Source organism: Limnohabitans sp. MMS-10A-192 (assembly GCF_003063335.1).
Classification (GTDB): Bacteria; Pseudomonadota; Gammaproteobacteria; order Burkholderiales; family Burkholderiaceae_C; genus Limnohabitans_A.
Genome location: NZ_NERX01000006.1, coordinates 167603 through 223951, shown reverse-complemented (window position 1 = coordinate 223951; position 56349 = coordinate 167603). Strand labels below are relative to the sequence as shown.

General features: G+C 62.0%; 54 protein-coding genes (2 of these 54 only partly in view). 34 read left to right on the top strand and 20 right to left on the bottom strand.

All coding sequences use genetic code 11. The features are described from left to right. The 6 genes from tal to B9Z43_RS13615 form a co-directional block, all read left to right on the top strand. A protein-coding gene (gene tal, locus B9Z43_RS13640) for a transaldolase (protein ID WP_108326487.1) crosses the window boundary here: on the top strand, window positions 1-291 show its 3' end. 657 nt of this gene lie to the left of the window's left edge; the window shows 291 of its 948 coding nt (coding positions 658-948); its start codon lies beyond the left edge, outside the window; it ends in the stop codon at window positions 289-291. A 1-nt stretch (window position 292) separates the two neighbouring features. Then, complete coding sequence (gene pgi / locus B9Z43_RS13635) at window positions 293-1828, top strand: glucose-6-phosphate isomerase (RefSeq protein WP_108326486.1); 1536 nt, start codon at window positions 293-295, stop codon at window positions 1826-1828. A 71-nt stretch (window positions 1829-1899) separates the two neighbouring features. Then, entirely contained in the window at window positions 1900-3213 is a 1314-nt protein-coding gene (locus B9Z43_RS13630; RefSeq protein ID WP_108326485.1) for an acetylornithine deacetylase/succinyl-diaminopimelate desuccinylase family protein, read from the top strand. Window positions 3214-3490: 277 nt separating this feature from the next. Beyond that, a complete protein-coding gene (locus tag B9Z43_RS13625) occupies window positions 3491-4444 on the top strand; it encodes a M23 family metallopeptidase (protein ID WP_158270122.1) in 954 nt (317 codons plus the stop codon). 31 nt (window positions 4445-4475) lie between these two features. Next, a complete protein-coding gene (locus B9Z43_RS13620) occupies window positions 4476-4925 on the top strand; it encodes a polymer-forming cytoskeletal protein (RefSeq protein ID WP_108326483.1) in 450 nt (149 codons plus the stop codon). 79 nt (window positions 4926-5004) lie between these two features. Further along, a complete protein-coding gene (locus B9Z43_RS13615; RefSeq protein ID WP_108326482.1) occupies window positions 5005-5784 on the top strand; it encodes a type III pantothenate kinase in 780 nt (259 codons plus the stop codon). A gap of 10 nt (window positions 5785-5794) precedes the next feature. Here B9Z43_RS13615 and B9Z43_RS13610 read toward each other — a convergent pair whose 3' ends face one another. Further along, window positions 5795-6460, bottom strand: a complete 666-nt coding sequence (locus tag B9Z43_RS13610; protein ID WP_108326481.1) for a TetR/AcrR family transcriptional regulator — start codon at window positions 6458-6460, stop codon at window positions 5795-5797. 19 nt (window positions 6461-6479) lie between these two features. Further along, complete coding sequence (locus B9Z43_RS13605) at window positions 6480-6995, bottom strand: phasin family protein (protein WP_108326480.1); 516 nt, start codon at window positions 6993-6995, stop codon at window positions 6480-6482. A gap of 145 nt (window positions 6996-7140) precedes the next feature. On the opposite strand from B9Z43_RS13605, the gene rfbD reads away from it, so the two are divergent. From rfbD to B9Z43_RS13560, 9 genes are all read left to right on the top strand, one after another. Next, entirely contained in the window at window positions 7141-8037 is an 897-nt protein-coding gene (gene rfbD / locus B9Z43_RS13600; RefSeq protein WP_108326479.1) for a dTDP-4-dehydrorhamnose reductase, read from the top strand. Between the two features lie 71 nt (window positions 8038-8108). Continuing rightward, entirely contained in the window at window positions 8109-9008 is a 900-nt protein-coding gene (gene argB, locus B9Z43_RS13595) for an acetylglutamate kinase (RefSeq protein ID WP_108326478.1), read from the top strand. A 37-nt stretch (window positions 9009-9045) separates the two neighbouring features. Next, window positions 9046-9666, top strand: a complete 621-nt coding sequence (slmA, locus tag B9Z43_RS13590; protein WP_108326477.1) for a nucleoid occlusion factor SlmA — start codon at window positions 9046-9048, stop codon at window positions 9664-9666. 172 nt (window positions 9667-9838) lie between these two features. Then, entirely contained in the window at window positions 9839-11413 is a 1575-nt protein-coding gene (locus B9Z43_RS13585) for an ABC transporter substrate-binding protein (protein ID WP_108326476.1), read from the top strand. 35 nt (window positions 11414-11448) lie between these two features. Then, window positions 11449-12402: an ABC transporter permease gene (locus tag B9Z43_RS13580; RefSeq protein ID WP_108326475.1), complete on the top strand. Its 954-nt coding sequence runs from the start codon at window positions 11449-11451 to the stop codon at window positions 12400-12402. Further along, window positions 12402-13283: an ABC transporter permease gene (locus tag B9Z43_RS13575; protein WP_108326474.1), complete on the top strand. Its 882-nt coding sequence runs from the start codon at window positions 12402-12404 to the stop codon at window positions 13281-13283. Before B9Z43_RS13580 ends, B9Z43_RS13575 begins: the two co-directional genes overlap by 1 nt. After that, window positions 13280-14887 (top strand): ABC transporter ATP-binding protein, encoded by a 1608-nt coding sequence (locus B9Z43_RS13570; protein WP_108326473.1) that lies wholly within the window; start codon window positions 13280-13282, stop codon window positions 14885-14887. Before B9Z43_RS13575 ends, B9Z43_RS13570 begins: the two co-directional genes overlap by 4 nt. A 16-nt stretch (window positions 14888-14903) precedes the next feature. Continuing rightward, window positions 14904-16403 carry a M81 family metallopeptidase gene (locus B9Z43_RS13565; RefSeq protein WP_108326472.1) on the top strand — a complete coding sequence of 500 codons (1500 nt, stop codon included), beginning with the start codon at window positions 14904-14906 and terminating at the stop codon, window positions 16401-16403. 64 nt (window positions 16404-16467) lie between these two features. Then, window positions 16468-17883 carry an amidase gene (locus B9Z43_RS13560; RefSeq protein ID WP_108326508.1) on the top strand — a complete coding sequence of 472 codons (1416 nt, stop codon included), beginning with the start codon at window positions 16468-16470 and terminating at the stop codon, window positions 17881-17883. Between the two features lie 18 nt (window positions 17884-17901). On the opposite strand, the gene manD is transcribed toward B9Z43_RS13560, so the two are convergent. The 8 genes from manD to B9Z43_RS13520 form a co-directional block, all read right to left on the bottom strand. Next, entirely contained in the window at window positions 17902-19122 is a 1221-nt protein-coding gene (gene manD / locus B9Z43_RS13555; RefSeq protein WP_108326471.1) for a D-mannonate dehydratase ManD, read from the bottom strand. Between the two features lie 3 nt (window positions 19123-19125). Then, window positions 19126-20529, bottom strand: a complete 1404-nt coding sequence (locus B9Z43_RS13550) for a mannitol dehydrogenase family protein (protein ID WP_108326470.1) — start codon at window positions 20527-20529, stop codon at window positions 19126-19128. 227 nt (window positions 20530-20756) lie between these two features. Continuing rightward, complete coding sequence (locus B9Z43_RS13545) at window positions 20757-21818, bottom strand: malate/lactate/ureidoglycolate dehydrogenase (protein WP_108326469.1); 1062 nt, start codon at window positions 21816-21818, stop codon at window positions 20757-20759. Between the two features lie 254 nt (window positions 21819-22072). Further along, window positions 22073-23599 carry a UxaA family hydrolase gene (locus B9Z43_RS13540; RefSeq protein ID WP_108326468.1) on the bottom strand — a complete coding sequence of 509 codons (1527 nt, stop codon included), beginning with the start codon at window positions 23597-23599 and terminating at the stop codon, window positions 22073-22075. Window positions 23600-23608: 9 nt separating this feature from the next. Further along, on the bottom strand, window positions 23609-25003 hold the full coding sequence (locus tag B9Z43_RS13535) for a TRAP transporter large permease (protein ID WP_108326467.1): 1395 nt from the start codon (window positions 25001-25003) through the stop codon (window positions 23609-23611). 21 nt (window positions 25004-25024) lie between these two features. Continuing rightward, a complete protein-coding gene (locus B9Z43_RS13530; RefSeq protein ID WP_108326466.1) occupies window positions 25025-25600 on the bottom strand; it encodes a TRAP transporter small permease in 576 nt (191 codons plus the stop codon). 69 nt (window positions 25601-25669) lie between these two features. Further along, window positions 25670-26659, bottom strand: coding sequence for a sialic acid TRAP transporter substrate-binding protein SiaP (locus B9Z43_RS13525; protein ID WP_108326465.1), 990 nt, complete (start codon window positions 26657-26659; stop codon window positions 25670-25672). A gap of 55 nt (window positions 26660-26714) precedes the next feature. Beyond that, window positions 26715-27437 (bottom strand): FadR/GntR family transcriptional regulator, encoded by a 723-nt coding sequence (locus tag B9Z43_RS13520; protein WP_108326464.1) that lies wholly within the window; start codon window positions 27435-27437, stop codon window positions 26715-26717. Between the two features lie 204 nt (window positions 27438-27641). Between B9Z43_RS13520 and B9Z43_RS13515 the strand changes: the two genes are divergently transcribed. From B9Z43_RS13515 to B9Z43_RS13475, 9 genes are all read left to right on the top strand, one after another. Next, the gene (locus tag B9Z43_RS13515; protein WP_108326463.1) at window positions 27642-28757 is read left to right on the top strand and encodes a mandelate racemase/muconate lactonizing enzyme family protein; all 1116 of its coding nucleotides are present in this window, start codon (window positions 27642-27644) and stop codon (window positions 28755-28757) included. Continuing rightward, window positions 28754-29503, top strand: coding sequence for an SDR family oxidoreductase (locus tag B9Z43_RS13510; RefSeq protein ID WP_108326462.1), 750 nt, complete (start codon window positions 28754-28756; stop codon window positions 29501-29503). Before B9Z43_RS13515 ends, B9Z43_RS13510 begins: the two co-directional genes overlap by 4 nt. A gap of 19 nt (window positions 29504-29522) precedes the next feature. Continuing rightward, window positions 29523-30281, top strand: a complete 759-nt coding sequence (locus B9Z43_RS13505) for an SDR family NAD(P)-dependent oxidoreductase (protein WP_108326461.1) — start codon at window positions 29523-29525, stop codon at window positions 30279-30281. 26 nt (window positions 30282-30307) lie between these two features. Beyond that, the gene (locus B9Z43_RS13500) at window positions 30308-31171 is read left to right on the top strand and encodes a fumarylacetoacetate hydrolase family protein (RefSeq protein ID WP_108326460.1); all 864 of its coding nucleotides are present in this window, start codon (window positions 30308-30310) and stop codon (window positions 31169-31171) included. Window positions 31172-31383: 212 nt separating this feature from the next. Beyond that, window positions 31384-32094, top strand: coding sequence for a TetR/AcrR family transcriptional regulator (locus B9Z43_RS13495; RefSeq protein ID WP_108326459.1), 711 nt, complete (start codon window positions 31384-31386; stop codon window positions 32092-32094). A 25-nt stretch (window positions 32095-32119) separates the two neighbouring features. Next, window positions 32120-33931, top strand: a complete 1812-nt coding sequence (locus B9Z43_RS13490; protein WP_108326458.1) for an acyl-CoA dehydrogenase C-terminal domain-containing protein — start codon at window positions 32120-32122, stop codon at window positions 33929-33931. A gap of 23 nt (window positions 33932-33954) precedes the next feature. Beyond that, complete coding sequence (locus B9Z43_RS13485; protein WP_108326457.1) at window positions 33955-34395, top strand: DUF2147 domain-containing protein; 441 nt, start codon at window positions 33955-33957, stop codon at window positions 34393-34395. Between the two features lie 64 nt (window positions 34396-34459). Beyond that, window positions 34460-35224, top strand: coding sequence for an enoyl-CoA hydratase (locus B9Z43_RS13480; protein WP_108326456.1), 765 nt, complete (start codon window positions 34460-34462; stop codon window positions 35222-35224). A gap of 94 nt (window positions 35225-35318) precedes the next feature. Further along, complete coding sequence (locus B9Z43_RS13475) at window positions 35319-35801, top strand: thioesterase family protein (RefSeq protein ID WP_108326455.1); 483 nt, start codon at window positions 35319-35321, stop codon at window positions 35799-35801. A 4-nt stretch (window positions 35802-35805) separates the two neighbouring features. Here B9Z43_RS13475 and B9Z43_RS13470 read toward each other — a convergent pair whose 3' ends face one another. Then, the gene (locus B9Z43_RS13470) at window positions 35806-36216 is read right to left on the bottom strand and encodes an acyl-CoA thioesterase (RefSeq protein WP_108326454.1); all 411 of its coding nucleotides are present in this window, start codon (window positions 36214-36216) and stop codon (window positions 35806-35808) included. A 41-nt stretch (window positions 36217-36257) separates the two neighbouring features. On the opposite strand from B9Z43_RS13470, the gene B9Z43_RS13465 reads away from it, so the two are divergent. From B9Z43_RS13465 to B9Z43_RS13415, 10 genes are all read left to right on the top strand, one after another. After that, the gene (locus B9Z43_RS13465; protein WP_108326453.1) at window positions 36258-38060 is read left to right on the top strand and encodes an ABC transporter ATP-binding protein/permease; all 1803 of its coding nucleotides are present in this window, start codon (window positions 36258-36260) and stop codon (window positions 38058-38060) included. A gap of 27 nt (window positions 38061-38087) precedes the next feature. Then, window positions 38088-39029: a LysR family transcriptional regulator gene (locus B9Z43_RS13460; RefSeq protein ID WP_108326452.1), complete on the top strand. Its 942-nt coding sequence runs from the start codon at window positions 38088-38090 to the stop codon at window positions 39027-39029. 174 nt (window positions 39030-39203) lie between these two features. Continuing rightward, the gene (locus B9Z43_RS13455; RefSeq protein ID WP_108326507.1) at window positions 39204-40094 is read left to right on the top strand and encodes an amino acid ABC transporter substrate-binding protein; all 891 of its coding nucleotides are present in this window, start codon (window positions 39204-39206) and stop codon (window positions 40092-40094) included. Between the two features lie 91 nt (window positions 40095-40185). Beyond that, the gene (locus B9Z43_RS13450; RefSeq protein ID WP_108326451.1) at window positions 40186-40905 is read left to right on the top strand and encodes an amino acid ABC transporter permease; all 720 of its coding nucleotides are present in this window, start codon (window positions 40186-40188) and stop codon (window positions 40903-40905) included. A 1-nt stretch (window position 40906) separates the two neighbouring features. After that, window positions 40907-41575: an amino acid ABC transporter permease gene (locus B9Z43_RS13445; RefSeq protein ID WP_108326450.1), complete on the top strand. Its 669-nt coding sequence runs from the start codon at window positions 40907-40909 to the stop codon at window positions 41573-41575. Window positions 41576-41602: 27 nt separating this feature from the next. Then, on the top strand, window positions 41603-42340 hold the full coding sequence (locus tag B9Z43_RS13440; RefSeq protein WP_108326449.1) for an amino acid ABC transporter ATP-binding protein: 738 nt from the start codon (window positions 41603-41605) through the stop codon (window positions 42338-42340). Window positions 42341-42696: 356 nt separating this feature from the next. Next, window positions 42697-43734 (top strand): dihydroorotase, encoded by a 1038-nt coding sequence (gene pyrC, locus B9Z43_RS13430; RefSeq protein ID WP_108326447.1) that lies wholly within the window; start codon window positions 42697-42699, stop codon window positions 43732-43734. 47 nt (window positions 43735-43781) lie between these two features. Then, entirely contained in the window at window positions 43782-44558 is a 777-nt protein-coding gene (locus B9Z43_RS13425) for a DUF3025 domain-containing protein (protein WP_199222316.1), read from the top strand. A 67-nt stretch (window positions 44559-44625) separates the two neighbouring features. Beyond that, entirely contained in the window at window positions 44626-45501 is an 876-nt protein-coding gene (htpX, locus tag B9Z43_RS13420) for a protease HtpX (protein WP_108326446.1), read from the top strand. Between the two features lie 286 nt (window positions 45502-45787). Then, window positions 45788-46738: a DMT family transporter gene (locus B9Z43_RS13415; protein WP_108326445.1), complete on the top strand. Its 951-nt coding sequence runs from the start codon at window positions 45788-45790 to the stop codon at window positions 46736-46738. A 4-nt stretch (window positions 46739-46742) separates the two neighbouring features. Here the strand turns inward: B9Z43_RS13415 and B9Z43_RS13410 are convergent, their stop codons facing one another. The 9 genes in view from B9Z43_RS13410 to gspK are tightly spaced (at most 24 nt apart) and all read right to left on the bottom strand, a layout consistent with a single transcriptional unit that may run on beyond the window. Beyond that, the gene (locus tag B9Z43_RS13410; RefSeq protein ID WP_108326444.1) at window positions 46743-47639 is read right to left on the bottom strand and encodes a 5'-nucleotidase; all 897 of its coding nucleotides are present in this window, start codon (window positions 47637-47639) and stop codon (window positions 46743-46745) included. 16 nt (window positions 47640-47655) lie between these two features. After that, window positions 47656-48894, bottom strand: coding sequence for a type II secretion system inner membrane protein GspF (gene gspF, locus B9Z43_RS13405; protein ID WP_108326443.1), 1239 nt, complete (start codon window positions 48892-48894; stop codon window positions 47656-47658). 6 nt (window positions 48895-48900) lie between these two features. Continuing rightward, the gene (locus B9Z43_RS13400; protein ID WP_108326442.1) at window positions 48901-49737 is read right to left on the bottom strand and encodes a MipA/OmpV family protein; all 837 of its coding nucleotides are present in this window, start codon (window positions 49735-49737) and stop codon (window positions 48901-48903) included. A gap of 24 nt (window positions 49738-49761) precedes the next feature. Then, on the bottom strand, window positions 49762-51174 hold the full coding sequence (gspE, locus tag B9Z43_RS13395) for a type II secretion system ATPase GspE (protein WP_108326441.1): 1413 nt from the start codon (window positions 51172-51174) through the stop codon (window positions 49762-49764). Window positions 51175-51177: 3 nt separating this feature from the next. Then, entirely contained in the window at window positions 51178-53280 is a 2103-nt protein-coding gene (gene gspD / locus B9Z43_RS13390; protein WP_108326440.1) for a type II secretion system secretin GspD, read from the bottom strand. A 4-nt stretch (window positions 53281-53284) separates the two neighbouring features. Continuing rightward, window positions 53285-54094, bottom strand: coding sequence for a type II secretion system protein N (gspN, locus tag B9Z43_RS13385; RefSeq protein WP_108326439.1), 810 nt, complete (start codon window positions 54092-54094; stop codon window positions 53285-53287). 10 nt (window positions 54095-54104) lie between these two features. Beyond that, complete coding sequence (gene gspM, locus B9Z43_RS13380) at window positions 54105-54611, bottom strand: type II secretion system protein GspM (protein WP_108326438.1); 507 nt, start codon at window positions 54609-54611, stop codon at window positions 54105-54107. Next, a complete protein-coding gene (gspL, locus tag B9Z43_RS13375; protein ID WP_108326437.1) occupies window positions 54608-55840 on the bottom strand; it encodes a type II secretion system protein GspL in 1233 nt (410 codons plus the stop codon). The genes gspM and gspL overlap by 4 nt, the downstream gene beginning before the upstream one ends. Window positions 55841-55847: 7 nt before the next feature. Then, on the bottom strand, window positions 55848-56349 hold the 3' portion of the coding sequence (gspK, locus tag B9Z43_RS13370; protein ID WP_108326436.1) for a type II secretion system minor pseudopilin GspK. It continues 464 nt past the right edge of the window; only the last 502 of its 966 coding nucleotides appear in the window; the start codon falls outside the window, past its right edge — the gene reads right to left on this strand; the stop codon is at window positions 55848-55850.

Here is a 56349-nt window from a genome sequence, read left to right as displayed (position 1 = left end):
ATGGGGGCGTCGTTCCGCAACATCGGTCAGATCACGGCGCTGGCTGGGTGCGATTTGTTGACCATCAGCCCTGAGTTGCTGGCGCAGTTGGCCGCGACCGAGGCCCCCTTGAGTTTGGCGTTGGATGCTGCTGCCGCTCAGGCGATGGATTTGCCAGAGGTCGCCTATGACGAAGCGTCGTTCCGTTTGGCGCTCAACGAAGACGCCATGGCCACGGAGAAGCTGGCCGAAGGCATTCGCGCGTTCTGCGCCGATGCCGTGAAACTTGAAGACCTGATGAAGAAGGCCTGAGATGCGTTGTGACAAGACTGCTGCCTGGAGCCAACTGCAGCAACATGCCGAGAGTTTTGCCGGATTTGATTTGCGCACGGCTTTTGCAGGCGATGCCACACGTGCGGCCCGTCTGAGCCAGTCCGCGCCGCATGTGTTTGCCGACTTGTCCAAGAACCACACCGACGCGGCCACCGAAGCCTTGCTGATGGAACTGGCCCGTCAAACAGGTTTGGCTGCGCACCGCGATGCGATGTTCCGTGGCGAGGCGATCAACCACACCGAAGACCGTGCCGTGATGCATTGGTTGCTGCGCCAGCCTGAAGGCTCCTTGACGGGCGATCTGGCGCAGCCACTGGCGTTGGTGCACGGCACGCTTGAGCCCATGCTGGCGTATGCCGAGCAGGTGCGGGCCGATGCGCAGATCACCGATATTGTGAACATTGGCATTGGCGGCTCGGACTTGGGCCCGCAGATGGCGGTGCTGGCGCTGCAAGACTTTGTGTTGTCGGGTAAGCGTTTTCACTTTGTGTCTAACGTCGATGGCCATGAATTGGCGGCTGTGCTCAAAGGCCTCAAGGCTGAGAGCACGCTGTTCCTGATCGCGTCCAAAACCTTCACCACCATCGAGACCATGACCAATGCGCGTTCGGCGCTGGGCTGGTTCCAGGCGCAAGGTGGCAGCGATGTGGCGCGGCACTTTGCAGCGCTCACCACCAACGTGGCCGCCGCAGCCGAGTTCGGCATCCGCACCACCTTCGGGTTTTGGGACTGGGTAGGTGGCCGGTATTCGATGTGGTCGGCCATTGGCTTGCCGGTGGCGATCGCCATTGGGGCGCAAGGCTTCAAAGACCTGCTGGCCGGTGCGCATGCGATGGATCAGCATTTCCAAACCGCGCCGCTGGAAGAAAACTTGCCTGTGCGCTTGGGATTGCTGGACGTTTGGTACCGCAACTTTTTGAACTACACCAGCCGCTCGATTGCGCCGTACCACAGCGCTTTGCGCCGGGTGCCGGCCTACCTGCAGCAGTTGGAGATGGAGAGCAATGGCAAGCGGGTGGACCGCAATGGCCAGGCTTTGTCTTACGGCACATCACCCGTGCTGTGGGGAGAGCCGGGCACCAACGGGCAACATGCTTATTTTCAGATGCTGCACCAGGGCACCGACATCGTGCCACTGGAGTTCATCGCGGTCAAAAAGCCCACACACAGCCTGAAAGACCACCACGAGCTGCTGCTGGCCAATGTGATCGCACAAGCTCAGGCGCTCATGCAAGGCAAGTCGGACGCAGGCGGGCACAAGCATTTCACCGGAAACCGGCCCAGCACCTTCTTGTTACTCGATGAACTCACGCCCACCAGCCTGGGGGCTTTGATCGCGCTGCAAGAACACCGCGTGTTTGTGAGCGGCTCGGTCTGGGGCATCAACAGCTTTGACCAGTGGGGCGTGGAGCTGGGCAAAGTGTTGGCCAAAGACATCCACGCACGCATCGTGTCAGGGGATGCATCGGGGCTGGACGCGTCGACCGCCGCCTTGTTGCAACGCGTGCGCAGCTGAAGGCGAGAGCGCTAAAGCCGCTGTGCTTTAAGTGATACCGAATGCTCAGGGGCCAGCGATAAACTGGCCCCATGACGCCTTCCATAGACCGCCTGCTGCAAAGCATTGATGCCAAGCGCGACGAGGTCGTTGCGCTCACGCAAGACCTGGTCCGCATCCCCACCATCAACCCGCCGGGCGATGCTTACGAAGCCTGCGCGCACCTGATTGGCGAGCGCCTGGCGCGCAAGGGTTTTGCGGTGGAATACGTGCGGGCCATCGGCGCACCCGGCGACAGCGACAGCCACCCGCGCACCAATGTGGTGGCGCGTTGGCAAGCGCCCCAGCCGGGTGAATGCGTGCATTTCAACAGCCACATCGACGTGGTCGAAGCCGGGCCCGGTTGGACCTATGAGCCCTTTGGCGGGCAAGTGGCCAATGGGCGCGTGTATGGCCGGGGCACTTGTGACATGAAGGGCGGCCTGGCCTCGAGCATCATCGCCTGCGAAGCCTTGATCGAGTCGGGCTTGCCCGTGTCTGGGGCGCTGGAGATCAGCGGCACGGTGGACGAAGAGTCGGGCGGTTTTGCCGGCGTGGGCTATTTGGCCGAGCGGGGCTACTTCAGCAAGCCACGTGTGCACCATGTGATCATCCCCGAGCCCTTGGGGGTGGACCGCATTTGCCTGGGGCACCGCGGCGTGTGGTGGGGCGAGGTGGAGACGCGTGGGCGCATCGCGCACGGCTCCATGCCCTTTTTGGGCGACAGCGCCATCAACCACATGAGCGCTTTCATCCATTTGCTCGAAACGCAATTGCAACCGCGCCTGCAGGGGCGCCACACGGCCGAGCCGGTGGAGCCACCGGGTGCACGCGTGAGCACGCTCAACATCAACAGCATCCACGGTGGCCAAGTGGAGCAGCGCTACAGCCTGGACGAGCGGGGCTGGCCGACAGGCGATTTGCCAGCGCCCGTGGTGGCGCACCTGTGCAAGGCGGTGCTGGACCGGCGTTTCATCGCCGAAGAAAACCTGGAGGCCGTCAAGCAAGAGATCGTGGACATGCTCGAAGAGCTCAAGCGCACACGCCCGGGCTTTGACTACGGCATCCGCGAGATCATGAGTTTTGTGCCGACCGCCACCCCCAAGGATGCGCCGGTGGTGGATGCCACCGCACGCGCCATTGCCCGGGTGCTGGGCCGTGAGCCCAGTTACATCGCCAGCCCGGGCACTTATGACCAAAAGCACATCGTGCGCAGCGGCAAGCTGCGTGACTGCATCGCCTATGGCCCCGGCATTCTGGATCTGGCGCACCAGCCCGACGAATATGTGGGCATCCAGGAACTGGTCGATTCGGCCAAGATCATGGCCTTGGCGGCGCTGCAATTGACGGGCCGGGGCACGCCTTAAGCGCCTGCTTGGGCGGGACACTGCAGCATCTGCGTGATGCACTGTTGCATCAGTTGTAACCGCAGGTTTGCTTTGAGAGACGATGTGGCATTAAATCCATTTTTATCAAAAAATAACACATAAATCTGTTTTTTGTGTTTATTTGCGTCCTTTAAAACTAATTCATTCCCGTAGAATACGCCGCTTACCGCCAAACTCAGACGCCGCGACGGGCCTGCTTGGTGTGTATTGAATGGCCAAGTTGGGGGCCTCCAAAAGAACAACCCCGGGAGTGTTTATGCAATTGATTTGGGTATCCGGGCCCACAGCCCGGGTGGTGGCGGTGTCCATCACAGCGCGCAAGGTCTTGGTTTCTGTGCTCGGCGTGGCCTTGGCTTTGTTGGTGCTCGGTTCCTTGTTTCAATTCATTGGCCTTCGTGTGGCTGTTGAATACGCTCCCTCGCTGGCCCAAAGCATGGGTGGGGTCACCAGCCAGGCCGAACAACTCAAGATCGAGGCGGAGTACCGCACCAAGCTCGAAGGGCTGCATGGCCAACTGACATCGGTCACCGATCGGTTACGCGACATTGAGGAACAGAAAAACAATTTCCTGAGTCGACTGGGCATTGAAAGTTTGATCTCCAGTGGTTCGCGTCGCAAGGCCGATACGGCAGGCGGGCGTGGCGGCCCTTTGAAAGCCCTGCCTTTTTGGCAGAACCGGGCAACGGATCTGAACAGCGAGCTGGAGATGACCGCTCAACAAATTCAGGACTTGGAGAAAACGCTGATCCAAAAACAAGACCAGTGGAAACGCGATCTGGCGAAGCTGACGCAATTGCCCACGGCCTTGCCTTTGACGCAGGAGTTTTCCATCACCAGTGGTTTTGGTGTGCGCGCCGACCCGATGAACCACCAGACCAGCATGCATGAAGGCATCGACTTTGTGGCGCCTGTGGGTACACCGATTCGTGCAACGGCGGATGGCCAGGTTTTGCGTTCAGGTCGTGCAGGCGCTTATGGCGAGATGATCGAAATTGAGCATGCCGATGGCTTTGTGTCCCGCTACGCCCATTTGAGCCGCCGCCATGTCAATGAAGGCGACAAAGTGGCGCACGGTCAACTGATTGGGCTGCTGGGCAACACGGGCCGCTCGACCGGCCCCCATTTGCACTATGAAGTGACTTATCAAGGGCGGGCCATGCACCCGGCCAAAGCTTTTGCGGCTTGGGCGCGTCAACGCCTGCAGCCTTGATGGAAGTTTGAATATTCAGAGGAGACCCACCATGTTCAGCATCAAGAAAAACAGCAACACCCCTTTGGTCAAGAGCCAAGAACGCTTTGATACCCTGATCGGTCGTCAGACTGAAATCCAGGGTACGTTACGTGTTGTGCAAAGTGTGCGCATCGATGGCAAGGTCATCGGCAACATCGAGGCCTCCAAAGAAAACGCCATCACGGTGGTGATCGGTCTGGAGGGCGAAGTTCAAGGTGATGTGATCGCCAGCCGAGTGATTGTGGCGGGCAAGGTGGCAGGCAACATCGATGCGCATGAGCGTGTGGAATTGATGGCCAGTGCCTTGGTGCAAGGCGATGTGAAATACGGCTCCATTGCTGTTGAGCACGGTGCCCGTTTGATGGGTCTATTGCTGCAGGTGGATGCTTCGAAGCCGCAGGTGCGCCAGGACCAAGCCCAAACTGCGATCACCAAAGCCAAGGCCACCGGCAAGTCCTGATCAGAAGCGCGTGGCTGGGGAGTTTGCAGTTTCCAGCAGTGAGCCATGAATAAACCGTGAAATTCATTATCATCACGGCATGACATTCTTAGCCATCGATGTGGGCAATACCCGTTTGAAATGGGCGTTGTACGACCGTCCGCACCCCCAAGCCCAATTGATGGCGCATGGTGCGGAGTTTCTGGAAAACATCGACCGCTTGTCGGATGGCCCTTGGGCCGATTTGCCGGTACCCGGGCGCATGCTGGGCTGTGTGGTGGCGGGTGACGCCATCAAGCGCCGCGTGCAGGAGCAAATGGAGTTGTGGGACTTCACCCCGCAGTGGGTCGTGCCCAGCCTCTCTGAGGCTGGCGTGACCAATGGCTACGACCATCCTTCGCGTTTGGGCTCGGACCGGTGGGTGGCCATGATCGGTGCCCGTCAGCGCATGCTGGCGCAAGGCCCGGCCAGGCCTTTGGTGGTGGTGATGGTCGGCACCGCAGTGACCGTTGAGGCCATCGATGCGGATGGGCGGTTCCTGGGCGGCTTGATCTTGCCGGGCCACGGCATCATGCTGCGCGCCCTGGAGTCCGGCACCGCCGGGCTGCATGTGCCCACCGGCGAGGTGCGGCCCTTTCCGACCAACACCAGCGATGCGCTGACCAGCGGCGGCACTTACGCGATTGCCGGCGCTTGCGAGCGCATGGTGCAGCACCTGCGCGAGCACACGGGACAAGAGCCCATGTGCGTGATGACCGGCGGCGCGGGCTGGAAGATGGCGCCCAGCATGTCGCTGCAGTTCGAGTTGGTGGACAACCTGATTTTTGATGGCCTGCTGGCCATGGCCGATCAGCGTTTCAACAAGGTCGACAAGCGCTGAGCAGACGTTTTCAGGGCGCGTTGTCGCTGTAGGCCGCGGTCAACGACTGCAGGTGCGCTTGCAGTTGTGGGCTGGCCATGTAGGGCGTCAGCAAGGCCAGCACGTGTTTGGCGCCTCGGCTCAAGGCCAGACTGGCACTGGCGGGCTCCAGCGCCTGGCGCGGGTTGCGCACGTATTCGTAGCTGAGCCAGTAGGTGGCCATCACCGACATGCTGGCCGAGAGCGTCTCGACGCTGTCGGGGTCGATGCGCATCAAGCCCGCAGCGGCCAACGATTCGAGCAATTGCCTGAATGCCTGTGTCTTGCGCTCAAGCACGGCATGGAAATGGGTTTCCAGATGGCGATTGCCCGACAAAAGGTTGTTCAGGTCGCGGTACAGGAAACGGTGGTTCCAGACCTGTTCAAACAGCGAATGCAAAAAGAACCAGGCATCTTCCACATCGTGCACATCGGCAGCCGCATCGAGCAGGCCCAGCATGGCGGCTTCGTAGCCGTCAAACAGGTGGTTGACCAGCGCGTCCTTGGAGGGGAAGTGGTAGTACAGATTGCCCGGACTGATGTTCAGCTCTGCCGAGATCAGCGTGGTCGAGACGTTGGGCTCACCAAATCGGTTGAACAGCTCCAGCGTGACCTCTGCGATGCGCTGGGCGGTGCGGCGTGGGGCTTTCTTGGCCATGCGGGTCGGCAGCGAAGGCTCAGGCTTTGCGCGGTGTGCGGCTGGCCTTGGGTTTGGCGACCGATTTGGCCGGGGCTTTTGCCGGTGCTTTCACAGCGGCTTTGCTGGCGGGCTTGACGGGTTTGACCGCAGCGGGCGATGCGCTGGCTTTGGCCAATTGGGCTTCCAGCTGGGCCACGCGTTCGGTCAAGGCTTGCAGGTCGTACAGCGTGGGCATGCCCAGGCGCTGCAGGGCTTTGGCCACACGGTCTTCAAACAGGTGTTCCAGGCGGTCCACGCGCACCGTGGCTTGTTGGCCAAAGTCGCTGGCCAGGTGGCTCAGGCGTTCGGTGGCGTCGTGCAGGCGCTGCTGGGCTTCGGCCTGGCTTTTGCGCTGAAAGGCCAGGCCGTCGTTGACCAGGGCCTCTATGGCTTTGCTGCCTTGCTCTTGCGCTTTGGCCATGGCACCCAGACCGGCCAGCCAGATTTGGTGGGTGGGGGCGGGGGCTGCAGTGTTGTCTGCTGCGGACTTGTCAGAGGCGGTAGATTTGGCCATGCGATAACTCCTGATGGAGTCCAGACTTTAACCTGAGCCGCCGCGCATTGCTTCTAAAATCTGCGCATCGGCTGCCCTGCGTGGCCACTTCACGGCACCGAGCCCCAGCGACAAGTCCGGGGCGCATTTCCTGGTTCAGGCTTTCATGAAAATTCTTCTTCTCGGCAAAAACGGCCAGGTCGGCTGGGAGCTGCAACGCAGCCTGGCCCCCTTGGGTGAACTGATCGCGCTGGACCGTCACAGCACCCCACTGTGCGGCGACTTGTCCAAGCCAGAAGCCTTGGCGCAAACCGTGCGCGATGTGCGCCCCGATGTGATCGTCAATGCCGCAGCCCACACCGCGGTGGACAAGGCCGAGTCCGAGCCCGATGTGGCCCGCACCTTGAACGCCGACGCGCCCGCAGCCTTGGCCCAGGCGGCGGCAGAAGTGGGGGCTTGGCTGGTGCATTACTCGACCGACTATGTGTTCAATGGTGAAGGCCAGACGCCTTGGCAAGAAAGCGATGCCACCGGCCCTTTGGGCGTGTACGGGCAGACCAAGCTCGAGGGCGAGCAAGCCATTGCGGCCAGTGGCTGCAAGCATTTGATTTTCCGCACCAGCTGGGTTTATGCCGCATGCGGCGGCAACTTTGCCCGCACCATGCTGCGCTTGGCACAAGAGCGTGAGCGCCTCACGGTGATCGACGACCAGCGCGGCGCCCCCACGGGTGCAGACCTGATCGCCGATGTGTCGGCGCATGCCATCCGTCAGGCCTTGGGCACGCAAGACGCCAGTCTGTCGGGCCTCTACCATCTGGTGGCCGCAGGCGAGACCAGCTGGCATGGCTATGCCGTGCATGCGATTGAGCGGGCGCGGCAGCTCAAGCCCGACGCCGCCTGGAAGGTGACCGAGATCGCGCCGGTGCCGACCTCGGCTTTCCCGACGCCGGCGCGCCGCCCTTTGAACTCGCGTTTGAACACGCAGCGTTTGCAGCAGGCCTTTGGCTTGACCTTGCCCGCCTGGCAGCAAGGCGTGGACCGTCTGCTGGCCGAGATGCTGTGAGCGCTGAAAACCGCCCATCGCTTGCGGCACAATCCTTTCACCTTTCGATGTACTTTGATACCTGACGCCACATGACCGACACCACTGCAGCGCCTTCTGTTTCCCCACGCGACCAAGCCCAGATCCTGGCGCAGGCCATGCCCTACATCCGCAAGTTCCACGGCAAGACGCTGGTCATCAAATACGGCGGCAACGCCATGACCGACCCGGCCCTGCAGCAAGCCTTTGCCGAAGACGTGGTGCTGCTCAAGCTGGTGGGCATGAACCCGGTGGTGGTGCACGGCGGCGGCCCGCAAATTGAAAACGCCCTGAGCCGTCTGGGCAAAAAAGGTGAGTTCATTCAGGGCATGCGCGTGACCGACGCCGAAACCATGGAGGTGGTCGAGTGGGTGCTGGGCGGCGAAGTGCAGCAAGACATCGTGGGCATGATCAACCGCGCAGGAGGCAAGGCCGTGGGCCTGACGGGCCGCGACGGCGCCATGATCCGTGCCAAGAAATTGCGTTTGATCGATGCACAAGACCCCGGCAAAGAGCTGGACGTCGGCCAAGTGGGCGACATCGTCAGCATCGACCCGTCCATCTTGAAGGCGCTGCAGGACGATGCTTTCATCCCGGTGGTGAGCCCCATCGGCTTTGGCGAGAACAACGAGAGCTACAACATCAACGCCGATGTGGTGGCCGCCAAGCTGGCCACGGTGCTGCAAGCCGAAAAGTTGCTGATGCTCACCAACATCCGTGGTGTGCTCGACAAAGAGGGCAACTTGCTCACCGAGCTGACACCCCACCGCATCGACGAGCTGTGCGCCGATGGCACCATCAGCGGCGGCATGATCCCCAAGATTGCCGGTGCATTGGATGCCGCCAAGAGCGGCGTGAACGCGGTTCACATCATTGACGGCCGCGTGCCCCACGCCATGCTGCTGGAAGTGTTGTCCGAGCAGGCCTTCGGCACCATGATCAAAAGCCGCTGAAAACGGGTTGACGACAAGAACAAATCGAAGGGGAGACATGTCCGAGCACGAAGACAACAACACCGAGGCGACCGAAGATGCGGCGCCCACACGCAAGCGCCCGCGTCCAGGTGAGCGACGTTTGCAGATACTGCAAACCCTGGCGGCCATGCTGGAGGCCCCCGGTGCCGAACGCGTGACCACCGCCGGGTTGGCGGCCAAGATCGGTGTGAGCGAAGCGGCTTTGTACCGCCACTTTGCGAGCAAGGCCCAGATGTTCGAAGCGCTGATCGACTTTGTGGACCAGTCGGTGATCGGTCTGATCCGGCAGGTCACGGACCGCGAGCCTGTGGGGCCCAACCAGGCCGCCCGCATCGTGGCTTTGCTCTTGCAGTTTGCCGAGAAGAACCCGGGCATGTGCCGCGTCATGACCGGTGACGCGCTGGTGCTGGAGCACGAGCGCTTGCAAGAGCGCATCAACCTGCTGTTTGACAAGATCGAATCGCAACTGCGCCAGTCGCTCAAGGGCTTGGCGTCCGACACGCCAACGGCTGACGCTCAGATCGCGGCGTCGGTGCTGGTGGCCTTCATGCAAGGGCGCTTGCAGCGCTTTGCCCGTTCGGGTTTCAAGCGGCTGCCGTCAGAGCATTTGCAAGCGGCGTTGGCTCGGATGCTGTAACTGGCCGCAGGCGGTACCCGCCCCAGTGCCGTCGTGACACTGGACCGGTGGTTTTCCTGCCGGGAAAAGTCCATCTGAGGACTTGGGTATTCTCCTGATAAGCAAGCATCCTGTTTCGCTTTATAGTGTTCAAGACCCTTATGCAATGTCCTTGTCTTGACTGGAGTATCCGATGAAGCGTCGTTCCCTTTTTGCTGTGGCCACATTGGCCGCTGCGCTGTTGACCCCCTTTGTTGCGCAAGCCCAGGGCAAGACCCTGCGCGTGGTGCCGCACGCCAACGTGACGATCCTGGACCCGATCTGGTCCACGGCGTTTGTCACGCGCAACCACGGCTACATGATTTACGACACCCTGTTCGGCACCGACCTGGCTGGCAAAGCCAAGCCCCAGATGGTGGACAAGTGGAACGTGAGTAAAGACAACTTGACCTGGACCTTCACGTTGCGCGACGGCCTGGAGTTCCACGACGGCAAAGCTGTGACCAGCGAAGACGTGGTGGCCTCCATCAAGCGCTGGTCCAGCCGCGACAGCTTTGGTGGCGTGCTGGCCAAGAGCGTGGACAGCTACGCCACGCCTGACGCCAAGACCTTTGTGATCAAGCTCAACAAGCCTTTTGGCGTGATGCTCGAAGCGCTGGGCAAGCCTTCTTCCAACGTGCTGTTCATCATGCCGGCGCGCATTGCCGCCACGCCCGGCAGCGAGCAGATCAAAGAGCACATTGGCTCAGGCCCCTACAAGTTTATGCCCGGCGAATACAAGCCTGGTGAGCGCCTGGTCTATGTGAAGAACGACAAATACAAGCCGCGTTCAGAAGCCCCTGACGGCACCACCGGCGGCAAGCAGGTGAACTTGGACCGCGTGGAGTGGGTCATCATCCGTGACCCGCAAACCCAGTTCAATGCGCTGGTGGCCGGTGAAGTCGACATCGTCGAGCAACCCACCTTCGAGCAATACGCTTCGCTCAAGGCCCAAAAAGACATCCAGCTGGTGGACGCCCAGCCTGCAGGCCTGCAGTTCATCCTGCGCTTCAACCACCTGCATGCGCCGTTCAACAACGTGAAGATCCGCCAGGCCGCCATGGTGGCACTGGGCCAAGAGGCACACCTCAAAACGCAGGTCGGTGCACCCGGCATGTACACCTTCTGCAAGAGCATGTACCCCTGCGGCACGCCCTTGGCCAGTGACAAGACCGGCATCTACACCGGCATGGCCGACCCCAAGAAAGCCGCTGAAATGCTCAAGGAAGCCGGCTACGACGGCACCCCTGTGGTGCTGATGCGCCCCACCGATCTGGCCGCGATCGCCAAACTGCCCTTGGTGGCCAAGCAGCAATTGGAAGCTGCGGGCTTCAAGGTGGACATGCAGCAAATGGACTGGGCCACCCTGGTGGCACGCCGCGCCAAGAAAGACGCACCGGCACAGGGCGGCTGGAACGCCTTCATGACCGCCTGGACAGCGGGCGACATCTTGAACCCCCTGACCATGGCCATGATGAATGCCGCGGGTGACAAAGGCTGGTTCGGCTGGCAAGACGACAAACAGATCGAAGAGCTGAAGGTCAAGTTTGCCCAGTCCACCACCGATGCGCAGAAAAAGCAGATCGCCGAGCAGATCCAGCTGCGCGCCATGGAGACCGCCACCCACGTGCCACTGGGCCAGTACTTCAACCCCGCAGCGCTGCGCAAAAACATCTCGGGCCTGGTGCCCGGCGGTGCGCAGGTGTACTGGAACATCAAGAAGAACTGACCGCTTTTGTGACCCCCCACAACAGCTGAAGTTCTATGCTGAGATTCCTGCTGCAGCGCCTGCTGGCGCTGATCCCCGTGCTGTTCACGGTGGCGATCATCGTGTTCCTGATCCTTCGGCTCACGCCGGGGGACCCGGCCGCCGTGATCGCGGGCAACAACGCCACCAACGAAGACATTGACCGCATCCGCGAGCAGCTGGGCCTGACCAAGCCCCTGCTCACGCAGTTCATGATCTGGCTGGGTGGGGTGCTGCAGGGCGATTTGGGTTATTCCTTTTACCTGGGAAAGCCCGTCACCGAGCTGATCGCCCAACGCATTGAGCCCACCTTGTCTCTGGCCGCTGGCACCATGGTGCTGGCCGTGCTGGTGGCGGTGCCGCTGGGCACCTTGGCCGCTTGGCGCATGGGCGGCTGGCTGGACCGCTTGCTGTCGGGCTTTGCGGTGGCCGGGTTCTCGGTGCCGGTGTTTGTGATCGGCTATGTGCTGATCTACATTTTTTCGATCCAACTGCAATGGTTGCCTGTGCAGGGTTACCGCCGCTTGTTCGGTGAGTTCTCACAAGGGGTGGGGGCCTGGGCTTACCAGCTGGTATTGCCCTGGTTGTCGTTGGCCACCATCTATGTGGCGCTCATCGCCCGGGTCACGCGCGCCAGCGTGTCCGAGGCCCTGACCGAAGACTACATCCGCACCGCCCGCGCCAAAGGCGTGACCGAGCAGGTGGTGCTGCTGCGCCACGCGCTGGCCAATGCGGCGGTGCCCATCGTCACCGTGATCGGCATTGGCATTGCTTTGCTCATTGGCGGCGTGGTGGTGACAGAGACGGTCTACGCCATCCCCGGCCTGGGTTCGCTCACGGTGGATGCGGTGCTCAACCGCGACTTTCCGGTTATCCAGGGCGTGGTGCTGTTTTTCAGCGTGCTGTACGTGGTGATCAATTTGTTGGTGGACTTGAGCTACCTCTGGCTCGACCCCCGGATCCGTTACTGATGAACACCATCTTTCGAAAACTTCTGGCGCACACCACCGTCCGTTTGGGCCTCGGTGTGCTGGGCCTGCTGATCCTGATCGCTTTGACGGCCCCTTGGCTGGGCACCGTGGACCCGGCGGCCATGGACTCGGCCAACATCAACACCGCCGCCGGTGTGGTCGGGCAGTTCGGTTTGCTGGACGGCACCAGCGTGGCCCACACCTTCTGGATGGGCTCAGACAACTTTGGCCGCGACATCTACAGCCGTGTGCTTTACGGCACCCGCGTGTCTTTGCTGGTGGGCTTGTTCACCGCCGTGGTGGCTTTGCTGGTAGGCGGCACTTTGGGCATGCTGGCCGGTTACTTCCGTGCGCTCGACATGGTGCTGATGCGCTTCATGGATGGCCTCATGGCCATCCCTGCGATCTTGCTGGCCATCGCGCTGGTGGCGGCCTTGGGGGCGCAGTTGTGGACGGTGGTGGTGGCGATCGCCATTCCAGAAATCCCGCGGGTCACGCGCCTGGTGCGCTCCTTGGTGCTGACTTTGCGCGAAGAGCCTTTTGTGGAAGCGGCCAAGGCCCTGGCCACGCCCACGCCGGTCATCTTGTTGCGCCACATCCTGCCCAACGCGATGGCCCCGCTGATCGTGCAAGGCACCTTCATCGCGGCCAGTGCGGTGCTGACCGAAGCCATCCTGAGCTTCCTCGGCCTGGGCCTGCCCGCCGACATCCCGACCTGGGGCAACATCATGGCCGAGGGCCGGGTGCAGTTCACCCAGTACCCGGGCAATGTGCTGTTCCCGGCGCTGTTCCTTGTGCCCACGGTGCTGGCCATCAACCTGCTGGGGGATGGCCTGCGCGATGTGCTGGACCCCAAATTCGCGAAGCGGAGCGGCACATGACGCAGGCTGTGTTGTCTATTCGTGGCCTGTCGGTCGCCTTGCCCACGGGCGGTGACCGAGCACACGCCATCACCGAGGTCTCGCTCGACATCCTGCCGGGCCAGACGCTGTGCGTGGTGGGCGAGTCCGGCTCGGGCAAATCCGTCATGGCCACCACCGTGATGGGCCTGCTGCCCAAAGAGCTTCGGTCTGTGGCAGGCGAGGTGTTGCTTCAGGGCGAGTCCTTGCTCAATGCTTCGACGCTGCGCCTGCGCCAGTTGCGCGGCAAGGCCATGGGCATGGTGTTTCAGGAGCCCATGACGGCCCTGAACCCGGTCATGACTTGCGGTGACCAGGTCGACGAGTTGCTGTCCACCCACACCGACTGGCCTGCCGAGCAGCGGCGTGCCGAAATCTTGCGGGTGTTCGAGCGCGTCAAACTGCCCGACCCGGCGCGCATGTTGCGCAGCTACCCGCACCAACTCAGTGGCGGTCAGCGTCAGCGCATCGTGATCGCGATGGCGGTGATCTTAAAGCCCGCATTGCTGATTTGTGACGAGCCGACCACCGCGCTCGACGTCACCACCCAAAAAGAAATTTTGCGATTGATCGCCGACCTGCAGCGCGAGCAGGGCAGTGCGGTGCTCTTCATCACCCACGACATGGGCGTGGTGGCCGAGATCGCTGACCAGGTGCTGGTCATGAACCAGGGCCAGGCGGTCGAGAGCGGCGACTGCGCGCAAGTGCTGCGCCGCCCCCGCGCCGAGTACACGCGCCAGCTGCTGGCCGCCGTGCCCGGCATGACGCCGCCACCTTCCAAACCCGAGCCCCAGGGGCCTGCTCTGCTGTCGGGCCAAGGTGTGGGCAAGACCTACATCAGCCACGACTGGCTGGGCCGCAGCCGACCCACCGCCGCCCTCATGGACGCGGCTGTGGCCGTGCGTGCTGGCGAGACGGTGGGCATCGTGGGCGAGTCGGGTTCGGGCAAGTCAACTTTTGCACGCTGCTTGATTCGATTGATCGACCCGACCGAAGGCCGGATTTTGTGGGACGCCGATGACGTGGCCCGCATGCCCGAGCGTCAGTTGCGCCCGCTGCGTCACCGTGTGCAGGTGGTGTTTCAAGACCCCAACCGTTCGCTGAACCCGCGCCGCACCGTGGGCCAGTCCATGGTCGAAGGCGCGATGAACTTTGGCCAGACCCGCGAACAAGCCGAAGCCTTGGCGGTGGAGCTGATGGCGCAGGTGCGCTTGCCGGTAGAGGCTTTGAAGCGCTACCCCAGCCAATTCAGCGGCGGCCAACGCCAACGCCTGGCCATTGCCCGTGCCTTGGCTTGCCGCCCCCAGGTGCTGGTGGCCGACGAGGCGGTGAGCGCGCTCGATGTGAGCGTGCAGGCACAAATCCTCAACCTCCTGCGCGAGGCGCAGTCTCGCTTGGGGCTGGGCCTGCTGTTCATCACGCACGACCTGCGCGTGGCCGCGCAGCTGTGCGACCGCGTGATCGTGATGCACCAAGGGCGCATCGTGGAGCAAGGCCGTACGAGCGACCTGTACGCGAACCCGCAGCAGGACTACACACGACGGCTGTTTGACGCTGCACCGGCCGCATTGCCACCCCTGGACTGAACACAAGAGACGCTGCATGACCCGCATCCTGATCGCTGGCTACCAGCACGAAACCAACACCTTTGCGCCCAGCCTGGCCGATTGGGCCGCCTTCAACACGGGCGAGAACTTTCCGGCCTTTGTGCGCGGGCAGGCCATGCAGGCTCAGCTCACGGGCATCAACATCCCGGTGGGCGGCTTCATCGACGCGGCCAAGCGCGAAGGCTGGCAGCTCGTGCCCTCGGCTTGGGCCGGGGCGACGCCTTCTTCGTATGTGACCCGCGACGCTTTTGAGCGCATCAGCGCCGCCATCCTCGAGGATGTGCGCGCAGCGATGGTGCAAGGGCTCGATGGGGTGTACCTCGACCTGCACGGCGCGGCCGTGGCCGAGCAGGCCGACGACAGCGAAGGCGAGCTGATCGCCCGCATCCGCGCAGTGGTCGGCCCGCATCTGCCCATCGTGGCGAGCTTGGACCTGCACGCCAACGTGACCGAGCGCATGCTGCGCTTGGCCGATGGCCTGGTGTCTTACCGCACTTATCCGCACATCGACATGGCCGACACCGGCGAGCGCGCTGCCGTGCTCATGCGCGAACACCTGCGTGCGGGCACCAAGCGACCGGTGCAGGCCAAGCGCTTGCCCTTTTTGATTCCGCTCAACGCGCAAAGCACCTGGATGCAACCGGCCCAGGGGCTCTACGAAACCCTGGCCAGCATCGAAGCCGAGACGGGCTGCATGCTGAGTTTTTGCATGGGTTTTCCGGCCTCGGACTTTGCCGAGTGCGGCCCTGTGGTGTGGGGCCATGGTGGCTCGGTGGAGTCTGCCGTGCAGCGCTTGTACGAGCGGGTGAGCGAGCCCGGCCAATGGCGCCCCGATGTGCTGCCCGCCCGCGAAGCGGTGGCCCAGGCCCTGTCGGTGGCCGAATCGGCCAGCGCCCCGGTGGTGGTGGCCGACACACAAGACAACCCCGGCGCAGGCGGTGACAGCAACACCACGGGCATGCTGCATGCGCTCTTGCAGCAAGGCGCTGGCAAGCGCTGGCCTGGTCAGGTGGCTTTGGGTTTGCTCTATGACCCGGCGGTGGCCCGCAAGGCCCACGAAGTGGGTGTGGGCGCCAGCCTCGATGTGGCCCTGGGCAAAGCTGTGCCCACGTTCACCGGGCAAGACAGCGACCCGCCCGTGCAAGGCCGCTTTGTGGTGCGTGCGCTGGGCGCAGACGATTGCGAACTCAAAGGCCCGATGATGACGGGCGTGAAGGTCCGCATTGGCCCTTGCGCTTGCCTTGAAATCGATGGCGTGCTGGTGGCGGTGGCCAGCGGCAAGATGCAGATGCTCGACCGCGAACTGTTCCGCGCCGTGGGCATCCAGCCCGAGCAGATGAAGCTGCTGGTGGTCAAAAGCTCCAACCATTTTCGCGCTGACTTCACACCCACTGCCAGCCGCGTGTTGGTGGCCAAGGCCGCTGGCCCCATGGCCGCCGACCCGGGGGACTTGCCCTGGAAAAAACTCAGCCCCCAAACCCGCACAAGACCTTGACACTTGTCCGTGACGCTCGGCCTTGACGGGCCTGGCGTGACCTCAACACCCCTTGGAGACCCGCATGAGCACCACCGACCTGACCCAATGCACCGCGCACGAACTTGTTCAGCTGTACCGCACCGGGCAGGCCAGCCCGGTGGAGGCCACGCAGGCGGTGCTCTCGCGCATCGATCGCATCAACCCCAAGATCAACGCGTTTTGCCTGGTGGATGCCAAAAGCGCCCTGGCCAGTGCCCGCGCCAGCGAGGCCCGCTGGCAAGCGCACCGCAGCACCGGTGCCCCCGTGGGGGAGCTCGATGGCGTGCCCACCAGCATCAAAGACCTGATCCTCACACAAGGCTGGCCCACCTTGCGCGGCAGCCGTACCGTTGACCCCCAGCAACCCTGGGATGTGGACGCCCCCGCCACAGCACGCCTGCGCGAAGCGGGTGCGGTGCTGCTGGGCAAAACCACCACGCCGGAGTTTGGTTGCAAGGGCGAAACCAATTCACCCGCCACCGGCATCACCCGCAACCCCTGGAATCTGAACCACACGCCCGGTGGTTCGTCGGGCGGCGCTGCAGCTGCTGTGGCCGCAGGTTTGGGGCCGCTGGCCGTGGGCACAGACGGTGCAGGCAGCGTGCGCATCCCGGCCGCGTTTTGCGGCAACGTGGGCCTCAAACCCAGCTTTGGCCGTGTGCCCGCTTACCCCTTGTCGCCGTTCGGCTCGGTGGCGCACCTGGGCCCGCACACCCTGAGCGTGCGCGATGCGGCGATGATGATGAATGTGCTCAAAAAGCCCGATGCCCGCGACTGGACATCTTTGCCGCCCGAGGCGAGCGACTACACCGTGGGCCTGGAAGACGGCATCCGGGGCCTGCGCATCGCGTATTCGCCCACGTTGGGTTATGCCCACAACGTCCACCCCGACATCGCGGCGGCGGTCGATCAGGCTGTGCAAAAACTCAAGGACCTGGGCGCCCATGTGGAGCAGGTGGACCCCGGTTTTGACGATCCGCTCGACATCACCACCGGCCTGTGGTTCCTTGGCGCTCACACCGTCTGGTCTGGCCTCAGCGCTGAGCAGCAGGCGGTGGCCGATCCTGACTTTCGGGCTGAAGCGCAATTGGGTGCGCAGCTCAGCGCACAGCAGATTCAGCAGCTCCACCAGCGCCGTGGCGTGCTGGGCTCGCACATGCGCCAGTTCATGCAGCGCTACGACCTCTTGGTCACGCCTTCGGTGTCGATTCCGGCTTTTGAGGCGCGGCCTGCAGGCACGGTGACGATGGACCCGGTCAGCATGCTGGGCTGGACCCCGTTCAGCTACCCCTTCAACCTGACGCAGCAGCCAGCCATCACCGTGCCCTGTGGTTTGACGAAGGCGGGCTTGCCCATGGGCCTGCAGATCGTGGGCCCGATGTTTGGCGATGCCTTGGTGCTGCGTGCAGCGCGGGCCTACGAGTCGGTGCAGCCGGTGGCGCGCCCCAGCATGGGCTGAGCCTGTCGCTGAGGGCTGTCACCAGTTCCACAGCGTCCCATCGTGCTGCAGCCGGTTCACCGGCAAATAAGCCCGCTGGTACGGGTACTTGGCGGCCAGCTTTTCGTCGATGTCCACCCCGTGGCCAGGTGATTCTCCGCAGTACATCATGCCGCGCTCAAAGCGGTAGTCGTGCGGGAAAACCGAGAGCATTTCTTCGCTGTGGGGCATGAACTCTTGCACACCAAAGTTGGGCACCCAGGTGTCAAAGTGCAGGGCCGCGCCCATGCACACGGGCGACAGGTCGGTCGCGCCGTGGCAGCCGGTGCGGACTTGGTACAGGCTGGCCAAGTCGGCGATTCGGCGCAGGTGGGTGATGCCGCCCGCGTGGACCACGGTGGTGCGGATGTAGTCGATCAGCTGTTTTTCGATCAGCGTCTTGCAGTCCCAGATGCTGTTGAAAATTTCACCCACCGCAATTGGCGTGGTGGTGTGGTGGCGTATCCACTGGAAGGCGTCCTGGTTTTCGGCCGGGGTCGGGTCTTCCATCCAGAACATGCGCACCGGCTCCAGCGCTTTGCCCAGTTCCCCTGCCTCGATGGGCGTTAGGCGGTGGTGCACGTCGTGCAGCAAATGGACGTCGGGGCCCACGGCTTCGCGCACGGCTTCAAACAGGCCGGGGGTGTGGCGCAAATACTTTTCGGTGCTCCAGTCGTGTTCGCTGGGCAAGTTGCCGTCGGCGGGCTCGTACATGCGGCTGGCACCATGGTGGCCACTCACGCCATAGACCTTGTTCAAGCCCGGCACGCCGCTTTGGGCGCGGATGGCCAGGTAGCCTTCTTCCTTGTGGCGCAAAACTTCGTCCACGGTTTCTGCCGTGTCGCGGCCGTTGGCGTGGCCGTAGACCATCACCCCGGTGCGGCTGCGCCCGCCCAGCAGTTGGTACAGCGGCATGTTCGCCATCTTGGCCTTGATGTCCCACAGCGCGGTGTCCACGGCTGCAATGGCGCTCATGGTCACCGGGCCACGCCGCCAGTACGCGCCTTTGTAGAGGTATTGCCAGATGTCTTCGATCTGCTGCGGGTCGCGCCCCATCAGGCATGGCAGAACATGGTCTTCGAGGTAGCTGACCACGGCCAGTTCGCGGCCGTTGAGCGTGGCGTCGCCCACGCCGTACACGCCCTGGTCGGTCTCGATTTTTAGGGTGACGAAGTTGCGGCCGGGGCTGCAGACGATGACGCGGGCGGCGGTGATTTTCATGGCTCAGACTTCCTGCTCAAGCAGTTGCTGGATGGCTGCATCCACACCGTGCTGCATGACTTGTTGGTGCCAGTGTGTGACGCGGGCGGTCCATGCGGCGTGGCCTGGCAAGTTGTTGCCCCACAGGTCTTCGCGGGCCAGCAGGGCGCGCACGCAGGCCTCGGGTTCGGTGCGTTGTGCAGCGCCAATGGCCATGAGGCTTTCAGCTTGCGGGTCGTTCAGGGCGTAGGCCTGGCCTTGCTCGTCCACGCTGAGCGTGTAGCGCAAGAAGACGGCTGCGGCCAGTGCGTGGTGTTCAAACGAAGCGCCTTGGGCCATTTGCCCCAGCACAGACGGAGGCCAACGCTGCGGAATTTTTTGTGAGCTGTCGGTGGCGATCTGGTGCACGCTGTGCTTGAGGTAAGGGTTGCCAAAGCGGGCGATCAGCGCGTCGCGGTACTCGGCCCAGTCGCTGCGAGAGAGGTGTGGCGAGACTTCTCGGCTCATCAGACGGTGCACAAAACTGCGGATGTGCGGCACACCGATGCAGCTGGCAATAAACGGCCTGCCGGTCACCGCGCCCATGAGCGCCATGGCCGAATGGCTGCCGTTGAGCATGCGCAGTTTGGCTTCTTCGTAGCTGTGCACATCACCCGTCACGCGCACTCCCGCGCTTTGCAGCAGGGCCGCGTCGGCCGGGTCGGCCAAGCGGTCTTCGATCACCCATTCCCAAAAGCCTTCGGTGCTCAGTGCGCATTGATCTTGAACGCCCAATGCCTCGTGTGCGGCGGCCATCACCTCGGGCGTGGCCGCAGGCACGATGCGGTCGACCATGCTGCACGGGAAGGCACAGTGCGCGTCCAGCCAGCGCAGCACGTCGGCGTCTTGTGCAGTAGCCGCTGCTTTCACCATGGCCTGCAGCTTGTGCCCGTTGCCTTGAAGGTTGTCGCACGAGGCGATGGTGATGCCGGGCAAGCCTGCTTGCTGGCGCATGCGCAAGCCGTCCAGCAGCAGTTGGGCGAGGGTGGGTGTGTAACCTTTTTCTGTGACGGTGAGCGTGACCCAGCGCGTGCTGGGCGCGGCGATGGCCTGCACCACCGCATCGCGTTCGGTCGCGGCAACATTCATGCGCCACAGCGCCCCGGGCACTTGCCATTGCACGCCTTGCCCGTCGGCCACGCGCACGGCATACAGGCCGTCTTGTGCGCGCAGCTGGTTCACCAGATCGGGCCGTGTCATGCCCACGCCGTGGATGCCCCAGCGCATGTCGCCACTGGCCAGCAGCTGGTCAAACACCATGGCCTGGTGGGCACGGTGAAAGGCACCCAGCCCCAAGTGCACCACGCCGGGGGCGTGGGCCGTGCGCTCATACGTGGGGGTGTGGATGGCAACGGGGAGCGCTGGCAGTGTGGCGGTAGAGAGGTTCATGGTGCAGGCCGGTGTGCTGGGTGGACTGAGGTCGGGGCTGTTGACAGAAGGTTGTCGTCACGGTGAATTTTTGTCATACCGGACTTGATCCGGTATCCATGGTCGTTGGAGGCATGGACCCCGGATCAAGTCCGGGGTGACAGAGATCAACCAATTCCGGGGTGACAGGGTCCCATCTATGTCATGGGTGACAGGTTTCCATCAATGTCAGGGGTGACGGGGGTCAATCAAGTCCGGGGAGATTGCTGCAATTTTTTCTCAGACGCCTCAATCTCTGCCCAGGTCGCGTCGTCGATCCAGATGCCGTTTTGCTCGCGGTCGGCGCGTGCCGTGCGTTCGGGCTCGCCCGCCAGCTTGACGCCATCGCTTCCGGGTGCATCGGGGCTTTGGCGCAGCCAGTCGGCAAAAGCCAGGGCTTCTTGCTCGAACGAGGCTTGCGTGCCCAGGCGCACCGGGTCGATCAGCATCGTCAGCATGCCGTTCAGCACAGCGCGTTGCTGGTCGGCTTCGCGGTGCCAAGTGCCGCTGCCAGTCAGCGCGCCACCCAGCAGTTCACAGGCCATGGCCATGCCAAAGCCCTTGTGGTCGCCAAAGGTCATGAGTGCGCCAAACAAACCATTGGACTGGGGCACCACCACCACGCCAGGGTCGGTGGTGGGGTGGCCGTGTTCATCGATCAAATAGCCGGGCGGCACTTGTTCGCCCTTGTTGTGGGCCACGCGCATCTTGCCTTGCGCCACTCGGCTGGTGGCAAAGTCGAGCACAAAGGGGGCGCGGCTGCCCATGGGCACGCCGATGCAGCAGGGGTTGGTGCCAAAACGGCCGTCGCCGCCACCAAAGGGGGCGACCACGGGGCGCGAGAGCACGTTGACAAAATGCACCGACACCAGGCCTTGCGCCACCGCCATCTCGGCAAAGTGGCCAATGCGGCCCAGGTGGTGTGAGCGGCTCAGGGCCACGGTGCACACACCGTGTTGCTTGGCGCGCTCAATGCCCATCTGCATGGCTTGCACGCCGGTGATCTGGCCGTAGCCGCGCTGGCCGTCCAGGTTCAGCAGCGGTCCGGTATCGAGCAGCACCTTCACGCCCGTGTTGGGACTCAGGCCGCCTTCGAGCACCGCGTCCACATAGCGCGGCACCATGCCCACGCCGTGCGAGTCATGCCCGCTCAGGTTGGCCATGACCAGGTTGTCGGCCACTTGCGCAGCTTCGGCCGGGGTGCTGCCCGCTTGTTCGATGATGCGGGCGACTTTGGTGCGCAGATCAGCAGCTTGAATGCATTGGCTCATGATGATCCTTATCGGTCGTTGGGTTTTTCTTGTCACCCCGGGGTTGAGCCTGGGGCTAGTCAGTTGTCACCCCCGGCTTGACCCGGGGTCCATCTTGGGTTTTTTTGGGGGGCGGTCGGTCAACATGGATCCCGGATCAAGTCCGGGATGACACATTGGAATCCGGGATGACAAATTGCAATCTGGGACGACAAATTGGAATCCGGGATGACAAATGGATGGTTGGGATGACAAGGGGAGGGCCCACATCCCATTCACATCACCGCGCCAACTTGCCACGGCACAAACTCGTTTTGGCCGTAACCGTGGCGCTCGCTCTTGGTGGGCTCTCCGGATGCTGCAGCCAAGATCATCTCGAAGATGCGCTGGCCCATCTCGGCGATGCTGACGCCGCCGTCCACGATCTCGCCGCAGTTGAGGTCCATGTCCTCTTCCTGCTTTTTCCAGAGCGCCGTGTTGGTCGAGAACTTGAGGCTGGGCGAAGGGGCGCAGCCATAGGCGCTGCCGCGCCCGGTGGTGAAGCAAATCAGGTTGGCACCGCCCGCGACCTGGCCCGTGGCGCTGACCGGGTCGTAGCCGGGCGTGTCCATGTAGACAAAGCCTTTGGCGGTGACCGGCTCGGCGTATTCGTACACCGCTTGCAGGTTGCTGGTGCCGCCCTTGGCCACTGCACCCAGTGACTTTTCGAGGATGGTGGTCAGGCCTCCGGCCTTGTTGCCGGGCGAGGGGTTGTTGTTCATCTCGCCGCCGTTGATGGCGGTGTAGTTCTCCCACCATCGGATGCGCTCGATCAGCTTGTGCGCCACTTCGGGCTTGACGGCGCGGCGTGTGAGCAAATGCTCGGCGCCATAAATTTCGGGGGTTTCGCTCAGGATGGCGGTGCCGCCGTGCTGCACCAGCAGGTCCACCGCCGCGCCCAGCGCCGGGTTGGCGCTGATGCCCGAATAACCGTCAGACCCGCCGCACTGCAAGCCCACCGTGATGTGCTCGGCACTGCATGGCTCGCGGGTGATGGCGTTGGCGCGTGGCAGCATTTCTTCGATCAAGGCAATGCCTTTTTCCACCGTGAGGCGCGTGCCGCCCGTGTCCTGGATGTTGAAGACCTTGAGCGTGTCGCCCTCGCGCAAGCTGCTGTGCGCCAGCCAGGTGTTGAGCTGGTTGGCTTCGCAACCCAGACCCACCACCACCACGCCCCAGAAGTTGGCGTGGGTGGCGTAACCGGCCAGCGTGCGCTCCAGCAGCTGGATGCCCAAGCCTTCGGTGTCCATGCCGCAGCCGGTGCCGTGTGTCAGTGCCACCACGCCGTCCACGTTCGGAAAGTTGGCCAGCGCTGCGGGGTTGTTGCGCTTGGAGAAGTGGTCGGCAATCGCGCGTGCCGCAGTGGCCGAACAGTTGACGCTGGAGAGCACGCCGATGTAATTGCGGGTGGCCACGCGGCCGTCGCTGCGCTTGTAGCCCATGAAGGTCGCTTGTTGGCGCACCGGCTCGGCTTTGACGTCTTGCCCGATGGCGTAGTCGCGCTCAAAGTTGCCTTTTTCAGCGCCCATGTTCAGGTTGTGCGTGTGCACATGTTCGCCGGGGGCAATGGCTTGTGAAGCGAAGCCAATGATCTGGTTGTAGCGGCGTACCGGTTCACCGGCCGTGATGGCGCGGGTGGCGATTTTGTGGCCGGGCGGAATCAGGCCGCGCACGGGCACGCCGTCCACGGCGGTGCCGCTCATGAGTTGGGCGCGGGCGATGACCACGTCATCGGCGGGGTGCAGGCGAATGAAAGCACTCATGACAAGACCTCAATAAAACTGCTTGGGCAACCACAGCACCAGGCTGGGCACATAGGTGATGACGATCAGGCTGCCCATCAGCGGGAACAGCCAAGGCAAGATGGCCATGGTGGTCCGCTCGACGCTGAGCTTGGCCACGCGGGCCAGCACGAACAGCACCATGCCCATGGGCGGGTGCAGCAGGCCGATCATCAGGTTCAGCACCATGACCAAACCGAAGTGCACCAGGTCGATGCCCAGCTGTTGGCAAATCGGCACCAGAATCGGCACGAGGATGGTGATGGCGGCAGTCGGCTCCAGGAAGCAGCCCACAAACAGCATCAGCGCATTGGCCAGCAGCAAGAAGACCCAAGGTTCTTGCGTGAAGCCCAAGACCCAGCTGGAGATGGCGGTGGTCACGCCTGTGGCAGTGAGCATCCAGCCAAAAATACTGGCTGCGGCCACGATGAACAGCACGGTGGCGGTGGTCTCTACGGTGTCCAGGCAGATCTTCACGAACATCTTGAAGTTGAGCGTGCGGTACCAAAAAAAGCCCAAGGCAATCGCCCAGACGCAAGCCGCAATCGCGCCTTCGGTGGGGGTGAACACGCCGGTGGTCATGCCGCCAATCAGGATGACCGGGGTCATGATGGGCAAGACGGCTTGAAAGTTGAAGAACTTGTCGGCAGCGAACAAAACGATCAAGGCCACAAACACCGTGATCTGAGGCGGCGTGCCCATGGCGGTCACCAACCACCAAATGGACAAGGGCCAGCCCACCACCACAGCGGTTTCGGCCAGGGCCTTGATGACTTTGGGCCACTCGAATTTGACGTCGGCACCCCAGCCGTTTTTGTGGGCAAAAAAGGCCACGGTGAGCATCATCAACAGCGCCATCAACACGCCCGGCAAGATGCCTGCCAAGAACAAGGCCCCGACCGAGACGTTGGCCATCATGCCGTAGATCACAAAGGGCAAGCTCGGCGGAATGATGGGCCCCAGCGTGGCCGATGCGGCCGTGACGCCCACCGCAAACTCGGTGCTGTAACCATGGTCTTTCATGGCCTTGATCTCGATGGTGCCCAGGCCCGCAGCGTCGGCAATGGCCGTGCCGCTCATGCCCGCAAATACCACCGAGCCCACCACGTTGACGTGACCTAAGCCGCCCTTGAGCCAGCCCACCAAGGCCAGCGCATAGTTGTAGATGCGGTTGGTGATGCCCGCGTTGTTCATCAGGTTACCGGCCAGAATGAAGAAGGGCACGGCCAGCAGTGGAAAGCTGTCGATGCCCGAGACCATGCGGTGGATGACCACAAAGGGCGGCGAGCTTTCGACAAAAAACAGATACAGCAAGGATGCACCCGCCATGGCAATGGCCACCGGGATGCCGCCGCTCATGAGGATGAGAAAAAGGATCTTCAGCATGGAGAACTTTCTAAGGGCGTTTCAGCGGTCGGACATTTCGGATTCGGGGCGTTGCAGCACGGTGTAGCCGCGTTGCCAATGCACTTTGGCCACCCACATGGCGCGCAGGCACATGGCGGCAAAACCGGCCATCACCACGCCATAGATCAAGTTCATGGGCAAATCGATGATGGTCATCTTGTAGCTGCCCAGTTTTTCCATCATCTGGCCTGTCAGCACGGTGGCGGCGCCAAAGAAGGCAATGCGCATCACATCCACCACGGTGCCCATGGCGCGTGACATCCAGTCCGGCATGAAGCGGTAAAAGAAATCCACCTGAATGTGGTTGTTCTTGGCCACCCCAATCGTGGCCCCGGTGAACACCGTGGCGATCAATAAATAGCGTGCGATTTCTTCGGTCCACGACGCCGAGTTGTTCATCACATAGCGTGTGAAGAATTGGTAAAACACCGTCAGGCCCAAAGCCCAGAAGAAAGCCAGTGCCACCCAGGCTTCGATGGGGGTGCCTGACAAATCCACTTCGTCATCGGTGGCATGAAACTGGCCATCGTCCCCCATGACTTTGGGCAGGGCGTCGAGGTCGGGGAGGTTGCTCATGGGAAATCCTTGAATTCGGGAAATGCCGCAGGTCGGGCGGTGTCGGCCCGACCTGCGCAGCCTGATGGCTTATTTGGCGGCTTGGATTTTGTCGAAGTCAGACTGTGTGAAGCCCATGGAGGTCAGGGGCTTGTTTTTCAGGACGGCGTCCTGGAAAGACTTGCGGTCCACCTGCACGATCTGCAGGCCCTTTTTCTTGAACTCGTCGACCAACTCGGCCTCACGTGCCTTGATCTTGCCGGTGGCGCGCACAGCGGCTTCTTGCGTCACGTCGGTGAACATTTTCTTTTCGGCGTCGCTGAGCTTGTTCCACAGGTGCGGTGCAATTTGTGTGGTCAAACCGTCCACGATGTGGCCCGTCATCATGATGGCCTTTTGCACTTCAAAGAACTTCTTGGCTTCGATGGTGGTCAAGGGGTTTTCTTGCGCCTCGACGGTGCCGTTTTGCAAGGCCAAATACACCTCGGCAAAAGCAATCGGGGTGGGGTTGGCGCCGCAAGCTTCAGGCGTGGCGCGGTAGGCCGGCACATCGGGCACGCGGATCTTGATGCCTTTCATGCCCGCGCAGTTGGTGAAGGCTTTTTGGGCTGTGGTGTGGCGTGCACCGTAGTAGGTGTAGGCCGTGACCTGGATGCCGGTTTTGCTTCGGAATTCGTTGACCATTTCCTGGAACACGGGGCTCTTGGAATAAGCGATCAGGTGGTCGCCATCGCGGAAGATGAAGGGGTAGTAGGCAATGCCAAAGCGCGGGTAGGTGCGGGCCGCAAAAGAGGGGCCGCTGATGATCATGTCCACCGTGCCCAGGGTCAGGCCTTGGTTGATGTCGGTTTCTTTGCCCAGTGTGGAGGCGGGGAAGACCTGGATGTCGAACTTGCCGTTGCTGCGCTTTTTGATTTCTTCGGCGGCCCAGACCGATTCGGTGTGGTACGGCTCGGAGGTTTCGTAAACGTGGGCCCACTTGATTTTTTGCTGGGCCATGGCGCTGGTGCTGAGCAGCAGCGTGCCCACGGCCATGGCACCGACGGCGGCCAGGGTTTTCAATGCGAATCGTTTGCTCATCTTTGTCTCCTCTTTGGGGTTTGAAATTTGCTGACGCGGGAACAGAAAAACCACCCTAACGGGCGGGTGCGCGGCGCCAGCTCGCGCTGTATCTTTTGTGGGCTTGTTTCAGGTGCTTTTGCATGGCCTTGCGAGCTGCCGAGGCGTCGTGCGCTTCAATGGCGTGCAGCACGGCCTGGTGTTCGGCGATGGCGGCTTGCCAGGACTCGGGGTGTTCAAAGTAATCGCCCAGCCGCTCGAACAAAGGGCCATTGCGGGCGAGCCAAAAGCGTTGCACGGTGTCCAACAAAACGCTGTTGCCACAGGCCTTGGCGATGGCTTCGTGAAAGGCCTCATCGCCCCAGCGGGGCACTTCGTCTTGTGCGGCTTCGAGCGCCATTTTTTGCAGAGCTGCGCGGATGGCTTGCAAGTCTTTTTTCTGGGCGTTGTTGGCGGCCAGCGCGGCCACCTCGGACTCCACGAGGATGCGGGCGCTCATCACTTCGAGAGGACCCCATTGGGTCGGTGTGTCTGTTGCTCGGCTGCTGACGGAGCGCTTGGGGCGTGTGGTGCTTTGCACGTAAATGCCCGAACCGGTGCGCACTTCGATCATGCCTTCGACTTCGAGCGCGATCAGCGCTTCGCGCACCGAGGGGCGGCTCACGCCCAGTTGCGCGGCCAGGTCGCGCTCGGCCGGCAAACGAGAACCCACCGCGAATTCGCCTGAGGCCATCAGTTGCCGAAGTTGCTCGGCAATCTGGCGGTAAAGGCGCTGGGGTTCAAGGCTTGGGGCGGTCATGCGAGGGATCAGGGATAACGTGAATTGGAGAATTGGTCAGACCAGTTGCACAATCATCACATGTTCAGATTTGACCGGTCAAGCCATTTCGAATCCGCACAAACCCGCATGGATGTGTGGGCTGCGGCAGACCTTGCGCATGCGGCAAATCGTTCGCTTGTGTTTTGGTTGGCCCCTTGTCTTGTTCTTTGAGCCGAGTTGCGCATGCCCCCAGTCACCATTGACCGCGTGAGCCTTCGGCAAGTCAATTTGCCGCCCAAGGTTTTGCGCACCGACGCCATCCAGTCCTTTGTGACGCAAGAAACGATTTTGCTCACGCTGCACTGCAGCGACGGCATTGACGCCACGGGCTACGCCTACACGATTGGCACGGGCGGCTCATCGGTCATTGCTTTGCTCAAGGACCACTTGGCGCCGCGCCTCATTGGGCGTGATCCGGTCATGGTTGAGGCAATCTGGAAAGACTTGTTTTTTCACACCCACGCCACCGCTGTGGGGGCCATGACCAGCTTGGCACTCGCCTGTGTGGACACGGCCTTGTGGGACTGGCGTGCGCAAAGCCAGGGCCTGCCGCTGTGGCGCTTGCTGGGCGGGGCGCAAGCGCGCGTGCCGCTCTACACCACCGAAGGCGGTTGGTTGCACCTGTCGCCGCAGGCGCTGGTGGACCAAACGCTGGAGGCGCAAGCCCAAGGCTTCAAGGGCGCCAAGATCAAAATCGGCCGCCCGCATGTGAGCGAAGACGTGGCGCGCCTCTCTGCCGTGCGCGATGCGGTGGGACCAGGCTTTGAGCTGATGACCGACGCCAACCAAGGCTTCAACCGCGCAGAAGTCGTGCGCCGTGCGCGTGCTTTTGATGGGCTGGGTCTGGCCTGGATCGAAGAGCCCCTGCCCGCCGAAGACGTGTCGGGCCACCGCCAGTTGCGCGAGCACACCACCATCCCCGTGGCGGTGGGCGAATCGATGTACCACCCGATGCAGTTCCGCGAATATTTGGAGCAGGGCGCGTGCTCGATCGTGCAGCCCGACGTGGCACGCATCGGCGGCATCACGCCTTGGATCAAAACCGCGCACTTGGCCGAAACTTTTGACGTGGCGGTGTGCCCGCACTTTTTGATGGAGTTGCATGTGAGCCTGTGTGCGGCCGTGCCCAACGCCACTTGGGTGGAATACATCCCGCAGCTTGACGACATCACCACCTCGCGCATGCAGGTGCAGGACGGTTATGCCTTGCCACCCGAAACGCCTGGCTTGGGCATTGCCTGGGACTGGGCGGCCATTCAACAACGACAAACGACCCACATGGAGATCCAAGCATCATGAGACTCAAAGGAAAAATCGCGCTGGTGACTGCTGCCGGTCAAGGCATTGGCCAGGCTGCTGCGCTGGCCATGGCCGCTGAAGGTGCGACCGTGTACGCCACGGATGTGAATGCCGAATTGCTCAAGTCGTATGAGGGTGTGGCCAACGTGCACACCGCCGTGCTGAATGTGCTCGACAAATCGGCCATTGCCGCGCAGGTGGCCAGCCTCACGCGCATCGACATCATCTTCAATTGCGCGGGCTTTGTGCACAACGGCAACATTGAATTGGCCACCGACGACGATTGGGAATTTGCCTTCAACCTGAACGTACGTTCGCAGTTCTGGATGATCCAGGCGGCCATTCCCAAAATGGTCGCGCAGTTTGAAAAAGACGGTCACGGCGGCAGCATCATCAACATGGCCAGCGTGTGCTCCAGCGTCAAGGGCCTACCCAACCGTTTCATTTACGGCACCAGCAAGGCGGCGGTGATTGGCCTGACCAAAAGCGTGGCCGCCGACTATGTGCGCCAGGGCATCCGTTGCAACTGCATCTGCCCCGGCACGGTGGACACGCCTTCGCTGCAAGACCGCATCAACAGCTACGCCGACCCGGTGCAGGCGCGCAAGGACTTCATCAACCGCCAGCCCATGGGGCGGCTGGCGCAGGCGGCAGAGATTGCGCCCATCGTGACCTTTCTCGCATCCGACGAATCCATTTTCGCCACGGGCAATGCCTACATGGTCGACGGTGGCATGACCATTTGATCTCCTCAGAAAGACACACATGAACTTGCTTGACATGAAAGGCCGCCACGCGGTCATCACCGGTGCTGCCACCGGCTTGGGATTTGCCATTGCGCAGCGCATGCTGGCTTCGGGTGCACGGGTGACGATCTGGGACCGCGATGTGGCAGGCATGGCGGCCGCTGCAGAGCAGCTGCGCAAGGGCCAGCTGGGTGCCGTGGTCAACACGGTGCAGGTTGATGTGGCCGACCACGCCTCGGTGGTGAATGCCACGGCGCAAACGGTGGCGCTGGCCGGTGTGGATGTGCTGGTCAACAGCGCCGGCATCACTGGCCCCAACGTCAAGGTGTGGGATTACCCTCTGGACGCCTGGAAGCAGGTGTTCGATGTGAACGTGCATGGCTTGTTCCACTGCTGCCGCGAACTGAGCGCCCACATGAAGGCGCGCAACTACGGTCGCATCGTCAACATCGCCTCGGTGGCAGGCAAGGACGGCAACCCCAATGCCAGCGCTTACAGCGCGAGCAAGGCGGCGGTGATTGGCCTGACCAAATCGCTGGGCAAAGAGCTGGCCGACACCGGTGTGCGTGTGAACTGTGTCACCCCTGCGGCTGTGAAGACGGCGATCTTTGATCAAATGACGCCCGAGCACATCCAGTTCATGCTCTCTAAAATCCCGATGGCCCGCTTTGGCGAGCCCGAAGAAGTCGCCGCCATGGTGACTTGGTTGAGCACCGAAGAATGTTCCTTCTCCACCGGCGCGGTCTTTGACCTGTCCGGTGGCCGTTCCACGTATTGATTCTGTTCCAGCATTGAAAGGTATTTATGAAACTCGTTCGTTATGGCCAACCCGGCAAAGAAAAACCCGGCCTGATCGACGCCGACGGCCGTTTGCGCGACCTGAGCAGCGTGGTCAAAGACATCACGCCTGAGTTGCTGAACGACAAGGCCTTGGCCAAACTGGCCAAGGTCAAGACCGACAAGCTGCCTTTGGTGCGTGGCAAAAAGCGTTTTGGCACGCCCATCTCATCGACCAGCAAGTTCATCGCCATCGGCCTGAACTACGCCGACCACGCGGCCGAATCGGGCATGCCGATTCCCAAAGAGCCCATCGTGTTCACCAAGGCGATCTCCTGCATTCAAGGCGCAGACGACGACGTGATGCTGCCCAAGGGCTCCAAAAAGTCTGACTGGGAAGTCGAGCTGGGCATCGTGATCGGCACCCGTGCCCGTTACGTGACCCAAAAAGAAGCCCTCAACCATGTGGCCGGTTACTGCGTGGTCAACGACGTGAGCGAGCGCGAATACCAGCTGGAGTTGGGCGGCAGCTGGGACAAGGGCAAGGGTTGCGACACCTTCGGCCCCGTGGGTCCTTGGTTGGTCACACGCGACGAAGTGCCCAACCCACAAGCCCTGGGCATGTGGCTGGACGTGAACGGCGTGCGCTACCAGACTGGCAACACCAAGACCATGATCTTTGGCGTGGCCAAGTTGGTCAGCTATGTGAGCCAGTTCATGACCCTGGAGCCCGGCGACATCATCACCACCGGCACCCCTCCGGGCGTGGGCATGGGCGTCAAGGTGGACGGCAAGCCCGCACCGGTGTATCTCAAGCGCGGCGATGTGATGCGTTTGGGCATTGAAGGCCTGGGTGAGCAAACCCAGAAAGTGGTCGCGTTCAAGGCCTGAGTTTGCTCGGCATGGGCTGAGCGACACCGATGGACCCCGGGTCTTCACCCGGGGTGACCCACAAGTGCTGTCATCCCGGACTTGCTCCGGGAGCCGCTTTCCCTCGTGAGCGCCAGTGACGGCCCTCCCGATTTACCCTGAACGCTTCAGGGCTTCCCGGATTTGCATTGGTTTTGGTGCAAAATAGAACGACCGTTCTATTTTCATCCGCCATGACCGATCGCAAACCTCCTTCCAAAGTTCAACGCCTGCCGGTGCCTGAAACCGGTCGCCGTGTCTTGATCAAGGGCCAGCAAACCAAGGCCGTGATCATCGATGCCGCTTTGGGGCTGGCTTCGCAAATTGGCCTCGAAGGCCTGTCGATCGGCGCGCTGGCCGAAGTCACGGGCATGAGCAAGTCGGGCGTGTTTGCCCACTTTGGCTCCCGCGAAGAACTGCAAATTTCCGTCATCCGCGAATACCACGACCGCTTTGAAGCCGAAGTGTTTTATGCGGCCATGCAAAAGCCTCGGGGTGTGCCGCGTCTGCAGGCCATGTTTGACAACTGGATGGTGCAGACCTCGGCCGAGATCGATTCGGGCTGCATCTACATCAGCGGTGCGGTGGAGTTTGACGACCGCACGGGGCCTGTGCGCGATGCGCTGGCCTCGTCGGTGGCCACCTGGCAAACCGCCTTGCGCCGCGCTGTGGAGCTGGCGCAGGCCGAAGGCCAGCTCAGCCGCCAGGCCGATGCCCACCAGATCGCTTTCGAGATCCATGGCCTGATTCTGGCGCTGCATTACGAAGCCCGTTTTTTGCGCAACCCGGCCGCCACCGGGCGTGCACGCCAGGGCTTTTCGCACATCCTCTCTCGCTACGCCGTGGCCCCCGATACGTCCGTACCGCCTGCGGCCAAGGCGCGCCGCAAAACCCGCGCCGATTGATTTTCAATTTCTCCAGGAGTCTCACATGCCCGTTTACAACCCGCCCCTTCGTGACATGCAATTCGTCTTGCATGAATTGTTCAACGTCAGTGCCGAGCTCAAGGCCTTGCCCAAGCACGCCGAGACCGACGCCGACACCATCAATGCGGTGCTCGAAGAAGGTGGCAAGTTCGCGGCCGAGGTGGTCTTTCCCCTCAACATTTCTGGCGACACCCAAGGCTGCACGCTCAACCGCGACACGCACGAGGTCAAGGCGCCCGATGGTTTCAAAGCCGCTTACGCGCAGTACGTGGCCGGTGGCTGGCCCTCGCTCAGCTGCGACCCTCAGTTCGGTGGTCAGGGCTTGCCCTTTGTGGTCAACCAGTGTTTTTACGAAATGCTCAACTCGGCCAACCAAGCTTGGACCATGTACCCCGGCTTGTCGCACGGCGCTTACGAAGCCCTGCACGCGCACGGCACGCCTGAGCAAAAAGCCTTGTTCCTGCCCAAGCTGACCAGCGGCGAGTGGACCGGCACCATGTGCTTGACCGAGCCACATTGCGGCACCGATCTGGGCCTCCTGCGCACCAAGGCCGAGCCACAGGCCGATGGTACTTACCGCATCACCGGTCAAAAGATTTTCATCAGCGCGGGCGAACACGACCTGGCCGCCAACATCGTGCACTTGGTGCTGGCCCGCTTGCCCGACGCGCCGCCCGGCAGCAAAGGCATCAGCCTGTTCCTGGTGCCCAAGTTCAAAGTGGCGGCGGACGGCAGCGTGGGTGAGCGCAACGGCATTTACTGCGGCGGTCTGGAGCACAAGATGGGCATCCACGGCAATGCCACCTGCCAGATGGTGCTCGACGAGGCGGTGGGCACCATGGTGGGCCAGCCCAACAAAGGCTTGGCCGCGATGTTTGTGATGATGAACGCCGCTCGCTTGGGTGTCGGCAACCAGTCGCTGGGCCTGACCGAGGTGGCTTACCAAAACGCGCTGGCCTATGCCAAAGACCGCGTGCAGATGCGCTCGCTCACCGGTGTGAAGGCGCCTGGCAAACCCGCCGATCCGATCATCGTGCACCCCGATGTGCGCCGCATGCTGATGACGGCCAAGGCCTATGCCGAGGGCGGTCGTGCCTTGGCTTGCTACTGCGCCTTGCTGCTCGACAAAGAACTCAACCACCCCGACGAAGCCGTGCGGGCCGAGGCCGCTGAAGTCGTGGCTCTGCTCACGCCCATCGTTAAGGCCTTCACCACCGACAACGCCTGGCAAGCCACCACCGAATGCCAGCAGGTGTTTGGCGGTCACGGCTACATCAAGGAGTGGGGCATGGAGCAGTTCGTGCGCGATGCCCGCATCAACATGATCTACGAAGGCACCAACACCATCCAGTCGCTCGACCTGCTGGGCCGCAAGGTGCTGGGCAACCAGGGTGCATCGCTCAAAAAGTTTGGCAAGTTGGTCGAGCAACTGGTCAAAGCCGAAATGGCCAACGAAGCCATGGGCGAGTTCATCCGACCGCTGGCCGACCTGGGCCAAAAGCTCACCCAACTCACCGGCGAGGTGGGCATGAAGGCCATGAGCAATGCCGACGAAGTGGGCGCTGCTGCGGTGGACTACCTGCGCGTGGTGGGGCATTTGGTGATGGGGTACTTCTGGGCCCGCTCGGCGCAGATTGCCCTCCAAAAACTGGCCGAGGCCGAAGAAGAGGCGCAGCGCCCCGATCCCTTCTACCAGGCCAAGCTGCAGACGGCGCGTTTTTACTTCACCCGTTTGATGCCTGAAACCTCCAGCCTGATGCGCCGCATCCGTGCGGGCAGCGAGGTGCTGATGGACACCGACGCCGCTCTGGCATGATCCGCTCAACAAGGAACACTGTCATGAAAAACACCCTCCGCACGGCCACGATGCTCGTCACCAGCTTGCTGGCACTGGCTGCCCAAGCCAGCAGCCCTGTGGGCCGTTGGCACACCATCGACGACAAAACCGGTGAGACCAAAAGCGTGGTCACCATCGAAGATGCGGGCGGTGTGCTGCGCGGCAAGGTCAGCCAGATTTTGCGCAAGGGGGCCGACCCCGCCGCCAAATGCGACAAATGCGCCGATGACCGCAAAGACCAAACCATCCTGGGCATGGAAATCATCCGGGGCGTGAAGAAGTCTTCAGGCAACGACTACTGGGAAGGTGGCGAGATCCTCGACCCGGAAGAGGGCAAGCTGTACCGCGTGCGACTGACGCCGGTCGAGGGCGGCGCGAAACTGCAAGTGCGCGGTTTCCTCGGCCCCTTCTGGCGCAACCAGTTGTGGGTCAAGGCGCCCTGATCCTGTTTCCCTTCACATCCGCCGCCCATTGGGGCGGCCTTTTCATTTTTGAGACGAGGCCACCATGTCTGACATCCTGACCCACATCGACGCAGGGGTGATGACCATCACCTTCAACCGTCTGGACAAAAAGAACTCCATCACCTCCACCATGTATGCGGCCATGGCCGATGCCGTGGCGCAAGCGGCTGCCGATGCGTCGGTGCGCGTGGTGCTGTTTCAGGGCCATGAAAGCATCTTCAGTGCGGGCAACGACATTGGCGACTTTCTGAACCAGCCGCCCTCTACCCATGAGTCGCCGGTGTTCCGCTTCCTGCGCGGCATCGCCACCTTTGAAAAACCTTTGCTGGCTGCAGTCGCCGGCCCTGCGGTGGGCATCGGCACCACCATGCTCTTCCATTGCGACTTGGTCTACGCCGGTGACAACGCCGCGTTTTCCATGCCTTTTGTGAACTTGGGTCTGTGCCCCGAAGCGGCATCGAGCGTGCTGGCGCCGCGCATGTTCGGTTACCACCGCGCCGCCGAAGCGCTGCTGATGGGCGAGCCCTTTTTTGCCGAAGCAGCGCAAGAAGTCGGCTTGGTCAACCGCGTGGTGCCGCCCACCGAGGTCAATGGCTATGCCCAGGCCCAAGCCCGCAAACTGGCGGGCAAGCCTTTGTCGTCGCTGATCGAGACCAAGCGCCTGATGAAGGGTGGCTACCAGCAGGAAGTTTTGGCCAAGATGGACGAAGAGGGCCAAAGCTTTGGCCGCATGCTGCGCGAACCCGCTGCGCGCGAGGCTTTTGGCGCTTTCATGGAAAAGCGCAAGCCGGATTTTTCCAAGCTGTGATGCCTGTTCATCGCTGAGCGAGTGTCCGACCTGAAGGCGCATACCTGCAAATGCCCAGCGTCGGCACTTGGCCGCCTGTCGATAAAATCACCCGATGTCCAACCGTACCCCCACTCCCGTCGTCCTTGAGCCTGAATACATCGAAGGCTTTCGCCAGATCTACGAAGAAAAAATCGTCTTCAACAAGACCCTGGGTCTGAAACTGGTGACGGTCACGCCCGACGCGGTGGAGGCCCGCATCGACATGCGGCCCGAGCTGGTGGGGCACTATGCCTACAACCGCATCCATGGCGGCGTGATCAGCGCGGTGCTGGACGCCATCGGCAGTGCGGCGGTGATGGCGGCACTGGCGGCCAAGCACATGGACGAGACGCCCGCCAAGCGCCTGGAACGCTTTGCCAAGCTGGGCACCATCGATTTGCGTGTGGACTATTTGCGCCCGGGCATTGGCGAGTACTTCACCGTGCATGCCAACGCGCTGCGTGTGGGCTCGCGTGTGGGTTCTTCGCGCATGGAGTTTCGCGGCCCGGATGGCACCTTGATGTCCACCGGCGCGGCGGCTTACATCGTCTCTTGAGCGTTCATTCCGATGGCACAGGGCAGGGCTTGCCCTGGCTGTCGATGGCCACATAGGTCAGTCGCGCTTCGGTCACTTTGATGTACTGACCTTGCAGCGCAAAGCGCTCCGCAAACACTTCCACCTGCACGGTGACCGAGGTGCGGCCCACCTTCACGATGCGGGCAAAGAACGACAGGATGTCGCCCACTTTGACCGCTTGCTTGAAGATGAACTCGTTGACCGCCACGGTGGCGATGCGGCCCCTGACGCGCCGAGCGGGCAAGACGGCACCGGCCAAGTCCACCTGGGCCATGACCCAGCCCCCGAAGATGTCGCCACTGGCGTTGCAGTCGGCCGGCATGGGGATGACTTTGAGCACCAGCTCCTGGTCTGTGGGTAAAGCGACGGTTTGGGGGCGGGGGGCTTCAGACATGGGCACAATCGAATGGTTGCAGATTCACTGGATTGTCCTTTATGCGCCACCACGGCGAAACCACCCCTTCGGCGCCAGCCGCCTCGCGTTCGGGCGATTGGCAAACCTTGTCCCGCTTGTTGCCTTATTTGTGGCAATACAAATGGCGTGTCCTCGTCGCATTGGCTTTGATGGTCGGCGCCAAGTTGGCCAACGTCAGCGTGCCCTTGCTGCTCAAGGAGCTGATCGATGCGATGAGCCTCAAGCCTGGCAATCCGACCGTTGTGCTGTTGGTGCCCGCCAGCTTGCTGCTGGGATATGGCGCTTTGCGCCTCATGACCTCGGCCTTCACCGAGTTGCGCGAGCTGGTGTTTGCCAAAGCCACGCAGGGCGCGGCCCGCAGCATTGCGCTGCAAACCTTTGAGCACCTGCACGCTTTGAGCTTGCGCTTTCACCTGGCCCGTCAAACCGGTGGCATGACGCGCGACATCGAGCGCGGCGTGCGCGGCATCGAGTCGCTGATTTCCTATTCGCTGTACAGCATCGTTCCCACCTTGATCGAGGTGACCCTGGTCTTGAGCATTTTGGCCGTGAAGTTCGATGTCTGGTTTGCCTGGATCACGGTGGCGGCTTTGGGCCTGTACATCTTTTTCACGGTGCGCATCACCGAATGGCGCACCCAGTTCCGCAAACAGGCCAACGAGTTCGATTCGGCCGCCCACACCAAGGCGGTGGATTCTTTGCTCAATTACGAGACGGTGAAGTATTTCGGCAACGAAGCGTTTGAAGCCAAGCGCTACGACGAAAGCCTGGAGCGCCTGCGCCGCTCGCGCTTGAAGGCTCAGACCTCGCTGAGCCTGCTCAACACCGGGCAGCAACTGATCATCGCCACCGCTTTGGTGGCCATGCTCTGGCGTGCCACGCAAGGCGTGGTCGATGGGCGCATGACACTGGGTGACTTGGTCATGATCAACGCATTCATGATCCAGCTGTACATCCCGCTGAACTTCCTGGGGGTGCTCTATCGGGAGATCAAACAAAGCCTGACCGATCTGGACAAGATGTTCACGCTGATGGACCGTGAACGGGAAATTGCTGACGTGCCCGGCGCTTTGCCGCTGGCCTTGGTGGGGGCGCCCGCTGTGGTGTTTGACCATGTCTCGTTTGCCTACGAAAGCGACCGCCCCATCTTGCAGGACATCAGCTTCGAGATCCCTGCTGGCAAGACGGTGGCCGTGGTGGGGCCATCGGGTTCGGGCAAGTCCACCCTGGCGCGTTTGATGTTCCGTTTTTACGATGTGCAGCAAGGCACCATCCGCATGGCCGGGCAAGACATCAAGCAGGTGACCCAGGCCAGCGTGCGCCAGGCTTTGGGCATCGTGCCGCAAGACACGGTGCTGTTCAACGACACGGTGGCCTACAATATCGCCTACGGCCGCCCCGGCGCCAACCAGGCCGAGATCGAGGGCGCTGCCCGCGCGGCCCGCATCCACGACTTCATCGCGTCCACGCCCAAGGGCTACCAGACCTCGGTGGGTGAGCGGGGCTTGAAACTCTCGGGCGGCGAAAAACAGCGCGTGGCGATTGCCCGCACTTTGCTCAAAGACCCACCGATCCTGGTGTTTGACGAGGCCACCTCGGCGCTGGACTCGGCCAATGAACGCGCCATCCAAGCCGAGCTGGCCGGTGTGTCGCAGAACAAGACCACTTTGGTGATCGCGCACCGCTTGTCCACCGTGGTCGATGCGCACGAGATTTTGGTGATGGAAGCCGGACGCATCATTGAGCGCGGCAACCACGCCGCCTTGCTGGCGCTGCAGGGGCGTTACGCCAGCATGTGGGCCTTGCAGCAGTCGGCCGATTGAAGCTTTTCATCACACCATAATCGCAGCATGGAAACCAAATGGCTTGAAGACTTTGTGAGCCTGGCCGAAACCCGCAGTTTCAGCCGCTCGGCGCAGTTGCGGCATGTGACGCAGCCGGCGTTCTCGCGGCGCATCCAGTCGCTCGAAGCTTGGGCCGGCGTGGACCTGGTGGACCGCAGCTCTTACCCCACCACGCTCACCCCGGCGGGTGACACCTTGTATGCGCAAGCGCTGGAGATGCTCCAGTCCTTGCAAAACACCCGCGCCATGCTGCGCGGTCATGATGCCGCGGGGCAAGACTTCATCGAATTCGCGCTGCCCCACACGTTGGCGTTCACTTTTTTTCCAGCCTGGGTGGCTGGTTTGCGGGCAGGCTTTGGCCCGATCAAAAGCCGCGTGATTGCCCTGAACGTGCACGATGCGGCCATGCGCCTGATCGAAGGCGGTTGCGATGTGCTGATCGCTTACCACCACCCCTCTCAGCCTTTGCAGATCGACGCCGAGCGTTACGACATGGTGGTCCTTGGCCAAGAGGTGATCGCGCCTTATGTGAAGGTCGGCTCGGACGGCCAGCCGGTGTGGCATTTGCCGGGAGCCACCCATCGGCCCTTGCCCTATCTGGGTTACGCGCCCGGCGCATACCTGGGCGGGGTCACCGACTGGATCTTGAAGCAGGCGGGCACCCCCATTCACCTGGACCGGGTGTATGAAACCGACATGGCCGAGGGCCTGAAGGTCATGGCTTTGGAAGGGCATGGCATCGCTTTTTTGCCGCAAAGCGCGGTTAAAAAAGAGCTTCAGTCGGGCGCTTTGATTGAAGTTGTCTTGCCCGACTGCAAGTCCTTGGCCTTGACGATGGAAGTGCGTGCGTACCGTGAAAAGTCGGGCGTGCGCCACCACCCCAAAAAGACAGCGCAAGAGCTTTGGTCGTATTTGAAACAGGCGGCCAGCCAGCCTCTTGTGGCGTGATGCGGCCATTTCGCATGGGGAACACCCTGATGGCCGTCTGACGGCGGGCTGACTATAGTAGGATCGACTCAAACGACAGGCACAGATCGTGCTCATTGATGATTGTTTGAGGGTCATGTACCAAGTCGGTGCGTGATCGAATTTTCGCCCTTGGCGAGCCTTTTGGAGAACCTGATGAAAAAACAACTGATTGCTGTGGCCGTGGCCGCATTGGCCTGCATGGGCGCTCAAGCTGACACCATTGCCAAAGTCAAAGCCTCCGGCGCCATCACCATGGGTGTGCGCGATTCGTCGGGTGCTTTGTCCTACACCTTGGGTGATGGCAAGTACGCTGGTTTCCACTACGAAATCTGCCAGCGCATCATTGGCAATGTGGAAAAAGCCGTGGGCAAAAAAGTCGACGTGAAGTTCCAGTCGGTGACGTCGCAAAACCGCATTCCGCTGGTGCAAAACGGCACGGTGGACATCGAGTGCGGCTCGACCACCAACAACACGGCACGTCAGAAAGACGTGGCTTTTGTGGTCACCACGTACGTGGAAGAAGTCCGCATTGCTGTGAAAGCGGCTTCGGGCATCACTTCGATTGCACAACTCAAAGACAAGAACGTGGCCACCACCACCGGCACCACTTCTGTGCAATTGCTGCGCAAGCATGAGCGTGCCAACGGCGTGGACTTCAAGGAAGTCTTTGGCAAGGACCACGCGGACAGCTTCTTGCTGCTCGATTCCGGTCGTGCTGACGCGTTCGTGATGGACGGTTCGATCCTGGCTGGCAACATCGCCAACGCCAAGAATCCCGCTGATTTCAAGATCGTTGGCGAAGTGCTGGCCGTGGAGCCCATTGCCATCATGATCCGCAAGGACGATCCCGCATTCAAGAAATTGGCCGACGACACGGTGCGCGATTTGGTCAAGAGCGGCGACATGGCCAAGTTGTGGGACAAGTGGTTCCTGCAACCCATCCCACCCAAGAACGTCAAGATCGGTCTGGCACTGAGCGAAAGCACCAAAAACGCTTGGACCAACCTGAACGACAAGCCTGCTGAAGACTACGCCAAGAAGTAAGCCTTCCATGCGTTGAGCAAACCCCGCCGGGGATGACTTGGGCGGGGTTTCTTTTTGGGCGATCGGATCGTCGGTTTGTGGGAGTTGAAAAATGACATGGGATTGGCAGGTTTTTCTGCAGGACGACGGCAGCGGCCGCACCTATCTGGAATGGATGCTTGAAGCCTGGCGCTGGACGCTGGCGGTGGCGGCCAGTTCCTGGCTGGTGGCGATGGTGGTGGGCGCCGTGGTGGGCACCTTGCGCACCTTGCCTGGGCGCCCAGTGGTGGCGGCCTTGGCCAATGCGTGGGTGGAGCTGTTTCGCAACATTCCGCTTTTGGTGCAGATTTTCCTGTGGTACTTCGTCGTGCCCAAAATGTTTCCGGCTTTTCAGCAAGTGCCCGGCTTCTTGCTGGTGGTGTTTGGCTTGGGCTTTTTCACCTCGGCGCGCATTGCCGAGCAGTTTCGTGCGGGCATTCAGGCCTTGCCCAAAGGCCAGCGCTATGCGGCCATGGCGATGGGTTTCACCACGGCGCAGTCTTACCGCTACGTGATCTTGCCCATGGCGTTTCGCATCATCTTGCCGCCGCTGACCAGCGAGTCGATGAACCTGCTGAAGAACTCTTCCGTGGCCTTTGCCGTGTCGATCGCCGAACTCACCATGTTCGCCATGCAAGCACAAGAAGAAACATCGCGCGGCATCGAGGTGTACCTGGCGGTGACGGCGTTGTACGCGGTGTCGGCCTTCGCGGTGAACCGTGTGTTTGCGCTGATCGAGAAAAAAATGCGCGTCCCCGGTTTCATTGTGTCTGGCGCAACGGGAGGGCACTGAGATGTTGGGTCTTGATTTTTCTTACTTCGACCTGGAAGTGCTGCGCAAGTTTGTCCTGGGCGGTTTGCTGTTCAGCGTGCAACTGACCATCACGGCCACGATCGGTGGCGTGATCTTCGGCACCTTGCTGGCTTTGATGCGTTTGTCGGGCACGAAGCTGTTGACCATACCGGCCACGTTCTACGTCAATGGCATGCGTTCAGTGCCGCTGGTGATGGTGATCCTGTGGTTCTATTTGTTGATGCCGTTTGTCATCGGACGGCCCATTGGTGCCGAGTGGTCGGCCATCATCACCTTCGTCGCTTTTGAAGCGGCGTACTTCAGTGAAATCATGCGTGCGGGCATCCAGTCGATCCCGCGTGGGCAGGTGTTCGCCGGGCAGGCCCTGGGCATGAGCTATGGCCAGAACATGCGCCTGGTGATCTTGCCGCAGGCCTTTCGCAACATGCTGCCGGTGCTGCTGACGCAGACCATCATCTTGTTTCAGGACACTTCGCTGGTGTATGCGATTGGTGCTTATGACCTGCTCAAGGGCTTCACCAATGCAGGCAAGATTTATGGCCGCTCCGAAGAAGCCTACATCCTGGCCGCGCTGGTGTATTTCGTGATTTGTTTTGCACTGTCCTGGAGCGTCAAACGCCTGCAGGCCAAGATTGCCATCGTGCGCTGAGGCACGTGCTGAATTGGGGAAAAGAAAATGATTGAAATCAAAAATGTCTCGAAGTGGTACGGCCCGGTGCAGGTGCTCAACGACTGCTCGGTGAGCATCAACAAAGGCGATGTGGTGGTGGTCTGCGGTCCTTCGGGCTCCGGCAAGTCCACCCTGATCAAAACCGTCAACGCGCTGGAGCCTTTCCAGAAAGGCGAGATCACAGTCGACGGCGTGCCCTTGCACGACCCGAACACCGACTTGCCCAAACTGCGCTCGCGTGTGGGCATGGTGTTCCAAAGCTTCGAGCTGTTCCCGCACCTGTCGGTCACGGAAAACCTGACGATTGCCCAGGTCAAGGTATTGGGACGCAACCTGGACGATGCCAAAGTGCGGGGTCTGAAAATGCTGGACCGTGTGGGCCTGCTGGCCCACAAGGACAAGTTTCCCGGTCAGCTCTCGGGTGGCCAGCAGCAACGCGTGGCGATTGCCCGCGCCTTGTCGATGGACCCGATGGTGATGCTGTTTGACGAGCCAACCTCGGCGCTCGACCCCGAGATGGTGGGCGAGGTGCTCGACGTCATGGTGCAGCTGGCCCACGAAGGCATGACCATGATGGTGGTGACCCACGAAATGGGCTTTGCCCGCAAGGTGGCCAACCGCGTGATCTTCATCGATGTGGGTGGCCGCATTCTGGAAGACTGCTCCAAAGACGAGTTCTTCAACCACCCGGAAAACCGCCAGCCGCGAACCAAAGACTTTCTGAACAAAATTCTGCAGCACTGATCTAGTTTTGTGGGTCGACGGCTTCTGCCTCGACCGGCTGCATCAATGGGGTCTGACCCCAATTAATTCCCCCAATTAACTCCCGAGTTCTGGCTGAAGTCCGTTGCCCGGGATTGCGCCCGGCAGCACACTCACTTTCTTTGATTTGCTCACCCAACCACCACCCGGTTTCTTGGGCGTTTTCAGCCAGCCTCCCTGCTTGCTTTGGGCAGTTCACCACGAGCGCATACACCTGAGGTGGGGTCAGGGGTTGGGGCGATTTGGCGAGCTTGCGAGTTATGAGCCCCAGCCCCTGACCCCACCTCAGGCACCAAAGGCTGAAAAGCCAGACCCGCAGGTTTGAGACAATACGCCCCATGACCCAAGAACTCACCATCACCCGCCCTGACGACTGGCACCTGCATGTGCGCGATGGCGCCGCCCTGAATGTGGTCGTGCCCCACACCGCTGCGCAGTTTGGCCGCGCCATCATCATGCCCAACCTCAAGCCACCGGTGACCACGGCCGAGCAAGCGCTGGCCTACAAGGCGCGCATTCAGGCGGCAGTCCCCCAAGGGATGACGTTTGAGCCCTTGATGACCCTGTACCTGACTGACAACCTGAACCCCGCAGAAATCGCCCGCGCCAAAGCGGCAGGCGTGGTGGCTTGCAAGCTCTACCCGGCCGGGGCCACCACCAACAGCGACGCGGGCGTGACCGACCTGCGCAAGATCTACCCCGTGCTCGAGGCCATGCAGCGCGAAGGCGTGCTCTTGCTGGTGCACGGTGAAGTGACTTCACAAGACATCGACCTGTTCGACCGCGAAGCCGTCTTCATCGAGCAGCAGCTCAAACCGCTGCGCCGCGATTTTCCGGGCTTGAAGATCGTGATGGAACACATCACCACGAAGGAAGCCGCGCAATACGTGGCCGAGAGCGACGACCTGTTGGGCGCGACCATCACCGCGCACCACCTGCTGTACAACCGCAACGCCATCTTCACTGGCGGCATTCGCCCGCATTACTACTGCCTGCCTGTGCTCAAACGCGAAACCCACCGGTTGGCGCTGGTGCAAGCGGCCACCGGCGGCAACCGCAAGTTTTTTCTGGGCACCGACAGCGCGCCACACCCGGCGCACCTCAAGGAACACGCCACGGGCTGTGCGGGCTGCTACACCGCCCACGCCGCCATCGAGATGTACGCCGAGGCCTTTGATGCCGCCGGTGCGCTGGGCCAACTCGAAGCCTTTGCCAGCTTCAACGGTGCTGACTTCTATGGCTTGCCGCGCAACAGCGGCACCATCACGCTTCGCCGCGAAAGCTGGACGCCTGCTGAGAACTTTGCCTTTGGCGAGGCCGAACTCAAACCCCTGCGCTCGGGCGAGAGCTTGCCGTGGCGACTGGTGAGCGCCTGAACCCGAACCGCCCTGGCTGCCGGTGTGAGCCGGCCACGGCCCTGGGCGTGGCCGATATCGACTGGAATGCGCCCTGGCTGGCCGACTGGCGAGCGGTGGGCGAGCCCATCGCGCAACGCGTGGGGGCAGGATGTCCGCAGTCGCAGGCCTTGAGCGAGGTCGGCCTGGCCCCGGTGGGCTTTGTGCCGCAAGCCGATTTGCCCGAAGGTCAGGCCTACGAAGACTTCATCTACGCCCGCGGCCAAGTGCCCACGCGTGAAGGCTTGCACGACTTTTTCAACGCTTTGTGCTGGATGCATTTCCCGCTGGCCAAAAAGCGGCTCAACCAGTTGCAGGCCGCAGAAATTGCCCGCGCCGGGGTTGGGCAAGTGCGCGGCCCGGTGCGCGATGCGGCCACGGTGTTTGATGAGAACGCTTTGCTGATTCAGGCCCCGGATGGGGTGTGGGACGCCTTGACGGCACACCGTTGGCAAGACGCCATGGTCGCTTGCCGTGCGCAATGGGCGCATGTGCGTTTGTGGACCTTTGGCCATGCCGCGCTTGAAAAACTGGTGCAGCCCTACAAATCGATCACCGTTCATTTGTGGCGTGTGCCGCATGCGGTGGACGCCGCGGGCCTGGATGCCTGGCTGGCACAAGACCTGACGACCGAGAAGTTGGCCACCAAGCCGTTCAGTCCACTGCCGGTTTTGGGTGTGCCCGGCTGGTGGGCGCCCAATGAGGCACCCGATTTTTACGAGGACGTGGGGGTATTTCGACCCCGTCGCCTGCGCACCAAGCTGGAAAAACCGTACGCCATTCAGGAAATCGGCCCGGCCGCTTGATTTTGGGCTTTGAGCCCCTAACATTCGCAACATCGCCCTGACTTGAAGGGCGTCAAAGGGATCTGGAATGAAACGTATTTTTCTGTTTGTTTTGACCAACATCGCCGTCGTCGCTGTGCTGGGCATCGTGGCCAGCTTGCTGGGCGTGAACCGCTACTTGACTGCCAACGGCCTGAACTTGGGCGCTTTGCTGGGCTATGCCCTGGTGATGGGCTTCGGTGGCGCCATCATTTCCTTGCTGATCAGCAAGCCCATGGCCAAGTGGACCTCAGGCGTGCGCGTGATCGATCAACCCCAAAACGCCGACGAAGCCTGGATCGTGGACACGGTGCGCAAGCTGGCCGACAAAGCCGGCATCGGCATGCCCGAAGTCGGCATTTTTGAAGGCGATCCCAACGCGTTCGCTACAGGCGCTTTCCGTGACTCGGCGCTGGTGGCGGTGTCCACCGGCTTGCTGCAAAACATGACGCACGAAGAAATCGAGGCCGTGATCGCTCACGAAGTGGCCCACGTGGCCAACGGCGACATGGTCACCATGACCTTGATCCAGGGCGTGATGAACACCTTCGTGGTGTTCCTGTCGCGCGTGATCGGTTATGCGGTGGACAGCTTCCTGCGCAAGGGCGACGACGAGCGCAGTGGCCCCGGCATCGGCTACATGGTGACCACCATCGTGCTGGACATCGTTTTGGGCTTTGCTGCGGCCATCGTGGTGGCCTGGTTCAGCCGTCAGCGCGAGTTCCGCGCCGATGCCGGTGCCGCCCAGCTCATGGGGCGCAAGCAGCCCATGATCAATGCGCTGGCCCGCTTGGGCGGTGTGCACACCGCCGAGCTGCCCAAGAGCGTGGCGGCCATGGGCATTGCCGGTGGCATTGGCCAGTTGTTCAGCACACACCCTCCGATTGAAGAGCGCATCGCCGCTTTGCAAAGCAGCCAGCACTGATTGGCTTGGCCCTCATCCAAGGGCGCTACAGTTTCAAGGGCTCCACAGTTTCAAGGGCTGTCACCCTGTACTTGATTGATCCCCTCTGTCACCCCGGACTTGATCCGGGGTCCAAGTTATTTCAGCATTGCGCTGACTGGATACCGCATCGAGTGCGGTATGACAAAAATAAGCCTTCAATCCCGTGTTTCAGATGACTGCAGGCCGGGGTAACCCAAGCGACTGATGTCATCAGTGCTTGTGCCTAAGATGGCTCTGTGATTCATCTTCTTTCCTTGGGGCTTGCATGAAACATCGCAAGCCCTTTTTTTCGGCACCGCAGCGCGCTGCCATCGCCCACCGCCGTGGGTTGCGCCTTTTGGCCAGTTGGCCAGCTGCTGTGCGTGGCATGCTTTGGATGGTCGCCGGTGGCATCCTGTTTTCCTTGCTCAACACCGTGGCGCGTGGGCTGTCGATGCAGCTCGATGCCTACGAAACCCAATTCTTGCGTTACCTCATGGGCATGCTGGTCATGCTGCCCTGGGTGGTGCGCGATGGCTGGCAAGCCTACAAGCCCGTCAACATCCAAGGCCAGTTCTGGCGGGGTGCTGTGCACACGCTGGGTTTGATTTTGTGGTTCACCGCTTTGCCGCAAATTCCCTTGGCCGACATGACGGCGATCGGTTTCACCGGGCCGATTTTCATCATGCTGGGGGCCGCCTGGTTTTTGGGCGAGACCATGCGGCGCGATCGCTGGATCGCCGCCATGATCGGCTTTGCGGGTGTGCTGGTGGTGGTTTTGCCCAAGATGTCCGGCACGGGTGGCTGGTACAACCTGGTCATGCTGGCGTCTGCACCGGTCTTTGCAGCTTCGTTTTTGATCACCAAGGCGCTCACCCGTTACGAAAAACCCGGCGTGATCGTGCTGTGGCAAGCCATCACCGTGACCGTGCTGAGTTTGCCCATGGCCTTGCCGCATTGGCAAGCACCGACGCTGTGGCAATGGTTTGGTTTTTTCTTGACGGGCGTGTTCGGCACCTTGGCGCACTACTGCCTGACGCGGGCCTTTGCCATTGCCGACATCTCGGCCACACAGTCCTTGCGCTTTCTGGACTTGGTCTGGGCGTCCATGTTGGGCTGGTTGATTTTTGGCGATGTGCCCAGCCAATCGACCTGGTTGGGGGCCGCGGTCATCTTGGGCGCCACGGTGTGGATTGCGCGTCGTGAAGGGCGCAGGCCCGTGGCGATCCCCGACTGAAGCCTCAGTCGTTGGAGATGCCCGAGGCCACATGGCCTGCGGGCACATGGCGAGCGGCCGACTCGATGTGACCGGTCTGGTCGTCAAAGAAGAAATCCGGTTCGAACTCGCGCAGAAACTCGCCTTTGGGCAATCCGCCCAAAAACATGGCTTCATCCACTTCGATGTTCCAGTCCATCAGGGTGCGGATGGCGCGTTCATGCGCAGGCGCGCTGCGCGCCGTGACCAGCGCTGTGCGGATGCGCATGGCCGGTGTGCCCTCTTGTTGCAGGCGATGCAAGGCGGCCAACAGGGGCTTGAAAGGGCCGGCCAGCAAGGGTTGAGCCGCTTTGTCGCTTTCGTGTTTTTGAAAGGCCGACAGCCCTTCGGCTTGAAACACCCGCTCGGCTTCGTCGGAAAACAGCACCGCATCACCGTCAAAAGCGATGCGCACCTCGTGCGGATGCGCTTCAGAGGCCAGTGCCGAGTGCGGGTAGACCTGCGCTGCCGGTACGCCTGCGCCCAAGGCAGCGCGCACATCGGACAGGTGGGTGGACAAAAACAGGTTCGCGTTCAATGGCTTGAGGTAACGCCAGGGGGATTGGCCCCGTGTGAAGCTGCCGCGCTGGATGGGCAGGTCGTAGTGCTTGGCCGAGCGGAACACCCGCATGCCCGAGACCGGGTCATTGCGCGAGAGGATCACCACTTCCACGCGTTGGGCATCGGCATCGTTGAATGCGAGCAGTTTGCGCACCAGAGAAAAAGCCACGCCAGGCCGGGCCGGCGCTTCCAGCCGATCGAGTTGCAGCTTCATGTAGGCGCGGTCATCGCCTTGCTCGAAGACCTTGTTTTCTTCCTCGAAATCGAACAAGGCCCGCGAAGAAATCGCAACGACCAGCTGACCTTCTAACGATGCAGGCATGTGGGCTTTCTTCGGGTCACTTGACCCATTGGTTCAGTTCCATGATGGGCATCAGCACGGCCAGCACGATCAGCATGACCATGCCGCCCATGGCGACGATCAGCAAAGGCTCCAGGATGGTGGCCAGCGCCATGGCGCGGCGTTGCACATCGGCGGACAGTTGCTGGGCGGCCCGTTGCAGCATCAGGGGCAGCTGACCGGTTTGTTCGCCCAGTTTGGCAAACATGCTCAGCAGACCCGGAAACCGTGCGTGCTGGGCCAAGGCCGTGCCCAAGGGTGCGCCTTCGCGCACGCGCACCAGTGCTTCGAGCGCGTCAGCACGCAGGGCCTGGTTGGACAAGGTGTCGCCAGCGGCCTGCAAGGCTTTGAGGATGGGCACGCCTGCTGCCGTGAGCATGGCCAGGGTGGACGCAAAACGGGCGCTGTTGTAGCCCCGCGCCAGTCGCCCGACGAGGGGCAGGCGCAGCCAGGCGGCGTCAAACTGCAAACGAAACGCGGTTTGACGCAAGGCCAGGCGAAAGCCTGCGATGCCAGCGGTCGCGGTGATCAACATCAGCCAGCCCCATTGCCGCACCAGGTCGCTCAGGCTGAGCATGGCCACGGTCAGCATGGGCAGTCGCCGTTGGGTGCCTGCAAACACCCCGGCCACCTGCGGCACCACCGACGTGACCAAAAAGATGACGATGGCCAGTGCCACCAGACAGACAATGGCCGGATACAGGGCCGCGCCCAGCAGTTTGGCGCGCAGGGCCTGGTGCTCTTCGAGGTCATTGGCCAGTTGCTCGAGCACCAAGCCCAAGTGCCCACTTTGCTCGCCTGCTGCGATCACGGCGCGGTCGATCGCGGGAAATTCCGAGGGGTGTTGTGCCAGTGCACTGCCCAAGCTGCTGCCTGAATTGACTTCGGCGCGGATCGCGGCCACCAGCAGGCGCTGCCGGTCGTCGTCCGCCTCGTCGGCCAACGCGGCCAGGGCACGCTCGATGGGCAGGCCGCTGCCCACCAAGCCCGCGAGTTGACGGGTCCAGACGGCGCGCTGGCTGGCGCTGAAGGCGCGTGAGCGGCCCACGGGCCGTTGCCACCACGGCAAATGCTGGGCCTGGGCATCGGCGGACGAGCCCGCAATGGCCTCGACCGACAGGGGAACGAGCGATTGCGCACGCAATTGGCTGCGTGCGGCTTTGACGCTGTCGGCTTCGATCACGCCTTTGCGCGAGGCGCCATCGGCTTGCAGGGCTTCAAATCGGTAGGCAGGCATGGGCGCTCAATGGTCGAAATACACCACACCCAACTGACCCGAATAGGTCCAGTGTGTGGGCGAAGACACGGTGGTCGGAAAGACCGGCTGGATCGTGCGTTGGGCGCCAAGTTGGCTGAAAAAGCCCCAATGCCGCGACAGTTTGTGCCGGTAGGCCAGCTGGGTGCCGAGACCGCCCCAACCCGCGCCTTGGTGTGTGACGCCCTGCGGGGTCCGGTTTTGCTGCGTTTGCCAGTGCGAGGCACTGCCCCAGATCATCGACTGGCTGAGCATCAAGGTGCTGTTTTCCGTCAAGGGTTTGCGGTAAGTCAGCACGGGAGACAAGGTGGTGCCGTCGCCTCGCATGAACACGTCTTGTGTGGCGATCAGGCCGACCGACCAGCGGTTGGGCAGGCGGTAGTCCAGCCCGGCTTTGGCACGCAAGGTTTTGCGGCCGGCTTTGACGGCGTCAAAGTGGCTGTCGTTGTCGAGGTTGATGATGCTGCCCGACAGCGAAACGCTCCACTTGGAGTCCTGTCGCACGTCATAGGTGAGGTTGCTGTCTTGCAGCACCTGACCGAAGCGGTGCCAGTCTGTGCCATCGGTTTGCCCGATGCGCCAGCGCCCGTAGCGCAGGCCCAGGCTGGGGCGCAGCTTCATGCTGCCCGGATGGCTGAGGTTGGCAATTTCGGTGCGCAGCCCCAGGCTGTAAGTCCAGGGGGAGGGCGCGGGGGCTTCTGCCTCTGGCACGGTGATGCTGGGGTGCTCTTGCGCCGGAGCACTCAAAGCCGCACAACACACCACGCTACACAGCGCACGCAACCAAGCGTTGCGCCAGCGGGACGGTGTGTGGGTTTGGCGCATGCAGGTTCGCTCCAGCCTGGCTGCTCAATCGCGCGTGACGCGCAGCAGTTCTTCGGCGCTGGTGATGCCGGCATCAACCAAGCGCTGACCATCTTCGCGCATCAGCACCATGCCTTGGCGCAAGGCCGTGGCACGCACATCGGCCTCGGCGGCGCCTTGGTGGATTTGCGCCCGAATGTCCTCGGAGGCCACCAACAGCTCGAAGATGCCGGTGCGACCGGCATAGCCCGTATGTCCACAGGCATCGCATCCCTGGCCCGCGCAGGCCTTGCAGCGCTGGCGCACCAGGCGCTGGGCCAGCACACCCAGCAGCGATGAACTCAACAAGAAGGGCTCCACGCCCATGTCGGTCAGCCGGGTGATGGCGCTGGCCGCGTCGTTGGTGTGCAGCGTGGCGAGCACCAGGTGGCCGGTGAGCGAGGCCTGTATGGCGATTTGTGCGGTTTCAAAATCGCGGATCTCGCCGATCATGATCACGTCCGGGTCTTGCCGCAGGATGGCGCGCAGGGCTTTGGCAAAAGTCAAATCGATTTTGGCGTTGACCTGGGTTTGGCCCACGCCCGACAGCTCGTACTCGATCGGGTCTTCCACCGTCATGATGTTGTTGTGCGCCGCGTCCAATCTTTGCAGCGCGGCATACAGCGAGGTGGTTTTGCCCGAGCCGGTGGGGCCGGTGACCAGCAAGATGCCGTGCGGCTGCGCAATGAGTTGCTCCACTTGCTGCAGCACCCGGCCTTGCATGCCCACGGCTTCCAGTGTCAATCGCGCTTCGCTTTTGTCGAGCAGGCGCAGCACAGCGCGCTCGCCGTGGGCGCTGGGCAAAGTCGAGACGCGCACGTCCACCGCTTTGCTGCCCAGGCGCAGGCTGATGCGGCCGTCTTGTGGCAAACGTTTTTCGGCGATGTCGAGTTCGGCCATGATTTTCAGGCGCGAGATCAATGCGGCATGCAGCGCCCGGTTCGGTTGTACAACTTCGCGCAAGGTGCCGTCTATGCGAAAACGCACACTCGAATGGCGCTCATACGGCTCGATGTGGATGTCGCTGGCCCCATCGCGTGCCGCCTGCGTGAGCAAAGCGTTGAGCATGCGGATGATGGGCGCGTCGTCGCTGGCTTCAAGCAGGTCTTCAACGGCGGGCAACTCCTGCATCATGCGCGAGAGGTCGGCATCTGATTCGACCTCATTGACCACGGCAGCGGCCGTGGAGGCGCCGTGCGCCTGCCCACCGGCATAGGCTCTGTGGATGCGCTCTTGCACATCGGCCGGTGTGGTGTGCTGGATGTTCAGACCTTGAGGGCCGTATTTGCGTGTGACCTCGGACAAGGCCGAGCGATCACTGTCGCTGCACAACCACAAAGTCAGGCCTTGTGCGCCCGCCTCCAGCAGCAGCCGGTGGCTGCGGGCGAAGGTGTAGGGCAGAGGGTGGGCGGCTCGCATGGCTCAGGGCTTGGTGGTGGCAGGGACCACAGGGGTCAGGGCGGGCAAGGTGGCGGCGCCCTCGATCGGCATGGCGGAGGTGGCCGTCGGTTGGTTGCCCAGCTGGTTCAAGCGCATTTGCTCGTAGCGGCCCAAAGACAGGGCTTCGGTGGACGCGCCATCGCGCACCACCACGGGTCGCAAGAACACCATCAGATTGGTTTTCTTGCGGCTGCGGGTTTCGGCTTTGAACAGGTTGCCCAAGATGGGGATGTCACCGAAGCCGGGCACTTTTTCCTGGCTGCTGCTGGTGTCGTCTTGCAGCAAACCACCCAACACCACGATAGAGCCGTCTTCGACCAGCACGCTCGATTCGATGGAGCGTTTGTTGGTGATCAGGCCCGAGGTGCTGGAGCTCTTGCTGTCGATGCTGCTGACCTCCTGGAAGATCTGCATTTTCACCGTGCCGCTTTCGCTGATCTGCGGTTTCACGCGCAAGGTCAGGCCCACGTCCTTGCGTTCGATGGTCTGGAAGGGGTTGACCGCGCCGCTGGCGCTGTTGTTGGCCGTGTATTGGCCTGTGACAAAGGGCACGTTTTGGCCGATCACGATCTTCGCTTCTTCGTTGTCCAGGGTCAGCAAATTGGGCGTGGACAGGATGTTGGCGTCGCCATTGGTTTGCAAAAAGCGGGCCAGAGCGCCCAGCGCCAAAACGCCATTGCGTTGTTGGCCTGCGGCGATGTTGAAGCCAGGTGATGCAGCGTAGGTGCCCTGGGCGGCATTGGCGGCCAGCGTCAACAAATTGGTGCCGCCCACTGAAAAGTTGGTGCCCATCACCCCCACGGTGTTGCTGCCTGTGCCGGTGCCGCTCATCCATTGCACGCCAAACTCTGCAGCCTTGTCAGCGCTGACTTCGGCGATCAGGCTTTCCACAAAGACCTGCGCGCGGCGTTGGTCGAGCATGTCGATCACGCTGCGCAGCTGGCGGTATTGCGGCTCGGGCGCGGTGATGATCAGCGCGTTGGTGGCCGGGTCGGCCTGGATCTGCCCGCCGGTGGACGGCTGGCTGTTCGTGCTGCTGCCTGGCACGCCCGCTGTGTTGGGCGTGGCTTGCACCGCCATGCTGGCATTGGCGCTGCCCGAGGTGCCCATGGCGCTGTTGCTGATGGCTGCGCGCAAGGTGGTGGCCAGTTTGGTGGCGTCTGCGTTTTTCAGGTAGACCACATGGATGTTGCCGCTGGCTGCGTTGGCACCGCTGGCGTTGGGCTGGTCAAGTTGTTCGATCAGGCTGCGCGTCAGGGCCAGTTTGGCCGGGTTGGCGGCGCGCACGATGAGCGCGTTGGTGCGGGTTTCAGCCAGCACCGTGGTTTTGAAGCCGCTGTCGGTCAAGCCTGGAGTCGCCGCAGTCCCGCCTGCAACGCCGGAGGCCGCACCTGAGTCGATCAGGCGTTGCACCATGGTGGCCATGTCGGCGGCGATGCCGTGTTTCAGGCGGATCACTTCCACACCGGTGGCGTTGGACACGTCCAGGGCGGCAATGATGCGGCCCAGGCGCTGCAGGTTGTCGCCGTAATCGGTGATGACCAGCGCATTGGTGCCCGGGTTCACGTTGATGGTGTTGTTGGGGCTGATCAGTGGGCGCAGCACCGGCACCAGGTTGTTGGCGCTCTCGTGGTTCAGACGAAAGATTTGCGTGACCACCTGCCCGCTGCTGGCCCCTACGGCGCCGGCCGATACCGTGCCGCTTTGCAGTTTGGCTTCGGCTTCGGGCAAGACGGTGTACAGACCCGAAGATTCAATCAGGGCAAAGCCTTGCGTGCGCAATTGGGTGGCAAACAAGTGCAGGGCTTGTGCAGGCGGCACGGCCACTTGGCTGGACAGCGACATGGTGCCTTTGACGCGGGGATCGACCACCACGTTGTGCCCCGACAAGCTGGCCAGCGTGCGGGCCACGGCCTCGATGTCGGCATTCACAAAGTTCAGCGTGATCGGCTCTTTGCTTTTGGTGCCCGGCTTGCCCGGTGCGTTTTGAGCGCTCACCAGCGAGGTGCCGCCCAGCGCAAGCCATACGGCACAGGTGATGACCGACAGTCGGCTCGATTGGAGGAGTGTGTTCAGTGTGTGCATGGGTTCATCCCAAAGAAAGCAGGCTGCGCGTGCCTTGACGGCGGCCGATGATGTTCAGCAAGTTGGACAGGGCGGCTTCGGCGCCTTCGTCGGCATGCGCTTCGCCCGAAAAACGCAGCCGCGAGCCGACCCATTGGCCTTGGCCTTGCAGTTGCAGAGGGCCTTGCAGGGTGCTCAACTGCAACTCGGGTGTGGCGGTGCCTTCAGGCGTGCCGCGCACTTGCACGCGGTAACTGCCCATGGGTTTGAGGGTGCTCAGGCGTGAAGACATGCCTTGCGCTTGCAGCTCTGCCAGGCCTTGCATTTGCAGGCGACCTGCGGCCCATTGCAGTTGCAAGGATTCGGTGCGCAATTGCAGCTGGCCTTCGGCTTGCAGGGTGTTCCAGGGGGCGCCCAGGCCCGTCAGCCACGCAGCAGGCCAGCGTGACTGGTGGTTGTCCAGTTTCACGCGCAGCAGGGACCAGCCTGCATACAGCATCGCTTGGGCAGGCTGGTCCATGCAGCAGTCGGCTTGCAGTTGGATTTGCAAGTTCATCCAGCCTGGCTTGATGCGCCAGTTCAAGCGACTAGGCAGGGTTTGTGCATCCAGGCTGCCCGTACCGCCGTTGAGCGTGATGTGGGCCGAGCCTTGCCAGACGGTGCCCCGGGGGCTGTTCAGCTGCACTTGGCCTTGTGAGGCCTGGCCGACTGCCCAGGACAGCCAACGTGCGGGTGCCCACAGCAAGCAGGCCAGCAAGCTGCCCAGCAATGCGCCAGCCACGGCAAAGCGCCAAGTGGCGCTGGATGCGTGGTGGTTGACTGGGCGGGTTTTCATGGCGCTGTGTTCACGGCAGGCTCAGGAGCAAGGTGCCGCTCCACGCCACACCGGGCGCGGTGGCGCTGGCGGGCGTTTGTTGCAATTGGGCTTGCACGGGGCGGACATGCGCATGTTCGCGGGCTTGACTCAGCCAGAGGGCCAGAGCCTGGGCGGGTGCAGCGTCCACAGTCAGTTGTATTTGTTCGGCCTGCATTTGCAGTTTGGCCTTGGGGCCCAAGTCCGAGATGTGGGCTTGTAACCATTGCGTGGCATCTGCCCGTGTGGTGGCTTGCGAAGATGTCAGCCGTTTGGCCTCAGCTTGCCATTGCTGCATCTGCTGGCTTTGCTGATCCAGAGCAGTTTGTTGTGCGGCAGCTGCTTGCCAAGTGCGCATGGCAGGGGCTATGCCCACTGTCCACAGGGTGACCAAGCCGATCAACCATGCGGCTGTTTGCAGCAAAAGGCGCTCGCGCAAGCTGCGTTGTTGCCACATTTGATGGGCTGCGCTTTGCAATTTGAGGAGGGGAGAAGTCATGGCGGGCTGCCTGTAAGGCGCATGAGCCAGTTGTCACCTTCAGCCTGAAGCTGATAGCCCTGCGGGCCCAGTTGTTGCTGGATGGTTTGTTGGTCTTTGGCCGTGAGCGGCCAGCCGATCGGCCGCAACTGTCCTGCTTGGTAGCGCCATTGGGGTGGGGCTGCAACGTGGGTTGGCAAGGCCTGGCCGAGGGCTGACAACATGGCTTCAAGATCGCCAGGCGCCAAGGCGCTCGAGTTTTGGCGCAGACGGTCCACTTGCTGTTTCATTTGCAAAGGTGCATCGATCACCACACGGGTCTGGGGAAATGTCTCTCGCAGGATCTGAGTCCATGACGCTTGTTGCGCCTGCCAGTTTGAGCGTGTTTTCCAGGCCCAAACGTTCAGGCCCGCCAGTTGGCTGACCAACAGGGCGGCCACCCCCCAGCGAGCCCATCGCCATTGAGGGTGTTGCCACAGTTCGTGAGCCATGCGTTGCGCCGTTTTCAGCAGGCGTGCACGGGCATCGGTTTGAAATTCAAATTGGGCCAGATCCCAGCCATTTGACAGCGCGGCCAGCCAGTGCTGTGCGGGCGCTGTCAAGCGCGGTTGCATCTGCAATGTTCGGGAGACCAGCCCGATCACGGCTGGCTCAGCTTCGATGCTGGCCGTTTGCAGTTCATCGGCGCGCAGATCGAGCTCGCCCATTTTGACGCTGGACAAGGGCACCCCCCAGACGCCCCGATCGACTTGCCGCAGCCAAAGCCAACCGTCGTGTTCATCACCAGTGGCGGTGATCTCCAAGGTGGCGCTGTCGGGCGTGAATTCCGGCACGATGCGGTGCACGGTCAGACCCGCTGTTTCGAGTGCATGCAGGTGCGCTTGGAGCCAGAGTTTGTCGCACACGGCAACCCAGTTGCGGGTGGCGCTTTGCCAGTCGGGCGGCAAGGCCATGTGCAATTGGCCGGGCTCGTCGAGCACCCGCTCTTCCAACAGGCCGTGCAAAGCCGCTTGCAGGCTGCCCTTTTGCTTGTGCAAGCCGCTGGGCAGTTCCACCGCATGCCAGGACATGGCGCTTGCAGGCAACATCACCACGCATTCTGTGCTGCGCTGTGCGGGGGGCAGCAAGCTGGCGCTGGCCCATTGAAAACTCGGGGGTGCCATTGGCGCATCGGCTTGAACCCAAGCGTGCAAGTAGCTTGATTGGGCCTGAGGCATTCCGAGGGGCAGTTGCAGGATCAGTGTGCGCATGTGTGGTTCATTGTAGGGGCGCCACAGGGGCGATCCATGGGGAGCGCACACGCCACAACATGCGCACCTGGGTGCCTTCCCGTTTGACCAGTGCCAGCTCTTGCTGCACGACACGGTCGATGCGCATGCGGCCATGGATTTCAAAGTAATTGCTCTGGACGCTGTGGCGCTTGTCGTCGAGTCGTCTGCCCAAAGGGCCCAGGGCTTGGCGGGCGGCGTCCAGACTGCTCCAGTGCGCACGCTCACGCTGGCTCACCCATTGCCGGGCGCCCGCCAGGTCAAGCCCGGGCACGCAGGCCATGAGGACTTCGGCGGGTGCCGTGTTGAGGTTGATGGGCGTGGGCTCGGGCAGCACGGTGATGAAGTGGTCGAGCACAGAAAGGGTTCTTGGGCTCAGGCCCAGCCAGACCAGTTGTGCGCTGCGGTGGGGCATCAGGGGACCTGTTGCTGTAGGTTTTCCCGTGGGCGATGTGCTGGCGTTGGTCAGTGCAAGAGGCAACTGACGAGCC

What these genes read in the sequence shown, in the direction of transcription:
- B9Z43_RS13490 (WP_108326458.1), top strand. Translation starts at nt 32,120, where the DNA reads ATGCCCGTTTACAACCCGCCCCTTCGTGACATGCAATTCGTCTTGCAT.
- gspN (WP_108326439.1), bottom strand. Translation starts at nt 54,094, where the DNA reads ATGAAAACCCGCCCAGTCAACCACCACGCATCCAGCGCCACTTGGCGC.
- B9Z43_RS13525 (WP_108326465.1), bottom strand. Translation starts at nt 26,659, where the DNA reads ATGAGCAAACGATTCGCATTGAAAACCCTGGCCGCCGTCGGTGCCATG.
- gspD (WP_108326440.1), bottom strand. Translation starts at nt 53,280, where the DNA reads ATGCACACACTGAACACACTCCTCCAATCGAGCCGACTGTCGGTCATC.
- B9Z43_RS13495 (WP_108326459.1), top strand. Translation starts at nt 31,384, where the DNA reads ATGACCGATCGCAAACCTCCTTCCAAAGTTCAACGCCTGCCGGTGCCT.
- B9Z43_RS13585 (WP_108326476.1), top strand. Translation starts at nt 9,839, where the DNA reads ATGAAGCGTCGTTCCCTTTTTGCTGTGGCCACATTGGCCGCTGCGCTG.
- B9Z43_RS13505 (WP_108326461.1), top strand. Translation starts at nt 29,523, where the DNA reads ATGAACTTGCTTGACATGAAAGGCCGCCACGCGGTCATCACCGGTGCT.
- pgi (WP_108326486.1), top strand. Translation starts at nt 293, where the DNA reads ATGCGTTGTGACAAGACTGCTGCCTGGAGCCAACTGCAGCAACATGCC.
- B9Z43_RS13450 (WP_108326451.1), top strand. Translation starts at nt 40,186, where the DNA reads ATGACATGGGATTGGCAGGTTTTTCTGCAGGACGACGGCAGCGGCCGC.
- B9Z43_RS13510 (WP_108326462.1), top strand. Translation starts at nt 28,754, where the DNA reads ATGAGACTCAAAGGAAAAATCGCGCTGGTGACTGCTGCCGGTCAAGGC.
- B9Z43_RS13610 (WP_108326481.1), bottom strand. Translation starts at nt 6,460, where the DNA reads ATGGCCAAGAAAGCCCCACGCCGCACCGCCCAGCGCATCGCAGAGGTC.
- gspM (WP_108326438.1), bottom strand. Translation starts at nt 54,611, where the DNA reads ATGACTTCTCCCCTCCTCAAATTGCAAAGCGCAGCCCATCAAATGTGG.
- B9Z43_RS13570 (WP_108326473.1), top strand. Translation starts at nt 13,280, where the DNA reads ATGACGCAGGCTGTGTTGTCTATTCGTGGCCTGTCGGTCGCCTTGCCC.
- gspE (WP_108326441.1), bottom strand. Translation starts at nt 51,174, where the DNA reads ATGCGAGCCGCCCACCCTCTGCCCTACACCTTCGCCCGCAGCCACCGG.
- B9Z43_RS13475 (WP_108326455.1), top strand. Translation starts at nt 35,319, where the DNA reads ATGTCCAACCGTACCCCCACTCCCGTCGTCCTTGAGCCTGAATACATC.
- B9Z43_RS13460 (WP_108326452.1), top strand. Translation starts at nt 38,088, where the DNA reads ATGGAAACCAAATGGCTTGAAGACTTTGTGAGCCTGGCCGAAACCCGC.
- B9Z43_RS13485 (WP_108326457.1), top strand. Translation starts at nt 33,955, where the DNA reads ATGAAAAACACCCTCCGCACGGCCACGATGCTCGTCACCAGCTTGCTG.
- B9Z43_RS13535 (WP_108326467.1), bottom strand. Translation starts at nt 25,003, where the DNA reads ATGCTGAAGATCCTTTTTCTCATCCTCATGAGCGGCGGCATCCCGGTG.
- gspF (WP_108326443.1), bottom strand. Translation starts at nt 48,894, where the DNA reads ATGCCTGCCTACCGATTTGAAGCCCTGCAAGCCGATGGCGCCTCGCGC.
- B9Z43_RS13400 (WP_108326442.1), bottom strand. Translation starts at nt 49,737, where the DNA reads ATGCGCCAAACCCACACACCGTCCCGCTGGCGCAACGCTTGGTTGCGT.
- B9Z43_RS13620 (WP_108326483.1), top strand. Translation starts at nt 4,476, where the DNA reads ATGTTCAGCATCAAGAAAAACAGCAACACCCCTTTGGTCAAGAGCCAA.
- B9Z43_RS13515 (WP_108326463.1), top strand. Translation starts at nt 27,642, where the DNA reads ATGCCCCCAGTCACCATTGACCGCGTGAGCCTTCGGCAAGTCAATTTG.
- B9Z43_RS13445 (WP_108326450.1), top strand. Translation starts at nt 40,907, where the DNA reads ATGTTGGGTCTTGATTTTTCTTACTTCGACCTGGAAGTGCTGCGCAAG.
- gspL (WP_108326437.1), bottom strand. Translation starts at nt 55,840, where the DNA reads ATGCGCACACTGATCCTGCAACTGCCCCTCGGAATGCCTCAGGCCCAA.
- B9Z43_RS13580 (WP_108326475.1), top strand. Translation starts at nt 11,449, where the DNA reads ATGCTGAGATTCCTGCTGCAGCGCCTGCTGGCGCTGATCCCCGTGCTG.
- B9Z43_RS13605 (WP_108326480.1), bottom strand. Translation starts at nt 6,995, where the DNA reads ATGGCCAAATCTACCGCCTCTGACAAGTCCGCAGCAGACAACACTGCA.
- B9Z43_RS13415 (WP_108326445.1), top strand. Translation starts at nt 45,788, where the DNA reads ATGAAACATCGCAAGCCCTTTTTTTCGGCACCGCAGCGCGCTGCCATC.
- B9Z43_RS13545 (WP_108326469.1), bottom strand. Translation starts at nt 21,818, where the DNA reads ATGAGCCAATGCATTCAAGCTGCTGATCTGCGCACCAAAGTCGCCCGC.
- B9Z43_RS13440 (WP_108326449.1), top strand. Translation starts at nt 41,603, where the DNA reads ATGATTGAAATCAAAAATGTCTCGAAGTGGTACGGCCCGGTGCAGGTG.
- B9Z43_RS13410 (WP_108326444.1), bottom strand. Translation starts at nt 47,639, where the DNA reads ATGCCTGCATCGTTAGAAGGTCAGCTGGTCGTTGCGATTTCTTCGCGG.
- htpX (WP_108326446.1), top strand. Translation starts at nt 44,626, where the DNA reads ATGAAACGTATTTTTCTGTTTGTTTTGACCAACATCGCCGTCGTCGCT.
- B9Z43_RS13575 (WP_108326474.1), top strand. Translation starts at nt 12,402, where the DNA reads ATGAACACCATCTTTCGAAAACTTCTGGCGCACACCACCGTCCGTTTG.
- B9Z43_RS13560 (WP_108326508.1), top strand. Translation starts at nt 16,468, where the DNA reads ATGAGCACCACCGACCTGACCCAATGCACCGCGCACGAACTTGTTCAG.
- B9Z43_RS13550 (WP_108326470.1), bottom strand. Translation starts at nt 20,529, where the DNA reads ATGAACCTCTCTACCGCCACACTGCCAGCGCTCCCCGTTGCCATCCAC.
- B9Z43_RS13530 (WP_108326466.1), bottom strand. Translation starts at nt 25,600, where the DNA reads ATGAGCAACCTCCCCGACCTCGACGCCCTGCCCAAAGTCATGGGGGAC.
- B9Z43_RS13465 (WP_108326453.1), top strand. Translation starts at nt 36,258, where the DNA reads ATGCGCCACCACGGCGAAACCACCCCTTCGGCGCCAGCCGCCTCGCGT.
- B9Z43_RS13540 (WP_108326468.1), bottom strand. Translation starts at nt 23,599, where the DNA reads ATGAGTGCTTTCATTCGCCTGCACCCCGCCGATGACGTGGTCATCGCC.
- rfbD (WP_108326479.1), top strand. Translation starts at nt 7,141, where the DNA reads ATGAAAATTCTTCTTCTCGGCAAAAACGGCCAGGTCGGCTGGGAGCTG.
- slmA (WP_108326477.1), top strand. Translation starts at nt 9,046, where the DNA reads ATGTCCGAGCACGAAGACAACAACACCGAGGCGACCGAAGATGCGGCG.
- B9Z43_RS13565 (WP_108326472.1), top strand. Translation starts at nt 14,904, where the DNA reads ATGACCCGCATCCTGATCGCTGGCTACCAGCACGAAACCAACACCTTT.
- B9Z43_RS13470 (WP_108326454.1), bottom strand. Translation starts at nt 36,216, where the DNA reads ATGTCTGAAGCCCCCCGCCCCCAAACCGTCGCTTTACCCACAGACCAG.
- B9Z43_RS13615 (WP_108326482.1), top strand. Translation starts at nt 5,005, where the DNA reads ATGACATTCTTAGCCATCGATGTGGGCAATACCCGTTTGAAATGGGCG.
- B9Z43_RS13455 (WP_108326507.1), top strand. Translation starts at nt 39,204, where the DNA reads ATGAAAAAACAACTGATTGCTGTGGCCGTGGCCGCATTGGCCTGCATG.
- argB (WP_108326478.1), top strand. Translation starts at nt 8,109, where the DNA reads ATGACCGACACCACTGCAGCGCCTTCTGTTTCCCCACGCGACCAAGCC.
- B9Z43_RS13630 (WP_108326485.1), top strand. Translation starts at nt 1,900, where the DNA reads ATGACGCCTTCCATAGACCGCCTGCTGCAAAGCATTGATGCCAAGCGC.
- manD (WP_108326471.1), bottom strand. Translation starts at nt 19,122, where the DNA reads ATGAAAATCACCGCCGCCCGCGTCATCGTCTGCAGCCCCGGCCGCAAC.
- B9Z43_RS13480 (WP_108326456.1), top strand. Translation starts at nt 34,460, where the DNA reads ATGTCTGACATCCTGACCCACATCGACGCAGGGGTGATGACCATCACC.
- B9Z43_RS13500 (WP_108326460.1), top strand. Translation starts at nt 30,308, where the DNA reads ATGAAACTCGTTCGTTATGGCCAACCCGGCAAAGAAAAACCCGGCCTG.
- B9Z43_RS13625 (WP_158270122.1), top strand. Translation starts at nt 3,491, where the DNA reads ATGCAATTGATTTGGGTATCCGGGCCCACAGCCCGGGTGGTGGCGGTG.
- B9Z43_RS13520 (WP_108326464.1), bottom strand. Translation starts at nt 27,437, where the DNA reads ATGACCGCCCCAAGCCTTGAACCCCAGCGCCTTTACCGCCAGATTGCC.
- pyrC (WP_108326447.1), top strand. Translation starts at nt 42,697, where the DNA reads ATGACCCAAGAACTCACCATCACCCGCCCTGACGACTGGCACCTGCAT.